Origin of the sequence: Paenibacillus melissococcoides (assembly GCA_944800085.1) — a bacterium.
GTDB lineage: Bacteria > Bacillota > Bacilli > Paenibacillales > Paenibacillaceae > Paenibacillus_B > Paenibacillus_B melissococcoides.
Genome location: CALYLO010000005.1, coordinates 171819 through 228881 on the forward strand (window position 1 = coordinate 171819; position 57063 = coordinate 228881).

At 53.6% G+C, this 57063-nt stretch carries 55 protein-coding genes and 7 pseudogenes (1 of these 62 cut by a window edge); 11 read left to right on the forward strand and 51 right to left on the reverse strand.

All coding sequences use genetic code 11. The features are described 5' to 3' along the window. Positions 1-888: 888 nt before the first annotated feature. The 7 genes and pseudogenes from OCY70_RS18550 to OCY70_RS18590 all read right to left on the reverse strand — a co-directional run bounded on the left by OCY70_RS18550 (position 889) and on the right by OCY70_RS18590 (position 8290). The gene (locus OCY70_RS18550) at positions 889-1758 is read right to left on the reverse strand and encodes a carbohydrate ABC transporter permease (RefSeq protein ID WP_213428147.1); all 870 of its coding nucleotides are present in this window, start codon (positions 1756-1758) and stop codon (positions 889-891) included. A 56-nt stretch (positions 1759-1814) separates the two neighbouring features. Further along, a complete protein-coding gene (locus OCY70_RS18555; RefSeq protein WP_213428120.1) occupies positions 1815-2795 on the reverse strand; it encodes an ABC transporter permease in 981 nt (326 codons plus the stop codon). A 67-nt stretch (positions 2796-2862) separates the two neighbouring features. Further along, positions 2863-4457, reverse strand: a pseudogene (locus tag OCY70_RS18560) (extracellular solute-binding protein). A gap of 151 nt (positions 4458-4608) precedes the next feature. Further along, entirely contained in the window at positions 4609-5259 is a 651-nt protein-coding gene (locus tag OCY70_RS18575; protein WP_249725043.1) for a helix-turn-helix domain-containing protein, read from the reverse strand. Beyond that, on the reverse strand, positions 5259-6737 hold the full coding sequence (locus OCY70_RS18580) for a hypothetical protein (protein ID WP_249725053.1): 1479 nt from the start codon (positions 6735-6737) through the stop codon (positions 5259-5261). Before OCY70_RS18580 ends, OCY70_RS18575 begins: the two co-directional genes overlap by 1 nt. Continuing rightward, a complete protein-coding gene (locus OCY70_RS18585) occupies positions 6637-6960 on the reverse strand; it encodes a hypothetical protein (RefSeq protein ID WP_249725046.1) in 324 nt (107 codons plus the stop codon). The genes OCY70_RS18580 and OCY70_RS18585 overlap by 101 nt, the downstream gene beginning before the upstream one ends. Before the next feature lie 457 nt (positions 6961-7417). Next, positions 7418-8290, reverse strand: a complete 873-nt coding sequence (locus OCY70_RS18590; protein WP_213428121.1) for an SDR family oxidoreductase — start codon at positions 8288-8290, stop codon at positions 7418-7420. A 160-nt stretch (positions 8291-8450) separates the two neighbouring features. On the opposite strand from OCY70_RS18590, the gene OCY70_RS18595 reads away from it, so the two are divergent. Then, entirely contained in the window at positions 8451-9413 is a 963-nt protein-coding gene (locus OCY70_RS18595) for a helix-turn-helix transcriptional regulator (protein WP_213428122.1), read from the forward strand. Positions 9414-9532: 119 nt separating this feature from the next. Continuing rightward, a pseudogene (locus OCY70_RS18600) lies at positions 9533-10032 on the forward strand (DUF1572 family protein). A gap of 120 nt (positions 10033-10152) precedes the next feature. Here OCY70_RS18600 and OCY70_RS18605 read toward each other — a convergent pair. From OCY70_RS18605 to OCY70_RS18710, 23 genes and pseudogenes are all read right to left on the reverse strand, one after another. Next, positions 10153-11089 (reverse strand): annotated as a pseudogene (locus tag OCY70_RS18605) (glycosyltransferase). A gap of 236 nt (positions 11090-11325) precedes the next feature. Then, complete coding sequence (locus OCY70_RS36215; protein WP_213428148.1) at positions 11326-11601, reverse strand: ATP-binding protein; 276 nt, start codon at positions 11599-11601, stop codon at positions 11326-11328. Continuing rightward, positions 11582-11827, reverse strand: a complete 246-nt coding sequence (locus tag OCY70_RS18610) for a hypothetical protein (protein WP_213428123.1) — start codon at positions 11825-11827, stop codon at positions 11582-11584. The genes OCY70_RS36215 and OCY70_RS18610 overlap by 20 nt, the downstream gene beginning before the upstream one ends. A 10-nt stretch (positions 11828-11837) precedes the next feature. Beyond that, positions 11838-12305: an NUDIX domain-containing protein gene (locus OCY70_RS18615; protein WP_213428124.1), complete on the reverse strand. Its 468-nt coding sequence runs from the start codon at positions 12303-12305 to the stop codon at positions 11838-11840. A 143-nt stretch (positions 12306-12448) separates the two neighbouring features. Continuing rightward, positions 12449-12880, reverse strand: coding sequence for an aminotransferase class I/II-fold pyridoxal phosphate-dependent enzyme (locus OCY70_RS18620; protein WP_249725048.1), 432 nt, complete (start codon positions 12878-12880; stop codon positions 12449-12451). A 169-nt stretch (positions 12881-13049) separates the two neighbouring features. Further along, on the reverse strand, positions 13050-13370 hold the full coding sequence (locus OCY70_RS18625) for a hypothetical protein (RefSeq protein WP_213428125.1): 321 nt from the start codon (positions 13368-13370) through the stop codon (positions 13050-13052). A gap of 255 nt (positions 13371-13625) precedes the next feature. Further along, on the reverse strand, positions 13626-14507 hold the full coding sequence (locus tag OCY70_RS18630; protein ID WP_213428126.1) for a metal ABC transporter permease: 882 nt from the start codon (positions 14505-14507) through the stop codon (positions 13626-13628). Continuing rightward, entirely contained in the window at positions 14504-15439 is a 936-nt protein-coding gene (locus OCY70_RS18635; RefSeq protein ID WP_213428127.1) for a metal ABC transporter permease, read from the reverse strand. The genes OCY70_RS18630 and OCY70_RS18635 overlap by 4 nt, the downstream gene beginning before the upstream one ends. A gap of 2 nt (positions 15440-15441) precedes the next feature. Continuing rightward, positions 15442-16170 carry a metal ABC transporter ATP-binding protein gene (locus tag OCY70_RS18640; protein ID WP_213428128.1) on the reverse strand — a complete coding sequence of 243 codons (729 nt, stop codon included), beginning with the start codon at positions 16168-16170 and terminating at the stop codon, positions 15442-15444. A gap of 1 nt (position 16171) precedes the next feature. After that, positions 16172-17098: a metal ABC transporter solute-binding protein, Zn/Mn family gene (locus OCY70_RS18645; protein WP_213428149.1), complete on the reverse strand. Its 927-nt coding sequence runs from the start codon at positions 17096-17098 to the stop codon at positions 16172-16174. A 320-nt stretch (positions 17099-17418) separates the two neighbouring features. Beyond that, positions 17419-17835 carry a DUF5316 family protein gene (locus OCY70_RS18650; RefSeq protein WP_213428129.1) on the reverse strand — a complete coding sequence of 139 codons (417 nt, stop codon included), beginning with the start codon at positions 17833-17835 and terminating at the stop codon, positions 17419-17421. Positions 17836-17951: 116 nt separating this feature from the next. Then, the gene (locus OCY70_RS18655) at positions 17952-18629 is read right to left on the reverse strand and encodes an arylamine N-acetyltransferase (protein WP_213428130.1); all 678 of its coding nucleotides are present in this window, start codon (positions 18627-18629) and stop codon (positions 17952-17954) included. 267 nt (positions 18630-18896) lie between these two features. Then, a complete protein-coding gene (locus tag OCY70_RS18660; RefSeq protein ID WP_261945088.1) occupies positions 18897-19193 on the reverse strand; it encodes an immunity 22 family protein in 297 nt (98 codons plus the stop codon). A 111-nt stretch (positions 19194-19304) separates the two neighbouring features. Beyond that, positions 19305-20597, reverse strand: a complete 1293-nt coding sequence (murC, locus tag OCY70_RS18665) for a UDP-N-acetylmuramate--L-alanine ligase (protein WP_213428132.1) — start codon at positions 20595-20597, stop codon at positions 19305-19307. Between the two features lie 201 nt (positions 20598-20798). Further along, a complete protein-coding gene (locus tag OCY70_RS18670) occupies positions 20799-21182 on the reverse strand; it encodes a hypothetical protein (RefSeq protein ID WP_213428133.1) in 384 nt (127 codons plus the stop codon). Beyond that, positions 21164-21664, reverse strand: a complete 501-nt coding sequence (locus OCY70_RS18675; RefSeq protein ID WP_213428134.1) for a hypothetical protein — start codon at positions 21662-21664, stop codon at positions 21164-21166. Before OCY70_RS18675 ends, OCY70_RS18670 begins: the two co-directional genes overlap by 19 nt. Further along, positions 21648-21989, reverse strand: coding sequence for a hypothetical protein (locus tag OCY70_RS18680; protein WP_213428135.1), 342 nt, complete (start codon positions 21987-21989; stop codon positions 21648-21650). Before OCY70_RS18680 ends, OCY70_RS18675 begins: the two co-directional genes overlap by 17 nt. Before the next feature lie 87 nt (positions 21990-22076). Beyond that, positions 22077-22877 carry a hypothetical protein gene (locus OCY70_RS18685; RefSeq protein WP_213428136.1) on the reverse strand — a complete coding sequence of 267 codons (801 nt, stop codon included), beginning with the start codon at positions 22875-22877 and terminating at the stop codon, positions 22077-22079. 390 nt (positions 22878-23267) lie between these two features. Further along, a complete protein-coding gene (locus OCY70_RS18690) occupies positions 23268-24317 on the reverse strand; it encodes a hypothetical protein (RefSeq protein ID WP_213428137.1) in 1050 nt (349 codons plus the stop codon). Continuing rightward, on the reverse strand, positions 24275-24859 hold the full coding sequence (locus tag OCY70_RS18695; RefSeq protein WP_213428138.1) for an RNA polymerase sigma factor: 585 nt from the start codon (positions 24857-24859) through the stop codon (positions 24275-24277). Before OCY70_RS18695 ends, OCY70_RS18690 begins: the two co-directional genes overlap by 43 nt. 162 nt (positions 24860-25021) lie before the next feature. Continuing rightward, complete coding sequence (locus tag OCY70_RS18700) at positions 25022-25258, reverse strand: hypothetical protein (protein WP_261948781.1); 237 nt, start codon at positions 25256-25258, stop codon at positions 25022-25024. A gap of 176 nt (positions 25259-25434) precedes the next feature. Beyond that, positions 25435-25923: a GNAT family N-acetyltransferase gene (locus OCY70_RS18705; protein ID WP_213428140.1), complete on the reverse strand. Its 489-nt coding sequence runs from the start codon at positions 25921-25923 to the stop codon at positions 25435-25437. Beyond that, positions 25920-26870: a GNAT family N-acetyltransferase gene (locus OCY70_RS18710; RefSeq protein ID WP_261945089.1), complete on the reverse strand. Its 951-nt coding sequence runs from the start codon at positions 26868-26870 to the stop codon at positions 25920-25922. Before OCY70_RS18710 ends, OCY70_RS18705 begins: the two co-directional genes overlap by 4 nt. A 261-nt stretch (positions 26871-27131) precedes the next feature. Between OCY70_RS18710 and OCY70_RS18715 the strand changes: the two genes are divergently transcribed. Next, entirely contained in the window at positions 27132-27362 is a 231-nt protein-coding gene (locus OCY70_RS18715; protein WP_168180337.1) for a hypothetical protein, read from the forward strand. A 45-nt stretch (positions 27363-27407) separates the two neighbouring features. Here the strand turns inward: OCY70_RS18715 and OCY70_RS18720 are convergent. From OCY70_RS18720 to OCY70_RS18730, 3 genes and pseudogenes are all read right to left on the reverse strand, one after another. Then, a pseudogene (locus tag OCY70_RS18720) lies at positions 27408-27794 on the reverse strand (class I SAM-dependent methyltransferase); the annotation flags it as partial. 238 nt (positions 27795-28032) lie between these two features. Then, positions 28033-28164: a hypothetical protein gene (locus OCY70_RS18725; protein WP_261945091.1), complete on the reverse strand. Its 132-nt coding sequence runs from the start codon at positions 28162-28164 to the stop codon at positions 28033-28035. 88 nt (positions 28165-28252) lie between these two features. Then, on the reverse strand, positions 28253-28831 hold the full coding sequence (locus OCY70_RS18730) for a helix-turn-helix domain-containing protein (RefSeq protein WP_213428143.1): 579 nt from the start codon (positions 28829-28831) through the stop codon (positions 28253-28255). Positions 28832-29039: 208 nt separating this feature from the next. Between OCY70_RS18730 and OCY70_RS18735 the strand changes: the two genes are divergently transcribed. Both OCY70_RS18735 and OCY70_RS18740 read left to right on the forward strand, forming a co-directional pair. Then, entirely contained in the window at positions 29040-29693 is a 654-nt protein-coding gene (locus tag OCY70_RS18735; RefSeq protein ID WP_249725050.1) for an AzlC family ABC transporter permease, read from the forward strand. Beyond that, positions 29690-30007 (forward strand): AzlD domain-containing protein, encoded by a 318-nt coding sequence (locus OCY70_RS18740; RefSeq protein WP_213428145.1) that lies wholly within the window; start codon positions 29690-29692, stop codon positions 30005-30007. The genes OCY70_RS18735 and OCY70_RS18740 overlap by 4 nt, the downstream gene beginning before the upstream one ends. A gap of 403 nt (positions 30008-30410) precedes the next feature. Here OCY70_RS18740 and OCY70_RS18745 read toward each other — a convergent pair whose 3' ends face one another. The 3 genes from OCY70_RS18745 to OCY70_RS18755 all read right to left on the reverse strand — a co-directional run bounded on the left by OCY70_RS18745 (position 30411) and on the right by OCY70_RS18755 (position 33448). Further along, positions 30411-31616, reverse strand: a complete 1206-nt coding sequence (locus OCY70_RS18745; RefSeq protein WP_261944490.1) for an IS4 family transposase — start codon at positions 31614-31616, stop codon at positions 30411-30413. Positions 31617-31956: 340 nt separating this feature from the next. Beyond that, on the reverse strand, positions 31957-32607 hold the full coding sequence (locus tag OCY70_RS18750; RefSeq protein WP_261945092.1) for a Type 1 glutamine amidotransferase-like domain-containing protein: 651 nt from the start codon (positions 32605-32607) through the stop codon (positions 31957-31959). 313 nt (positions 32608-32920) lie between these two features. After that, positions 32921-33448 (reverse strand): GNAT family N-acetyltransferase, encoded by a 528-nt coding sequence (locus OCY70_RS18755; protein WP_213431265.1) that lies wholly within the window; start codon positions 33446-33448, stop codon positions 32921-32923. Between the two features lie 969 nt (positions 33449-34417). Here OCY70_RS18755 and OCY70_RS18760 point away from each other — a divergent pair. After that, positions 34418-35257 (forward strand): rRNA adenine N(6)-methyltransferase family protein, encoded by an 840-nt coding sequence (locus OCY70_RS18760; protein ID WP_213431264.1) that lies wholly within the window; start codon positions 34418-34420, stop codon positions 35255-35257. Between the two features lie 71 nt (positions 35258-35328). Here OCY70_RS18760 and OCY70_RS18765 read toward each other — a convergent pair whose 3' ends face one another. Beyond that, positions 35329-35886, reverse strand: coding sequence for an SMR family transporter (locus tag OCY70_RS18765; protein WP_213431263.1), 558 nt, complete (start codon positions 35884-35886; stop codon positions 35329-35331). A 535-nt stretch (positions 35887-36421) separates the two neighbouring features. Continuing rightward, complete coding sequence (locus OCY70_RS18770) at positions 36422-36775, reverse strand: MerR family DNA-binding protein (protein ID WP_213431262.1); 354 nt, start codon at positions 36773-36775, stop codon at positions 36422-36424. Positions 36776-37056: 281 nt separating this feature from the next. On the opposite strand from OCY70_RS18770, the gene OCY70_RS18775 reads away from it, so the two are divergent. After that, on the forward strand, positions 37057-38415 hold the full coding sequence (locus tag OCY70_RS18775) for an IS1182 family transposase (RefSeq protein ID WP_261945018.1): 1359 nt from the start codon (positions 37057-37059) through the stop codon (positions 38413-38415). A gap of 392 nt (positions 38416-38807) precedes the next feature. Continuing rightward, positions 38808-38996 (forward strand): annotated as a pseudogene (locus tag OCY70_RS18780) (hypothetical protein); the annotation flags it as partial. 113 nt (positions 38997-39109) lie between these two features. Here the strand turns inward: OCY70_RS18780 and OCY70_RS18785 are convergent. Both OCY70_RS18785 and OCY70_RS18790 read right to left on the reverse strand, forming a co-directional pair. Next, on the reverse strand, positions 39110-39325 hold the full coding sequence (locus OCY70_RS18785) for a sulfurtransferase TusA family protein (protein WP_213431330.1): 216 nt from the start codon (positions 39323-39325) through the stop codon (positions 39110-39112). Positions 39326-39594: 269 nt separating this feature from the next. Then, positions 39595-40596, reverse strand: a complete 1002-nt coding sequence (locus OCY70_RS18790) for a quinone oxidoreductase family protein (RefSeq protein WP_213431331.1) — start codon at positions 40594-40596, stop codon at positions 39595-39597. A gap of 145 nt (positions 40597-40741) precedes the next feature. Here OCY70_RS18790 and OCY70_RS18795 point away from each other — a divergent pair, with 145 nt between their 5' ends. Next, positions 40742-41314 carry a MarR family transcriptional regulator gene (locus tag OCY70_RS18795; protein ID WP_213431332.1) on the forward strand — a complete coding sequence of 191 codons (573 nt, stop codon included), beginning with the start codon at positions 40742-40744 and terminating at the stop codon, positions 41312-41314. Between the two features lie 320 nt (positions 41315-41634). Here the strand turns inward: OCY70_RS18795 and OCY70_RS18800 are convergent, their stop codons facing one another. Further along, positions 41635-42000 (reverse strand): hypothetical protein, encoded by a 366-nt coding sequence (locus OCY70_RS18800; protein ID WP_213431333.1) that lies wholly within the window; start codon positions 41998-42000, stop codon positions 41635-41637. Between the two features lie 40 nt (positions 42001-42040). Then, positions 42041-42382, reverse strand: coding sequence for a GNAT family N-acetyltransferase (locus OCY70_RS18805; RefSeq protein ID WP_249725672.1), 342 nt, complete (start codon positions 42380-42382; stop codon positions 42041-42043). 287 nt (positions 42383-42669) lie between these two features. On the opposite strand from OCY70_RS18805, the gene OCY70_RS18810 reads away from it, so the two are divergent. Beyond that, positions 42670-43433, forward strand: a protein-coding gene (locus tag OCY70_RS18810; RefSeq protein ID WP_261944570.1) for an IS5 family transposase whose coding sequence is annotated in 2 segments (ribosomal slippage) — positions 42670-42991 and positions 42991-43433 — 765 coding nt in all. Because the reading frame shifts where the segments join, the coding sequence is not laid out codon by codon here. Positions 43434-43543: 110 nt separating this feature from the next. Here the strand turns inward: OCY70_RS18810 and OCY70_RS18815 are convergent. From OCY70_RS18815 to OCY70_RS18840, 6 genes and pseudogenes are all read right to left on the reverse strand, one after another. After that, positions 43544-50605, reverse strand: coding sequence for a non-ribosomal peptide synthetase (locus OCY70_RS18815; protein ID WP_315973922.1), 7062 nt, complete (start codon positions 50603-50605; stop codon positions 43544-43546). Positions 50606-51139: 534 nt separating this feature from the next. Continuing rightward, positions 51140-51382 (reverse strand): hypothetical protein, encoded by a 243-nt coding sequence (locus OCY70_RS18820; RefSeq protein ID WP_213430410.1) that lies wholly within the window; start codon positions 51380-51382, stop codon positions 51140-51142. Between the two features lie 363 nt (positions 51383-51745). Next, positions 51746-52809 (reverse strand): annotated as a pseudogene (locus tag OCY70_RS18825) (Gfo/Idh/MocA family oxidoreductase). A 45-nt stretch (positions 52810-52854) separates the two neighbouring features. After that, positions 52855-53419, reverse strand: a pseudogene (locus tag OCY70_RS18830) (carbohydrate ABC transporter permease); the annotation flags it as partial. A 494-nt stretch (positions 53420-53913) separates the two neighbouring features. After that, positions 53914-54450, reverse strand: a complete 537-nt coding sequence (locus OCY70_RS18835) for a helix-turn-helix transcriptional regulator (RefSeq protein ID WP_213430409.1) — start codon at positions 54448-54450, stop codon at positions 53914-53916. Positions 54451-54722: 272 nt separating this feature from the next. Beyond that, entirely contained in the window at positions 54723-54902 is a 180-nt protein-coding gene (locus OCY70_RS18840) for a hypothetical protein (RefSeq protein WP_261945093.1), read from the reverse strand. A 179-nt stretch (positions 54903-55081) separates the two neighbouring features. On the opposite strand from OCY70_RS18840, the gene OCY70_RS18845 reads away from it, so the two are divergent. Next, complete coding sequence (locus OCY70_RS18845; RefSeq protein WP_213430407.1) at positions 55082-55666, forward strand: putative ABC transporter permease; 585 nt, start codon at positions 55082-55084, stop codon at positions 55664-55666. 197 nt (positions 55667-55863) lie between these two features. Here the strand turns inward: OCY70_RS18845 and OCY70_RS18850 are convergent, their stop codons facing one another. The 3 genes from OCY70_RS18850 to OCY70_RS18860 form a co-directional block, all read right to left on the reverse strand. Further along, entirely contained in the window at positions 55864-56646 is a 783-nt protein-coding gene (locus OCY70_RS18850; protein ID WP_213430406.1) for an alpha/beta fold hydrolase, read from the reverse strand. A gap of 101 nt (positions 56647-56747) precedes the next feature. After that, positions 56748-56951, reverse strand: coding sequence for a hypothetical protein (locus tag OCY70_RS18855; RefSeq protein ID WP_213430405.1), 204 nt, complete (start codon positions 56949-56951; stop codon positions 56748-56750). Continuing rightward, positions 56948-57063, reverse strand: partial view of a GerAB/ArcD/ProY family transporter gene (locus tag OCY70_RS18860; protein ID WP_213430404.1) — the 3' end only. The gene runs 988 nt beyond the window's last position; only the last 116 of its 1104 coding nucleotides appear in the window; the start codon falls outside the window, past its right edge; the stop codon is at positions 56948-56950. Before OCY70_RS18860 ends, OCY70_RS18855 begins: the two co-directional genes overlap by 4 nt.

The window sequence follows — 57063 nt, forward strand, 5'->3', positions numbered from 1 at the left end:
GCCCTCCGTCTCTTTTGGCCGATATCCCCTTCCGTCAGCTCGTTCTAATCTACCGCGGTCCTTTGACTAGGCAGTGTCCCTTTCCCCTCTAACTCGGCCATTCACTCAATCCGCTCTCATCCCGGACGGCAAGACCAAGATAAAGATACTGAGGCGCGGGGGAGGATGATACCAAGTAGCTTCGCATGAACCTGTTCTCTGCTCCCTGACCGAATGGGAGAATAGTGTAAAGTAGCTCTGAATATTACCGTTCCTGACCAAATGGGAGAATGGTGTAAAGTAGCTCTGCATGTCCGTTCCTGACCGAATGGGAGAATGGTGTAAAGTAGCTCTGCATATGTCCGTTCCTGACCGAATGGGAGAATGGTGTAAAGTAGCTCTGCATATGTCCGTTCCTGACCAAATGGGAGAATGGTGTAAAGTAGCTCTGCATATGTCCGTTCCTGACCGAATGGGAGAATGGTGTAAAGTAGCTCTGCATATGTCCGTTCCTGACCAAGTGGGAGAATGGTGTAAAGTAGCTCTGCATATGTCCGTTCCTGACCAAGTGGGAGAATGGTGTAAAGTAGCTCTACATATTTCCCTTCCTGACCGAATGGGAGAATGGTGTAAAGTAGCTCTACATTTACACGATCCTGACCGGATGGGAGATTGCACATAAGTTGTTGTACATACCACACGATCCTGACTAATTGGGAGAGTGCTGCTAAGGGAGCTCAACATCTACTCGACTCTCCTGAATGAATGGGAGAATGCGGACAACGAGCCCTACCCCTAACCTATATGTACTCCCGGGCATCAAAAAAAAAGCCCGATGCACAAGCATGCATCAGGCCGGAAGCCAAGCCGGGCCAAGTCAAGCTGGGTTCAAGCGACAGCAGCTCGCTCCTATTCCTTAATGGCGCCGATCATGACGCCTTTGACGAAATATTTTTGCAGGAACGGGTACAGCAGCAAAATGGGAACGGTGGCGACGATGATGGTCGCGTACTTGATCGTCTCCCCTATCGGCATCTTGTCGGCCGTCCCCGCTGACGTCAGCATGCTGTCCGTGCTGTTCGTTATCAGAATCTCGCGCAGCACAAGCTGCAGGGGGTATAATTCGCGATCGCGAAGGTAGATCATGGCGCCGAACCAGGAATTCCAGTGCCCCACGCCATAGAACAGAATCATGACCGCAATGACCGGCATCGAGAGCGGAAGGATGATGCGGATCATGACGGTGAAGTCGTTCGCGCCGTCCAGCTTGGCCGATTCCTCCAGGCTGTGCGGAATCGATTGGAACGCCGTCCTCATAATAATCAGGTTGAAGGCGCTGACGGCTCCCGGGATAATGAGCGCCCACAAGCTGTCCAGCATGACGAGCCCCGTCACGAGCAGGTAGCTCGGAATGAGCCCGCCGGAGAAAAACATCGTGAATACGATGAAGAACATAATCGGGTTCTTCCACATCACGTTTTGCCGGGACAGCCCATAGGCGCAAAGCGTCGTCATGAAAACGTTGAGGCAGGTGCCGACCCCGACGATGAACAAGGTGTTCATATATCCGCTCGTAATCACCGGGTTGTCGAACACGAGCCGGTACGCTTCCAGGTTCAGCCCGGAAGGATGCCAGATCAAGCCGCGCTGCTGGACGACCCATGCGGGCTCGCTGAGCGAAGCGAACAGGACGTAGATGAAGGGATACAGCGTGACGAGACATAGCAAGATAAGGAACAGAATGTTGAACATTTCAAAGATTCGTTCGCTAAGCGACATGTTGTTCACCGCATTACCTCCTTGAATCGGTACGAATCTGCGTCACCTGCCGGGCGTCACCAAAGCTTCCAGTCGCTTGTCCGGCGGCTGACCGTGTTCGCGAGAATAAGCAGCGCGAAATTGATGACGGAGTTGAACAGGCCGATCGCGGCGCTGTAGCTGTAGTTCGCTTCGAGAAGCCCTTTGCGGTATACATAGGTGCCAATGACATCGGCCGTCTCATAGGTGGAAGAGTTGTACATGAGCAATATTTTATCGGTGCTGACGGACATGATACTCCCCATCTGCAGAATAAGCAGAATGATTACGACAGGCATGATGCCCGGGATGGTAATATGGATGACCTGGCGGCATTTGGAGGCGCCGTCCACCTTCGCCGCTTCATACAGGGAAGGATCGATGTTGGAGATCGCCGCCAAATAAATAATCATCCCCCAACCAACGCCCTGCCAGATGCCGGAAAAGATATAAAGCGTCCGGAACCATCCTGGCTCCCGCAAATAAGCGACCGCCTCCACGCCGAACCAGCTCAGGATATTGTTGATCAGACCGCCCCGGGCGAGAAAATCGACCATCATCCCGACGATGACGACAATCGAGATGAAATGCGGAATGTACGTAATCGTCTGCACCGCCCGCTTGAACAGTTGATGGCGAAGCTCTTTCAGCATCAGCGCGAGGATGATCGGCGCCGGGAACGAGAAGATCAGCTCGTAGAGACTAAGCAGCAATGTGTTGCGCACGATGCGCCAGAAGAAGTGGCTGTTGAAAAATTCTTCGAAATATTTGAAGCCGACCCAAGGGCTGTCCAGGAAGCCCAAGGCCGGAGAATAATCCTTGAATGCAATCTGAATGCCGTACATCGGGCCGTAATGGAATATCGCGTAATAGGCGACGACAGGCAGCAGCATCAAATAAACATACTTATTCAGCTTGGCGTCGCGGATGACCCGCTGCAGGAAGCTCCGGTCCGCTTTTGCATCCGGACTTCGTCCCGCGCGAGCGAGGACGCGCCGCCGCTTGCTTGGGGGGGGCATGCCGATTCCTCCTTCTCTGCAACGGCTCGTGCCGGTCAATCACCCGCCCCGGCACGAACCGCCTGCTTTATCGCTTATTGAACCGATCCAGCGCGGCTTGCTGAATTTGGATCGCCTGCTCTATCCCCATCGATTGAATGGTCTCGACAAAAGCATCGAACCGGTCCAGCGGCTCGGCGCCCATGACGAATTTATTAAACATTTCCGATTTGTACGTATCGATATCCGCCATGATGGAAGCATAGGTGGAGCTCTCCTCCGACGTCCTCGTCAATGGAGGCAGCAGCTTGCTCCGGTCCGCATCGAGCCAGTTCTTCATCGCCTGCTTCTGCTCCGGCAGCTCGATATACTGCTCGATATAGCGTTTGTCCTGAACGAACGGCCCGGACCAGTTCACCGGCATATATTTGGCCATGGCTTCCGCGACCGGCAAGCCTTCCGGATTTTTCATAATCTCGTCCGTATATTTCGGATACCCGTTCTCCATCTGATAGCTGACGCCCTCAACGCCGAAGTTGAACAGGAGATGCCCTTCCTCGCCGTATTTATAATCCATCCATTTCACGATCTGCTCCGGATTCGGCGCAGTCGCCGAGACGGCGGCGCCAATGCCCGCGAACGGCGAATCGGCTTGGCCGAGCGCCTTCTTGCCCGGAACGGCGGTCGGATAAGGCGCGCCGACCAGCTCGAACTCCGGATGGGAGCCCTTCATCAGGTTCGTATACCGCCCGATGCCCGATCCATTATACGTCACGAGTGAGCCAAGCACATTGCTCGTCATCTTCGCATCCTGCAGCTTGCCGTCGGTGGTCGCGTAATCTTTGTCCAGCAATCCTTCCTTGTACCAGCGGTTGAGCATCGTCAAGGAGTCCTTATATTCGGGTTGAATCGGCCCGTACCTGATCTCGTCGCCTTCCCGGTAGAAGCCGTCGGTAATGCCGAACGCACCCACGAACGCGACATTAATATCCCGCAGCAGGAACGGGATTTCATCCTTCTTCCCGTTGCCGTTCGGATCGCCCTCCCGGAAAGCGATGAGCATCTTCTCCCATTCCTCGATCGTCGCCGGCACCTGCAGGCCGAGCTTGTCGAGCCAATCCTTCCGAATCGTCGGCCCCATGAACGTCAGCAGCTCTTCATCCGGGCGCAGGAACGGAAAGACGTAAATATTGCCTTCATCGGTCGTGACCAGCTTTTTCAGATCGGGCCGCGCTTCCAGCACCGCCTTCAGATTCGGCGCATGCTGGTCGATCAGCTCATTCAAGCGAAGAATGCGCTACTCCTTTATCGCCTGATCCGGCCCCTTCGCGACGCCGCCCCATGTGTACTCGATGACATCCGGCAGCTTGCCGGAAGCGAGCATCAGTTTGAACTGATCGGCTTCCTGCCCGGCGGGCGGATGCGGGAACGTGACCTTCGTTCCGGTCCGCTTCTCCAGCTCCTGATACGCCCCCATCTCGCTGAAGCTCTTCATCACGGTCCCGGCATTCCCGATCGGGCCCAGTACGTTAAGGAAGCGGGATACGGCACTTCACCCGCCGGCGTATCGGCCGCAGGCTCCGCCGCCTGCTCCGTCTTCCCGCTGCATCCGGCCAGCATTCCCGTCAGCATCACGAGAGACAGCAGTACAAGAATCGTTCGTCGCCATAATAATTGTTGCATGACATGACCTCCCATCGAATGTGGTATTCCATTTCGGTGATTGGCGAAAGCCTGCTTCCACTATAGCGATCCGTGCAGCGGCCGGTAAGTAAACGTTTTCGAGATTGATTAGCGGATGGTATGATTGCCGGTATCCCGTTGTTAAGATCGGTTAACCGTTCTTCCGATCGTATTGTCCCGCCAGCATCTCGCGGTATTTGCCGGGCGTGACGCCCTCGTGCTTTTTGAAGAATCGCAGGAAGCCGACGTCACTCGCATAGCCGACCCGCTGCGCGATATCCGAGCTCGTCAGCCGGCTGTCCGCCAGCAATTTCTTTGCCTCCTCGACCCGCAGCTTGGCGATATATTCGGTGATGTTGCGTCCGCCGTATTTTTTGAAGAAAGCGGAGATGTATGGCGAGGTCATCTCGAACTCATCCGCCATGGCGTTCAGGCTGAAGTTCGGATCCCGGTAATTCGCCTCGATATACGTCGTCATCTTGCGGAGCAGCCGCTCATGATAATCGCTGCGTTCTCTCCATATGTACTGGCAGAGCGTACCGTACTGCCGCATAATCCGCTCCTGCATCTCCTCCCCGGCCATGGGCCGCGCGGTCAATCCCACCGGGTCGAGCGGCGCGCCGAACACCTCCCGATCATCGACTTGAATGCTGTTCGTGATTTTCATTAATGTCGTTAACAACTCGATTGTCAAACAGCGAATCCGATCCGGAGTCACTTGCTCCCGCTGCCAATTCATCTCGAAAATATGCTGCAGCAGCTTCGCCGTCTGCTCCGCATCGCCGCTCTTGACGACGTTCATCAACTGAATCTCCGTCTCAATCGGATAGTGATAATGCGGAGATTGGCCCGCGTCAATCTGTCATACACCATCGTCGATTCCGTCCCGTGCACGATCCGGTAATCGAGCGCCATCAGCGCCTCGCTGTAGGCGGCCGCGATCCGATCGATCCCGCGGTGAATCGAGCTAACGCCGCAGGCGATGGACAGCTTGAAGCGAACCTGCGCCGTCTCCTTCAGCGGGACCAGCAGATCGTCCCGGATTGCGCTGACGGAGGCCGATGATTCCGGCACATTCAGCAGCACGGCCAGCCGATCGCGTTCCAGCTCGACGATATAGCCCCGCCCCTGCAGCAGCTCATGGCCCAGGTTCGTCAACACGAACCGGACCAGCCCCCATTCGCGTTCGGTGTCCCCCTGGATGAATTGCGAGCAATCGGCGATATCGATCAGAATGACGCCGAAGTAGTCGTTATCCAGCCGGATATCCATAAAGTCGAGCGTCTCGCTCATCCCGTGTGACAGGTCGACATGACCGCGAATAAGGCGCGACAGGAAGTTCGCCCTCAGCACGGGCGCCTGCTCGGACAACGTATGCCGCAGCTTATCCTCTTGCTCCAAGGTCCGGACGACCGATTGCTTAATCAGATCGAATTCGTCCCGGTACATCTCCGCCGATGACCGTTCCCGCTGCGCCAACACCTTCACCACGCTCTTGATCGGCTGATAGTAGCGGTAAGCCATCGCATAGGAGCCGCCAATCCCCGCCGCGAGGCAACCCGTAAGGAGAATCAACGCCCAGCGCTTGATGATGAGCACCTCCTGCAGGACCACCTTCTTCGGGATAACCGAGACGTATTCCCAGCCGTTGGTTCCCTTGACGCGCGACAGCACCATCGGTTCTCCGTCAATCCGCATTTCGTTAATGCCGCCATTCTGCCGCAGATGGCGATGAATAGCGGCAGCCGTATCGCCGTGAACCGTCGACATCAGCACCTCCCGCTTCTCGTTCAGGATCAGGAGCGAGCCGTCATTGACGCCTTCGATCTGCGTCAGCATCGCTCTAAGCTGCTGCTCGTCGATCTGAACGATCAATTGCCCTTTGATATCCGATACATACTCATAAGGAAGGGATTGAACGAAGGTGATCATGTTGGATTGGACATTCTCCCGCCTGACGGGTTCGGAAGGCAAATATTGCTTCGGATGAAGCCCCGTCAGCAGTTGATGGCGGACCCATTCGCCGCGGCGGGCGGTGTAAATGGCGAAGCGCGAGAAATAAAGAGAGGCATCCGTCTTCATATCGGGGGTCAGAATCATATCGCTCCCTTGGAAATAGACCGCAAAATCATGGATGAAGCTGCTGATGTTTTTGTATTTACTCAGCTCCTTCAAGGCGTCAATAACCTTCAATTGCTTCTCCAGCCCTTCGCTGCCGGCATTGTTCAGCAGCCATCTGACCTTGGGACTGAACGCCACCTGGGCCGTCAACTGTTCCACTTCCTTCAATCTCGAATCCGTAATCCTGATTCAACTGCTTCAGCAGGCCGGTGTTCGTTCGGATCGCGTGATTGATCATGATCTCCTCCATGCGGCAGTAAAAAACGCCTGCCACCGTCACCGACAGCAGCAGGACAACCAGATACGAGAGCAGGAGGGTCAAAAAAACGCTCCTCCTCGTCACGCTCCCCCTCCAGGCGCGGATGCTCCAGCGAGCCTTCATCCCTGTTCCTCCTTCCCTCTTCTTCAAAAAATTTGATGGCTTAACTATAATCAATGAGAAGAAGACGCGCTATTTTCAATCTGGTAAAATAACAGATACTTATCGCATTCCAAGGAAATGAGTGAAGGCCATGCTGACATCATTAGAACATATCCGCATGTACAGGGAAGGACGCTGCGGCCCGGCGCTGCTCGGGGACAATCGCTGGCTGCAAAATATCGTTACGGCCGAGGAGCGCATCGTCAATCTGGAGCGGATCCAGTCGCTGCAGCAGCTTGCCAACTCCAATCCAGTGCTGGATTACGTGGAGCGCACCTTGCAGGTGCTGGATGAACTGCCGCTGTCGTTGTGGATTAAGGAGACGATCGAAGAGGTACTGAAATGGTCGGAAACGGCCAAGGGCGGGAGCGTCCGCCAACGTATCGCCTGGCAGGAGCAGGGCATCTCCTTGGTCCGCTTATCCGATGCCCTGCTCCTTGGCATAATTGCCCCAATGCGGACGGCTTCCGTCGGCATCGGTGAACGGGTACCGCTCCGACAGGCCCCATGTGCTGAGGCTCTTTCCCGACAGGTCGAGCTTGTCCGGATCGGCGGCCAGCGCGGCAATCGCCCGGCCGATATAGACCGGCGTCTCTGACATCAGAAAATGCGGCTCCTTCTTCCCTGCCTCTCTCCAATTCTCCTCCGTCACGCCGAAATGATCCAGCATCTCCTCGGAACGAAGGAAGCCCGGCGTAACCGCGACGGCGGTTACCCCATGCGGACGCAGATCCTCCGCCATCGCGGCGGCGAGATGGATCGCGGATATTTTGGCCAGGCTGTAATACAGATTGCCGCGGTAGCGATAATCGATGCCATCCGTAATCTCAATGATGATGCCCTGCCGCCGGGCCGCCATGAGCGGCGCCCCGTAATAGCTCGTCATCATATGGGAATAGACGGCCTGGTTCTGCATCCGCAGCCCGTTGGCCAGCGAATGCTCCCAGAACGCGGCTCCCCACTGAGTCAGCGATTCGCCTCCCCATACGTCGTTCACCAATATATCCAACTGACCGTCCTGCTCTGCCCGAATCCGCTCGAACAGCGCCTTCACTTCCTCCTCGACCGTATGATCGACACGTACCGGAATGCCCTTGCCTCCATGGGCCGTCACCAGCTCCGCCGTCTCCTCGATCGTCTCGCTCCGGCCCATGTCGGACTGCCGGCCGCGGACCGAACGCCCCGTGCAGTATACGGTGGCTCCGGCCTCTCCCAGCATCGTGGCGATTCCTCTGCCCGCTCCCCGCGTCGCTCCCGCTACAACGGCCACCTTGCCATGCAATGGCTTCATTCCTCATCATCCTCTCTGAATTGTTGACTACGAACCTATTGTATCCGACCCTATATGACATCTATTGTCATATTGATATGATATGATGAGATTTGATGAGCACGCTGCAAATGAAATGATTTAGAAATAGATTACACGGGACGGGAAAGAGGATGATTGGATGCGCGCGGATCGGCTGTTATCTATTGTGCTGCTGCTGCAGAATCATGGCAAATTGACATCGAAGGAGCTGGCCCGGCGGCTGGAGGTATCCGAGCGGACCATTATGCGCGACATGGATGCCCTCAGCGCCGCCGGCATTCCGGTGTACGCGGATCGCGGTTCGAATGGCGGCTGGATGCTGGCGGAAGGATACCGCACGACATTGACGGGGATGAAGGCGACGGAGCTTCTGTCGCTGCTGCTGATCCCCTCCTCCCTGCTCGATGATCTCGGTCTGCGGGAAGAGGGAGACAGCGCCCTGCGGAAGCTGCTTGCCTCCACGTCCGCCGAGCAGCGGAGGGATGCGGAGATTGCTAGGGAACGCCTCCATATCGACGGGGCCGGTTGGCATGAGTCGACGTCGGACTCGTCGCCCTTTCTGCCCCTGCTGCAGGAGGCCGTATGGGAAGAGCGGGCGGTTCGCGTGGAATACGAGCGCGAGGACGGCGTCGTGACCCGGACGCTTCATCCGCTCGGGCTCGTGGCGAAGCGCAATGTGTGGTATGTCGTCGCGGAGACCGGCGATGCCGCGCTGCGCACGTACCGCTTGTCCCGGCTGAAGCATGCCGAGCTGCTGGACGAGACCTTCGCGCGTCCCGCCGGCTTCGACCTCGCGTCCTACTGGGCGCAATCGACGGCCCAGTTCACCGCGAGCCTGCCGCGCTACCCGGCGCATATACGGCTGCGCGACGACGTGTTGGCGCGCTTGTCCCAGGACCGGCACGTCCGTGTCGGTCCGGTCCGGGCGGCAGGCGGCGGGTGGTCCGAGGCCGAGGTCGAATTCCATACGCTGGAATCGGCCGCCGAGACGCTTCTCCGCTTCGGGCCGCGGATAGAGGCAATGGCGCCGGGCGAGCTGCGCGCCGCGGTCATCGCGGAAGCGAAGGCGCTGCTGGCGCAGTACGGCGAGGAGCAGGCCTGAGGCCGCTTTGCGGGGCGGGCTGCACTTTTTTCTTCGTTCGTATAGGTTCCCGTGTTAATTATCGATATACTGGAATCAATTCCTTTGCCGGAGGTGCATGTATCATGCCGCAAGATTCGATGGAGAGCGTGGGAGCGCATTATTTACGGGTCGTCATTGACAAATTCAAGAGCCTGAAAGCGGATGCCGAACGGGCGATGGCTCAGCTTCAGGAGCAGGATATCCATTGGGCGATGAACACGAGGACTCGAACAGCGTCGCCGTTATCGTCCAGCATATGAGCGGCAATATGATATCACGCTGGACCGATTTTCTGACAAGCGACGGCGAGAAGCCGAACCGCAACCGCGACGATGAATTCATCGATTCGATTCGTTCCAAGGACGATCTGCTGCGCGTATGGAATCAGGGCTGGGACGTATTTCTGCATACGCTTCGCTCCCTGACGGCGGACGATCTGTTGGCGACGATCACCATCCGGAACGAGCCTCATACCGTTCTCGAAGCGATCGAGCGCCAGATGTCGCATTATTCGTATCACGTCGGCCAGATTGTCTATGTCGCGAAGCAGATTCGCTCCGAGGAATGGAGCACATTATCGATTCCCCGCAAAAAATAAGGCTCCGTCACAGGGCAGGTCGGCCACAAGACCTGCCCTTAGCTGTGGCGAGGAAGGAGTCGCATCACAAGCCGTCTTCCGGGGCGTCCCCGAATCGGAGAACTTCCGTAATCGCCCCAACTACCGCGGCCTGGCATATCGCCCGATCATGTCCGCCAGCTTCTCTGTCGTGCCGATCGCATCGTGCGAGTGCGAATCCATCCGGGCACGTACTCCTCCCGCTTGTCCGCCAGGGTGTGAACCATGCGCAAGAAGCCGTCCGACGACACGTCCGCATCGTCCAGCACCTCGGCAAAGCCTCTGTCCGCGAACGATCTGGCGTTCAGGATCTGATCTCCGCGGCTGGACCCCTTCGGAAGCGGAATCAGCAGCATCGGCTTGCGCAGCGACAGGAATTCAAAAATCGCGTTCGATCCGGCCCGCGAGATGACGATATCGGACATCGCCATCAGATGCGGCAGCTCGTCATGGACGAATTCGAATTGCTTATAGCCCGGAAGCTGCAGAGCTTCGTCCACCTGGCCCGCGCCGCAAATATGCACGATCCGGAAGGTGGCGAGCAAAGAACGCAGGTTGCCCCGGATCGCCTCGTTAATGCTTTTGGCGCCCAAGCTGCCGCCCATGACGAGCAGGACCTTCTTCCCCGCCGGGAATCCGCAATGCAGCCGCCCGCGGGCGGCATCCCCCTGCCGCAGCTCCTCGCGGACGATTGCGCCGACGTCTTCCGCTTTGCCGCTGCGGTTATGCTGAAGCGACTCCGGGAACGTGGCGCAGATCCGGGTTGCGAACGGAATGGCGATACGGTTCGCCAGCCTTTTAAGACCTTGAACGGATCCTTCACATTGTTCCAATCCGCATAGCGCCTTAGCTTCCCGGTCGAGATGCCATGATAGGTCACTTCGGAAAAAGTTGACATCATCTTGCGCTCGATTCCTTCATACGAACCGATATAGTGGATATCCCAATTCCGCTCCAGCAGCTTCGGAATCAAGGCGGCATTGACGCTAACGTGCCCTGCTGAGCCTCCTCCGGTCAGGACGATCTTTTTCTTCTTCATCGGCTTCCCCCATCCCGCGCCCTGTTATCCGGTCATAGATGCGCTGCTGAATGGCTTCAGACATGCGAACTTCCTTATGTAACTTAAAGTAGATACGAATGCCTGCCAACCATCACGGAAACATAGGTTAACATAATATATATTATGATAACTACAAAACCCGATCTCGCCGGATCATGTCCCTCATAAAGAGGAATAGCGCGGTGTGACTTACTCGTTATTGGCCTCATTGTATTCTACCGCTCCCCGCAAAGGTAAATACAATCGAATACAGGCAGCCGTACCGTGAAGGTGAAGTGTCCATGCTCATGCCGAAGCGTAATCGTCCCGCCATGCAGCTCCACGATGTTTTTCGCAATGGACAGCCCCAGTCCGGAGCCGGATTGAATCGCATGCGCCGTGCGGAAATCATCGGCCTTGTAGAAGCGTTCAAACAGATGCTTCTCCTGCTCCGCCGTAATCGGCTTGCCCTCGTTCTCGATCGCAACCCTCTCAAATGGCCGTTCCCGGATTGGAACGAAACATAGATATCGCCCGGCTGATCGAAAATTTCAAGGCGTTCAGCAGCAGATTGTCGAGGGCCCGGATAATCTTCTCGCTGTCCACTTGAATTAGGGCAGATGCCGGTTCGAGCTGCCAATTCATGTGCACCCCGTACTCCTGGGCAATCGGCTCGAATTCCACGAGCATCTGTTCCAGCAGCTCCCGCAGATCGATCTGCTCCTTCTGGAGCTTCACGGCCTAAACCTTATTTTCGAAGCAGTATGCTCTTCTTCAGCAGCAAATCCTCGAAGACAGGCCGCTGAACGGTGCTGATCTGCGAGGTGTCGATCTGCTCCAGACGCTTGAATTCCAGCGCCGCCGATTCCCCCGCCTCGTCCCGAAAGCGGAGCGTCTTGCCGTCTTCCTCCAGCTTCCCTTCCAGATTCACCGCCGCATTGAACAGGAACATGACGAACACGACTTCATTGCCGTCCGGGTATGTATAATGCATCCGTTCGCCGCTATAGATCGAGTACAGCTCATACTGCTCGACTACAAGTCCGGTCTCTTCGTAGACTTCCCGAATCATGGTGTCCTCGATCGCTTCTCCCGGCTCCATGCCGCCACCAGGCAGCCCCCAGTTGCCGTAATCCGATCGTTTCTGCAGCAGAACTCTGCCGGCACGATCGCGGATGATCGCTCCCGCGGTCACGATGATTTTGCTTTTTGCCACATTTTCCACCCTTTATCTTTATATATTTTGGCGTTGCGCAGCGCATGCGGCAAGCCGTTGCATATCGATGCCTGCAAGCGCTCCACCCTGTCGGCATCAAGCCGCGCCTATGAATTAATCACATTTATGATTAATGCCATTAATTATATTATACCGCCTATTTTCCGCACCGCATCGATAAATTGCTTCATCTCTTCATCCGTTCCGATTGATACTCTCAAGTAGTTGTCGATTCTAGGCTGAGCGAAGTACCGGACTAATATGCCATGCTCGCGCAGCTCCTCGAACAGCCGCTTCGCCGGAATCTCGGGATGGGTCATCATGACGAAGTTCGCCTTCGATTCAATAACGGAGCACCCCAATTCTTCAAGCTGCTTGACCGTCCATTCCCGCGTCCGGATGACGTTCCGGCAAGTCTCCCGGAAGTAATTCTCATCCTTCAGCGCCGCCGCCGCGCCCGCGAGCGACAACCGGTCCAGCGTATAGGAGTTGAACGAATTTTTGACGCGCTCCAAGCCTTCGATCAAGTCATAGGGGGCAAGCCTCTTGGTCAGATCGCTCCAATATTTGCTCATGCTCTCTTCTCTCTCCTTACCTCGTCAAATCTGCCAACGAGATAATCGCATCGCACCGTGACACGAGCCGCATTTCATCTGTGAATAAATTAATTAATGTGATTAAACATATCTGCCGTACCTCAACTTCCTTCAATGACAGGCGGCGATTCCATCCGCACGGTCCGAATCAACGTCCCTCCCGCCCGATGTCATGCGAATAGGTCTCTTCCTGAATAGACGATCGGCCCGGATCCAACAAAGTGAGGAACTGTTCATAGAGCACGTCCAGTTCCGGATCCCGATACAGATCCCCAGCGGCATCCCGGTAAGCTTGTTCGCTTGGAAAGATCTGAATCTCTATCCATAGGCCGGGTTCATCGGCGCTGGGAGCATAATGCAGCGCATAGTCGATATGTGCCCGGTATACAGCATCGGCACGCGCCATGAGTTGATGATAGGCTTGCGTCCGCGACGCATCGATGTAGTAGCGGAAAATTTTGTAATACAATGTTATCCCTCCCGAGTCCGCATTTTTGATTCGAGATCGGCCGCATCCCAAAAAATGCCGTTCGAGCATGTTCTCGCCTTCCCCACTTTTTCCCTGTCTTCATCATAGAGTAGTAGACGCCGCTCCGCAATCCCGGATTATGAGACATTGGGAGCAGGACGAACGGAGCAAGAAGACGCACAAAGCCAGAGAGCTTGATGCCCTCTGGCTTATCTTTTTCCAGCTTGATATCGGACCAAAGTTGCAAACCCAGTTCTACCGGGATTCAGCAACCGCTTCGGGACGCACATAACGCGAGAGCAGCCCGTGCTTCGGCGAGCCGATAAAGCTAATCATGAATACAATGCCGGTGGCGAAGGCCATCGAACCGGAAATCGACGTGTCCAGCCATACCGCAACGTAGTAGCCTCCGACGGCGGAGAGAATGCCGAAGGCAGAGCTTAGAACGAGCATGACGGACAAGCGGTCGGTCCACAAATATGCGGCCGCCGCCGGCGTAATCAGCATGGCGACAACCATAATCGCTCCGACCGCATCGAATGAGGCGACGGTCGTCACCGAGACGAGCCCCATGAACACATAGTGCATGAGCGCTACCGGGATTCCGATGCTTGCGGCCAGTGCCGGATCGAAGGTCGTAATTTTCCACTCTTTATAGAATGCCAATATCGCAATCAGCACAACGAGCAGCACGATGCCGAGAATCACCGTCGCTTCCGGGACGGTCCCGATCCCGGGGAGGTCGACCGTGTTCCACGGCACGAACGTAATCTCCCCCATCAGCGCATGCTTCACATCCAGGTGGGCATTGCCGACCTGCGTCGCAATCAGGATGACGCCAATCGCGAACAGCGTGGTGAAGACGACGCCGATCGAGGCGTCCTGCTGCACGCCCCGCGAATGGAACCACTGCACCAGCACGGCGGTCAGCAGTCCGGCAATAATCGCGCCGATCAGCATATGAATGCCGCTCAGTTCCCGCGTAATGAGAAAAGCCGTTACGATGCCAAGAAGGACGGTATGACTGATGGCATCCGCCATCATCGCCATCCGGCGCAAAATGAGAAAGACGCCGACCAATCCGCAAGACATGCCGACCAAGGAGGCGGTCAATAATATCCACGCTGTATAGCTCATGCTAACTCCCCTCCTCGAGCACGTGCCTTACTGTCTTGCCCCGACCAGGAGCGGGTAAGCAGCTTCTTCTGGGCACGCAGCTGCAGCGATTTGATGAGCAGCCCTTTTTGGGCACCGAACACTAACGATACGATGAACAGCGATGAGGACGCGACGACGATGAACGGTCCGGTTGGCCATCCCTTGCCGAGCGTGCTGATGAATGTTCCGAAGAGGCCGGAGCCGCCTCCGAAGAGAGCCGACAGGATCATCATCCACTTGAAGGAATGCGTCCAGTAGCGCGCGCTGACCGAAGGAATGATAAGCAGCGCGGCCATCAGAATTACGCCGACGGCCTGAATGCCGATGACGATAACAAGCACGAGCACGGTCAAATATACGGCATTCATCAGCCTGCCGGACAATCCCAATCCCGCGGCAAAATCCGCATCGAACAGGAACAGCTTCCATTCCTTGAAGGCAATGATGACGACCAGCATGACGAGCAGAGCGACGCCGAGCATCGTGTACACGTCTTTGCGGACCATCGACGCCGCTTGACCGAATATGAAATTGTCCAGCCCGCTCTGGTTGCCGCCCCCGGTCCGATTGACGATGGTGAGAAGCATGATGCCGAATCCGAAAAATACGGACAGGATCATGCCCATCGCCGTGTCCTCCTTCACGCGGCTGGAGGAGCGGATCCATTGAATCAGGCTCGCCCCCAGCAGCGCGCTGACGGCCGCCCCGGCGATCATGACCGGCAAATTTTTGCTTCCCATAATCGCGAATCCGATGACGACTCCGGGCAGCGCCGCATGGGACAACGCATCGCTCATCAGGCTCTGCCGCTTCCAATAGGCAAGGCATCCGATCATCCCCGACGCCATGCCGAGAATCAGCGTGCTGAACAGCACCCACTGCGCGTTCGGAGACAACAATGCGTTCATCATGCCTATGCCTCCTTCATCCAGCGCAGCGCTCCGCCATAGGCGAGGTGCAAGTTTTCCCGGGTAAAGACCTTCGCGGTCTTGCCGTGCGCGACTACGGTCCGGTTCAGCAGCAGGACATGGTCGAAATAGTCTTCTACCGTCTGCAAGTCATGATGCACGACCATAACGGTCTTGCCGGACAGCTTCAGTTCCTTAAGCGTCGTCATAATCGCCGTCTCCGTCGCGGCGTCGACGCCGGCCAGCGGCTCATCCATGAAGTACAGATCCGCATCCTGCACCAGCGCCCGCGCGAGGAACACCCGCTGCTGCTGGCCGCCGGACAATTGACTGATTTGGCGTTCCGCATAATCGGCCATTCCCATTTTCGCCAAAGATTCCATCGCCAGCTCCCGGTGGCGGCGGCCCGGCCATCGGAGCCATCCGATCCGTCCGTACAAGCCCATCAGCACCACATCCAGCGCATTGGTCGGGAAATCCCAGTCCACCGACCCGCGCTGCGGCACATAGCCCACTCGCGTCTTGATCCTCGCCAAGGTCGATCCGAAGAAGGAGACGTTGCCGGACAGCTTGGGATGCAGTTCCAGCATCACCTTGAGCAGGGTCGACTTCCCCGCTCCGTTCGGGCCGACAATTCCCGTCAGCGAGCCTGGATTCACTTCAAAGTCGACATCGTGAAGCACTTTATTTTTCCGGTAAGATGCCGTTACGCCCTGCACGTTGAGTACGGACATATTACTCACCTCTCTCCGTCAATGCATGATAGATCGTCTCTACATTGTGGCGGTACATTCCGATATATGTACCTTCCGGCGTGCCCGCATCGCCCATTGCGTCCGAGAACAGCTCGCCGCCGAGCTTGACCTTGAGCCCCTGGCTAGCCGCTCCTTCGATCACGGCTTTGATTGAGCTCTGGTTGATGCTGCTCTCGACGAAGACGGCAGGAATCTGATATTGCAGCAAAATCGCAATCGTATCGTCGATATCGGAGATGCCGATCTCGTCCTCCGTGCTGAGGCCCTGAAGACCGACCACTTCCACGTCATGCATGCGCCCGAAGTAGCCGAACGCGTCATGCGCCGTGACGAGGACGCGCTTCTCCTTCGGGATGAGCGCCAGCTTGCTCTTCGATTCCTCCTGAAGCGCATCCAGCTGCTCGAAATACTTCGCCTTGTTCGCTTCGAAATAATCGGCATTATCCGGCGAATATTTCTTCAGTTCCTCCGTCGCCGCCCCGAGCGCCAATTTCCACAGCTCAATATCGAACCAGACATGCGGATCAATCGCCCCCGCTTCGTCCTTCAACAAGCGTTCGGCTGGAATCGCTTCCGCCACGGCCCGTACAGGCCTCTTTTTCCCGATTTGCTCGAAAACCTCTCCCATATTTCCTTCCAGATTCAGCCCGCTGTACAGCACGATATCGCCGCTCTCCAGCTTGTGAATATCTCCCTGAGTCGCATTATACAAATGCGGATCAACCCCTGGGCCCATCAGGCTTTGCACGTTCACCCGATCCCCGCCGATAACTGAGACGGGCTCCGCAATCTGTGCGATGGTCGTTACGATGTTGATTTTTCCTTCTTTTGCCGCTTCTGACGGCTTATCCGATCCGGAAGAGCATGCCGACAACATCATCGCCAGCGCCAGGATCATGACCCCCATTAGCCTCGTTCGCGAGTAGGTAACAAATTGTTTCACTTCCCATTCCTCCTCAATGATTTCATGCAGCACTGGTGCAATGATATGCATAAGAGCAATTATATTTCCCTGATGCAACTTTAATGCTAAGTATAAAATTAGTTTCCCATGGTTTATTTGTCAAGAGCCCAATTTTCCAGTTTTGCTGCTGTTTTCTGCTTTCTTCTACTGGCATCCATGTTTATTTTCACGAAGAACCCTTATCTTACAGGCACTTTTCCGCGTAACCAGCAGTTCATAACTTTCCTTTGTCCAACTTATTTTGATAAAAATAATTATTTTTCTCACTGCCTACACATCGATTCGTCCCCATATTCCGTGACAGATGTATGCATCGATTCTGCTTCATCCACGCTCCCACAACGGCAAAAAGCCTTCATTCCCGTAAATGAAGGCCACAATAGCGAAATGCCTATTTTGTTATGAAATATACGATGGTTACCACCAAAAACGGAATCGAGCTTACGAACGCGATCCCAAGACCATTGAGTACGGGCGCGCAGTTCTTCTGTTGGGCTGGAGTGGAAGTTGGCTCGCGACCGGTCCCCGCTTACCAGCGTTCCGGATAAAATTGCCGCCAGAACCAGCAGAATTCCCCCTGGCCACGCATTCGCTTCCGCTGCCAGCTCCCAGCCTCCCTTCGCATACGCCAGTGCCGTAACTAGCAGACTGATGATACATGACAATCCGAAATATTTCATTTCCGCATCGCTCCTCTGCCTTGATGCTGCCGCCTATCTGTCCCGGCTAGATTCATCGTTTCTAGTTCATACGCAACGGAGCGGATTCGGTTCGACCTATATTTATAGCAGCCAGGTCAGGACATGAAAATCGATTCGCGGCCCGGGAAATGCTGCTTCAGCGTTCCGTTCGTTAATGATGTCGGGATGTCTCCGAGATAACCGAATATGAGCAGCTCCCGCAGCATCGGCGACGTGTTCCAATCATTCGAACGGTTGATGATCGGAAGCATTTCCTCAAGCTCAACTGGCTCGGGATTCAATGTTTTAGTTGGGCCCGGCTGCCGAACGATCGTAATTCCGTCCGCCGCCGCGGTATAGGTGAACGTCTCCCTATCGTCCGCGGCAACGAATGATTGATGCAGCGGATAGGCTTGAAACAAAGGTGCGCCATAGCCGAGATCAACATAGTACGGCTGATCCAGATCCACGCGCAAGCAGAGATGCCCCGGATCCATGTACAGATAATGCGCGCTGTAGCCCAACTGCCGCAGCAGCCAGCGGAAGCCGATGGCTATCGTCCAGCAGGTGCCGCCATACCCCTGTGTCACCATGCGATTGATATAGATATCGATAGGAGGAATGAACTGCTTCCTCGATGCCCCAATCTCGTAATCTATGATCTTGGTCAAATTCTCCCATCGCACCTTCCGCTGGAACCGCTCGATCAGCTTGTTCAGCAGAGCCAAATCCACCTCGCCCCGCGGAACCTCCACATAAGCCAAAAACCGCTCAACGAGCGCTGCCGCTTCCATTAGCTCTCCCCCTTCCATTTTTGATCGTCGATCCGACACGGCTATGATCGTCGATCAGACCTTACAATGATCGTCCCTCCAAATCTGCGCTGAACAGGCTATATCCGCATTCGTCACTTCTCCTATACAATATCCCATTTTCGCCCTCCTGGCAAAAAAAGACTCTTCTATCCCGTACGAGGGATAAAAGAGCCTGGATACGAGCAGGTCATTCATACCGGACCGAGCCTAAATAAGCGAAGGACAACCGTTCATTCGCGGCATGTCTCACTTGACCGTGATACGCGAAATTATACAGCAGAATAACCGATTCCGCTCCTCCGGGAACGGTTCAGGGTGAAGCTGCATGAACCGCGGAATCACTTCCTCCTCATAGGAACAGCCTGCCAGCAGATCTGCCATCGCGACGCCGGGCCTATCCGCGAGATACGCTTCCCGGAAATCGTCGTCGAAATAAAAGATGCAAAAATCAGCGGCGAACGGAGGCTCGATGCCGTCTCCGTCCTCCGTGTATGTATACGTCAAGTAACGGTCCAGTTCTTCTTCCGATTCGCATCCCCCCAAACCAGAGGGACACGATGCCGGGCTGCTCCCAAGCTTCCTCTTCGTTCATGCTTCTTCTCCCCCTCTTCCCCTACCGAATCAGGGCGGAGTTCCCTATCCGCCCTGCCTTCATCACAGTTCCACAAGCCGTCTCTGGTACTTCTGGATATCGCCCGCCCCCATGAAGACAAGCACCGAATCCTCATAGGATCCCAGTTGGCCGATGGAGCTCTCGGACAGAAGCTGCGCATGCGGAATCCGATCGCGCAGATTTTCAATCGATACGCTTCCTGCCCGCTCGCGCGCCGAGCCGAAAATCGGACAGAGGAAGACATCGTCCGCGGCGATCAGCGATGCGGCGAAGTCATCGATCAACCGTTCCAGGCGGGTGAAGGTATGCGGCTGGAACACGCTGACGATGCGCCGATCCGGATACTTGCTGCGCGCCGCATCCAGCGTCGCCCGAATCTCGGACGGGTGGTGGGCGTAATCGTCGATGACGATATTGCTCTTCCATCCCGTTTCCGTGAAACGACGCTTCACACCGCCAAAGGAAGCGACGCGCTGGCGAATCGCCGTTATGTCCAGCCCGAGCACGAGCCCGACGCCGATGACGGCGAGCGTATTCAGCACGTTATGGCGCCCATAGACCGGAATCGTGAACCGATCCAGCTTGGCCCCCTGCCAGATAACATCGAAGCTGACGCCTTCGCCATGCACGGAGATGGAATCAGCTCTTAATTCATTATGAACTCCGAACCCGTAATAGAGGATGGGCTTCGCGGACTGAAGCAGGCGCACCTGCTCGTCATCTCCGCACGCGACGATCTGCTTGCCGACGGTCGCGGTCATCTGCTCGAAGGCATGTCTCACATCGTCTACCCCCCGGAAGTAATCCGGATGATCAAAATCAATATTCGTAATTATCGCAATATCCGGCTTATAGGCCAGAAAATGCCGCTTATATTCGCAGCTCTCGAAGACGAAAAATCTGGCGTCGGCCGTACCGGACCCGGTCCCGTCCCCGATCAGGCTGCAGGTCGGCCAGGAGGAGCCGAGCGCATGCACCAGCATCCCCGTCGTCGTTGTCTTGCCATGCGATCCGGTGATCGCGATGCTTGTATAGTCCTTCATCCAATCCGCCAAGAAATGGTGGTACCGCTGGATGGTCAACCCCTGTCTTCGGCATTGCTCCAAGCTCGAATGCGCATCATCGAAGACATTCGATGCAATGACGATCATTTCGTTCGCGAGCGGCGCCTCACCGAAAGCGTATATTGGGATATTCCGTGCCTCCAAAGGGGTCTGTGTAAAGATCGCCTCCTCGACATCTTCCCCTTGAACCCGATGTCCAAGATCATGCAGCAATTGTGCTAACGCACTCATTCCGCTTCCTTTTATCCCAATAAAATGATAGCTGCCCATTGTGACCTCCCTATAACGATTACACGCTGTTGTACAGTATATGTATTTATATAAAATATGCGCTTGCCTACGTGTGCGCATACAGACATTATACGTAATTGCGCTCCCGTTTCCAATGTATTCCCTTCATTTTCCAACAATAGGCAAAAAAACACCGGCATGATGCCGGTGCCCGCGATAGTTGACTATTCGCATTCTTTTTTACTTCTCTGAGTTGCTTGAGGATGCTGAAATAATTGATTTCGCGATCTTGATCAATTGTTCCTTCCCGATGCCGCTGCCTTTGGTTACGTCGATCCAAAAGTCGACTTTACCGTCGCCGCTTAGCCACTCCAGGCGATATCCATCCCATTCTTTTGGTCGAGATAAGTCACATAAAGCGCCTGGATTCCGTCGATTTCGATTTTCTCCTCGCTTGATCCTTTTGCCTTCAGTCGGGTGATAAAACCTTCGGGCATCTCTTCGTGGGATTTCGCCTACAGTCCTTCTTGCAAAAGCGTATGGGGGCTTTTCGTGAAAATTTTGATGGGTGTGCACAAGTCCTTCCACAAAATGAATACTGTCCGTCAGATCTTCCGGAAGCACGCTCTCGTCCCTTCATCGGACAAGAGCCGCTCACTTCTTCTCGGCTTCCCGCTTCGCCTTGTCGGCCTCCGGGCTTGCTTGAGGGCCGCTTCGCCCTCTCGCTGAATGGCGGCCGCCGCTTCCTCAAGCAGGCTTGCCGTTCTCGACCATCTCCTCGCCTGCTGTGCGAGAAGCTGCCCTTGCCATTTCAGGGCCATTGACGTACTTGATGAATTCCCACGCCGCCCGCTTGTTCGGGAATCTGCCGCGATTCCGAAAATGTCAGGCATGCTTGTATGCGGAGTCTCATCGGGAAAAGACGGATCGATGGGCACGGTGACCATCCCCCAATCGAATGCCGACGATTCCTTATCATTGGCGAACATGTAGCGGAACTCGTTCTGGAACCAGGAGGAGGCCATAACCATTGCGGCCTTCCCGCTAAAAAACAATTCTCCCTGCTCCAAAGCAATGGGCCCTTCTCCTTCAGGCTCCAGCGGCATCGTATAAGCCGCCTTGCTTCGGATAGCGTGCATCCGGCATGTGCTTCTTGACAAAATGAAGCACTGCTTCCTGATAGGAAATGCCTTTGGCCTCCTTCCCTTCGTATATGTCCCGGGTACTTACGACCTCGATCTTGATATTGGGATACTTTACAAGAAATTGATTCCCGTAATCGTTATAAAAGGCTTCTTCGCTGTCGTACATTATTTTTATTTTTCCGCTGCCGTCTTTGCCCAACTCCTCGAGTACTGGCTTCTCCGCCAGGCAACCGCCCAGCAGAGATATAAGAACAAGCATCACGATGGCCAGCTTCCCGCGTCTCATCAACCGTCATCCTCTTTATTTGGAGACTCGAAATCAATTTGTGTTTCTGCATTTCTAGTCATTATTTTCTAGAATAGATGAAGCTGCCTATTTTTTCGCCTTTGCGGCAATGATGGTTTCTGCGACCGCACTCATCTCTTCTTTGCTGACGGAACCGCTTCCGAACGAAGTGATCCGGAACTTGACCGTACCGTCGCCGCTGTTCCACTCCAGACGATCGGCTCCCTTTTTCTTATCCGCATATGTCACATATATCGCCTCGGTTCCGCCGATTTCGAGCTTTTCCCGATTTACTCCTTTTTCAGGCAATAGGGTAACCCCCTCGGGCAGCTCTTCAATATATTCCGCGATAATCTTTAGATAGTTTTTATCCTTTTCGTAGGTCAATTCAGAGCGATTGGACGTATCCCACTCCAACTTCTTGAAGTAATAGAGTTCTCCCTTCTCTGCGGCCTCCGCTTTAAGTTGTTGCTGAAGCTGTTTATATTCCTTGCTACTAATAAATCGAGGGTATTGAGAGTGAACCGTCCCGAACTTGAACCGGTAGCCGTCCGGCAGACCGCCTGGTTCCGGGATAGCCGGGCCCTCGTATTGAGCTTGCTTCTTCGTAAATTCTTTGTACGTTTTCAGCTTGAACATGCCTTCATAAAACATCACCAGTCCGTCGGAAGGATCATAGAGCGCCAGCAATTCCTCGTCCTTTTTGTTCTTATACATCCATTGGAGCGCTTCAGAAAGCGTTTTCCATCTCGCTTTCTTCACGGCGGAAGCTTTCTTTGTCTTGTTCGTCTCGGCCGCCGCGGGGGCCGCGTAAGCCGCTCCGGTTGAGAACACGCTTAACAGCATCAGACTTGCGATCGCCAAAGCAATGTTTTTCTTGGTCTTCATTCGATCTTCTCCTTTCGGGCATTGCCCTTTCTTATTTGGTCATTAAGTATAACCAAGCTGAGCCCCCAAAAGGGACATAAAAAAGAAAAAAGCCCGGTGGTGACACAAGGGATATTTCAGCAGAAGCGATGGCTAAATTCATTGAGTTATAGCAATATAGTCATAGGCGGAAGATTTTTAGGAACGAATAATGCAGAGCTCACAGGGAAAATAATCGCTTACACAGCAACCCAATGCCCTGGAAATCACAAGGCGTATGGCGTGCATTATTTATGCGATGTATTCGATTTGAAAGACATTCAAAAAAATACGGCAATTATTCTCGAGCGAATAAATGCCGTAAAAATATTCCTATGAGCAAACTGCGTTTCCCGGCCGTTCGGAAGCAAATTATGGCATTATGAGCGCTTCCAGCGCCTGCAGGAAATCTTTTTTGGACAGTCCGTTTCCGTTCTTTCCCAAAAGAGAATAGTAGTACTTGTTCTTTTCGTCATACCAGACCGCCATATATTTTAGGTTGTTTTTTTCTGATTTGGATTCATCATGGAGGATTACTTCGCGGCCGTTCATCTTGATTTTCTCTGCTTTCGTTTGGGCCGTCATATACGTCCGAACCGTATCATTGCCCGATAAATTGCCGATGTTAAGTCGCAGCGAGCTTTTCCCGTCGCCATAGACCACGCTGAGAGTTCCCTCTTCCCCCACGACCCAAGGCATCTTCTTTGTAAAAATTTTCTGAGCGCCTTTGGCTTTTTTGGCTTCCTGCTCGAACTCCTCGGCCAACTTCATCTGATCCGCGAAGTTCTCGTGAACATCCTTGCCAAACATGAAATCGGGGTTCAGAATTCCTTCTTCAAAGACAAGGCTATCCGTCAGCCGCTCCGGAATAACCGGTCGCGTTTTCTTCTCCTCGGTTACGCGCGAGATATATTGGCCGTAATCTGTATATTTCAGCGGCTTATACGTAAATTTGGCTTTGCCCAACGTGTCCAGTGTATTGATAATGTCATCATCAATATAATACGCGATGATCTCCCCCGGACGCAGCTGCTCCTCCAATTTTTGAATTTGCGGCTTGTACTTCTCCAGCTGCCGGGACAGTTTATTTTGGTAGGGCTGATATTTTCGGTTCCGCTTTTCCTCCGCTTCGTATGACATGGTCTTAATCATTACTTTTCCTTTTTCATTGGCAATCTGAAAATATCGGGATGCGGCGAATCCGGTAAGAGAGCTCAACGCCACGATAATGCCCGCCATACCAAGGAACGACCTGCGAGTCATGCGGCGGCCTCCGTTTCTCTTGGCATGGCGCTCCTTATGTATCCGGTAAACTCGTTCCATTACCTGATCGCGCACATCGAAGGAAGATGCGGCCGGATCCGGCTTGACGCAACTTGCTATCTTCTTCTCATCTTCATGGCCGCCCCGGAATTGACGCATGTCTCTCTCACCTCGCTTTCACCGATAACGCTCTTTAATTTCTGTCTGACCCGGCCATATCGTTTTTTTACGGCTTCCATATTCTTATTCATGATGATTCCGATCTCTTCGAACGACTTCTCCTCGAATACGCGCAGCACGACCAGACTGCGCTCCTCCCCCGACAAGGACAGCCAGGCGGATGCCAGCGGTTCGTCAAACAGTTCTTCCGTTATAGTCTGTTCCACGCTTGGCGCGAAGCCCTCCTGACGGAAGAGACACATGATCTTGCGCTGGAGCTGGCGGCGGCGCAGCAGATTTAGACAATGATGATAGGCGATTTTATATAGCCAGGAAGAGAAGCTGACCCTCTGCTGATACAAATGGATTTTCTCATAGGCCTTGACCAGCACCTCCTGCACCGCATCCTCCGCTTCCTGCCGGTTCCCGAGCAAGCGGGTGCAATACAGGTAGAGCGGCTGCTGGAACCTCTCTACTATGCAGGCATACTCACGCACGTCCCCGGCCTGAACTTGAATGACCTTCTCTTCGATGCCGTCCACAAAATAGACCCTCCTCTCTACCTTGGTATAACACGTGAGCGAAGGAAAAAGGGACATATCCTGGCCAATTATTTTCCCGGCTTCGTTCGGTAAGAAATTAACGCTGGAGAAAGCCCGGACGGGAACTCCGGACCGCCAGCTTGGCGCCACTCCCGATGAACGCTAAGCGTATGCCGCGATCCGCGCTTCGATGTAGCGCCAGGCGCTCTCCCTGTCCCGATGAACCCAATTGAACTTGTCGAGGGATTCGGTGCTGTGAATGCCGAGCAGCAGGGTTCTGACCGCTTCCTCGCAATGCGGTCCGACAATGACGGCCAGCGGAAAGGGCTCCTCCACATACTTGGCGCTTCCGATATCCATTACGATGTCCAGCATAGCCGAATCCGTATTGGCCGGCATATGCAGTAAGCAGGATCTTATCATAGGGACGGTTCGCCGCCGCTCCGATGTAATACTTCACCTCAATGCCGCTCATGTCCGCAAGCTGCACTTCGCTAATAGGCAATGTCATGCTTCCTTCCTCCCGTTTGCTTCAGTAGCCATAATCGCGTTGGCGGCTTGCAGCCGCTCCCGCCTCAATCGTCTTTTGAATGCTGACCCGAAATCTTGTAAAAACGGAGCCGGTGCAATTCACGGAAGCCGGCTTTGCGATACAAACGCAGCGCCTGCTCGTTGTCCGCACGAAGGCACAGCGTTACCTTTTCGATCCGCGAGTCTTCGAACAAATAACCTAACCCCCGCTGGAGCAGCGCCGCCCCGATTCCTCTTCCTCGGGACAAAGGAGCGACGGCAATGAACTCGATCTGTCCTACGCCGAACTCAGGCTCCCGCTCCACGTAAATATACCCTTGCAGCCCATCCTCGTTTTCATACATCAAAACGCAAGCATTCGTGTCGATTCGTTCCAAGATGCCCCGGCCGCTCCGGTACGTTCCGGGAAATGCGCTCTCATGCAAGCGAAGGAATTGTCCGTGGCGGAACGGTGATAATTCCCGTACGGAGGGATTCGCATGGCCGAGCGGGAACGTACGGTCTGCCTCGAGCACCACCTCCGTGCTCTTCAACTCGGCCCCAAGCTGCAAAATCCATTGCTGGGCATTCCGTTCATCTCATTATAAAAGCCGTAAAACGTATCCACCCGATGCGCCGCCAGTTCATTCCTCATTCGGTTCCATAGCTGCATCGCGCGCTGCTGCCATTCATTCTGCGTGCAGCTCAGGAACGGACCCCATATCTCCGCTGACCGGCCGCCATCATCGATATCGAATCCAAGCGCTCCAACCAGTTCGCCTCGTTCCACCTGCACGGCGAATGATGCATCCAGAGCGGAGAATTCATGCTCCAGCGTATGCTCGATCTCATCCGGATCCTGCCCGCAATAACCGACATGATGGTTCGGATCCCGATTCAAGCCCGCCATGAACGAAGCAAGCGTGCGCTTGTCCGGGAACACGCGGGCGGGTTCAGCCGCGGAAGCTTCGGTAACGGCTTCATCGCCGATCTGGCCCATCTGATCCCATACCATCCCAATCTCGGTATGCCTGTTGTCTCCAAACTGAATCTCCTTCGTATGGCGTGCCCTGGCGCCCATCTTCTCGTAAAAGGCAATGGCCGGATTCCCTTCGAGCACCCATAAATGCAGCGATGTGCGCCCCCTTGCTCTCATCTCGGCCTCCATCCGGCCGAACAGCTTCCTGCCCAAGCCTCTTCCCTGGACTTCGGCCGACAAATAGACGGCGTAGATTTCATAGTCATACCCCATCTCCGGCTCCCGGCTGTTGCCGGCATGAAGGAAGCCAACGATCCCCTGCTCCTCCGTCTCGGCGACGATAAGCGTCTGATCGGGAGGCAATTGCTCCAGTATGCTGTCCCACATCAGCTTGCGGCGCTCTACGCTCAGGGATTGGAGATATTTTTCCGACACCAAGCCCGAGTAGGTAGTCAGCCAGCTATCCACATGGACCCGGGCGATGGCTGCCGCATCATTTGCGAAAGCGGTTCTGATTCTCATCGGGCACCTCCTGCTCGAGGAATGAACTGCTGATCCGGCAGCAGAGTCATTCTTCGCTTTTATTTAATGTAATCAATAATTATTGTCATTAAAAAACTCGCCTCAGTTCAGGCCGGCTTCTATCTTGTCGATCGGGTTGCCTCGTCTCCTATCCCGTGCCCAAGCGCAATCATGCCTTGGCAATATCGATGAACCGGGTGTTATTCGCCGTGCCTCCCCGTCACACGCATCATAGTGTAATGATAAAGGAGGGGAACACCAATGGAAGCTTATTATAATTGCTTATATTGCATGAATAAAAAAGTCCGCATTTTGACGATAGACCGCAAAGAATATGTGGGGACGATAGTCAATGTGGATAGAGAGAATGTCTATTTGCGGCCTGAAGCGAGAGGCGGCAAGGTCAAGACCTCCGCATTTTACCCCTACTACTACAACAACGAAATCATTACGCTCAGCTTATTCACCCTGCTTGCCATCGCATTGCTGTAAAGCGACAAGGCCCGGCATGCTGCCGGGCCGGTTGCTTGCCCCGGGAATCCCCTGCTCCATCAGCACAATATCGTATGATTGCGTTAACTCGCATGCGGGCAGCTTCAGGACGTCGGCCACGATGTATGGAATGCGGACGTCCGCTTCCGCAGCCAGCTCTTTCGCATAGCGCTCGTTATCCGCGAAGAAATCCGCGATCGTGACCTCCGCCCCCAGCAAGGCGAGGGCCGCCGCTTTGCTTCCGTTTGAACCAAGAAGATTGATAATCCTCTTCTGCCGTATATCTCCTGCATATTTATATAATTCTCCGATTCGTTTCGCCGGGTCCTTTTTGATCCGGGCCGCCGCTTCTTCCGGCTTGCCGAAGCGGTTGAGCCATGCTTGATACGCATGGGCATTCCATGATGCTTGATTGCCTTGTGTCGTCTCCATTCGACATCCTCCAACCTGTTCCGTTCGATTTTATGCGGTTGCGGAGACAGAATTGAACAATGGAATCACCTCGGCCTTCTTATCGGATAATGGTACGGTAACATATAGGATATCTGCATAAATGGAGACGCAGCTTGGTTATCCTCTGCCTATCGATCAATCAGATAATTTGCCGCCTCCCATATATCAACGGCAATATAATCGGGTTCGACATCCGGCCACCGGTGCTTGAATTCGGTCAGCGATCCCCCGCCTCAGCCGGTGCTTCGATCGCGCGCGGGTACAGCGTAAAGTCTTTCGGATGAATAAAGTGTCCCGTGCCTCCCAATGTGCCGTCCCTGTCGATAAATACGGCCTGCAGTTCGCCCATGCACACACTCCTTTGCTATTGATGAATTGCTGGCGGCCGGAACGAGCATACGTCAGCGTGTATAAGGCGAAACGCTGCGCAATCAGCCCTATATAGACGTCTTGGGACTGGAGACATTGGAGTATAGAATCGACACGGCGATCTCGCAGATTTCATCGGTGTTGTTTTTATAAATATGTCCGGTCTCCGCCGAGAAGGAGATGGCATCGCCCTTGCTTAACGTGCTCGTCTCCGGCCCGAGCTCGATCGTCAACGTGCCTTCGAACACGGTGATCGATTCGATCACCCCCAGACCATGCGGCTCGGATTGATACGAGCAGCCCGGATGCAGCCGGGCCCGGAACGTCTCCAGCGATACCCCGGGCGCCGCATACGTGTTGTACGCCTCGAACCGCTTGTTGTCTTCTCTGAATTGGGGCTGCTCCTCCGCCCGCAGCACCTTCAGGGACGGATTCTCGAATATGAACGCCGTCAGCGGCACCTGCAAGCCGGAAGCGATCTTCCACAGCGTAGCCACCGTCGGGTTCGAGTTGCCCCGCTCAATCTGGCCAAGCATCGGCTTGCTTACCCCCGTAAGCTCTGCCAGATCATCCAGCGTCAGGATCAGCTGATGCCGGTAGTGACGAAGGCGCTTGCCGATCCGGTCTGAGATTAAATCTTTTTCCATAACTTCCTCCCAAGGTGCAGAGATGATCAAAATTCAAACACTTTCACAGTAACATGACAAAAAATCAGACAGAAAAGTAGTTGATTCCGCCGGTCGGTATGTTATATTATATCTCGGGAATTACGATAACATATTAGAGGAGCATACCGGAATGGCGGGCTATGTATCATCCAGAATAGCAAAGGATATACCGATACGAAAAGGGTTTATGAAAGCCGTTTTCGATGTATTTCCGCTTGCGGTGAGCGTGTTCACGTACGGTCTCGCGTTCGGCGCGCTGGCCAACAACGCCAACCATTTCACATGGTTGGAGACGATGGCGATGTCCTTTTTTGTCTTGTCTGGCGCGGGGCAATTCACGATCCTGTCCTTAATCCAGCAGGATGCGGCCCTGTGGACGATCGCGCTCAGCACTTTTCTTATCAATGCCCGTTATATCATCTATACCTTGTCCGTCGGCCGCGAGCTTGAATCATGCCGCCGGGGACAGCCGCTCTGGCTGTGCCACATTATTACGGACGAGAGCTACAGCGTGTCCATGATGGAGGCGCAGCACGGCAAGCTCAGCGTCGGCTACGTCGCAGGCGCTGGCTGCATCGTCTTCCTGTCATGGCTTCTGAGCTCGGCTGTCGGCTACCAGATTGGCGAATTCATCCAGGATCCTGCCCGGTACGGCCTGGACTTCGCCTTCACGGCGGCCTTCCTCGGCCTGCTCGTCGTCATGCTGAAGCGACGCAGCCACGCCGCGGCGGCCGGACTCGCGATTTCGGCCTCCGTGCTTGCCTATCCTTGGTTCGGCACGTCCGGAGCGGTATTCGCCGGAGCGGCGGCCGCATTTGCCGTAGGAGTGTATGCCAAATGATCTCGCTGCCGATCCTTATCGTCATCTGCGTTGCCGCGGCGGCGACCTACCTGACCCGTTACCCGAGCATGGCGCTCGCCCGGTACATCAAGATGTCGCCCGGAATCGAGCGCGGCTTCCGTTATGTGCCGCTCGGCGTCTTCGCCGCGCTGGTCGCCCCAGCCATTTTCTACCATCCAACCATCGATGGCCGGATCGAATGGATGTATTATATAGCGGTCGTCGTGACCGGCCTGACCGCCTGGATTAGCAAAAGCCCGCTCTGGGCGATGGTCGCCGGCGTGCTCGTCATTGCGCTGCTGCGTCTGATTTAGTTCAGCGGCCGTGTTCCGATTGAAGGGGGTGTCCCAAAAGTAGTATTTCACTACAGTGAGACAGCCCCCCTGCTTCTCAAAGCTCGACTCGCCGAAAAACTGCAAAACGGCAGCTTTCCTTTATGACGTGTACTCCGTTACATGGAATCCTGCAAAACGGCATCAATTTCTGACTATCCAATCGATAAAAGACAAAAATCGATGAACATCATGTAATTTTGCAGGAATTTCCACTAGCGTTGCATAGAACCTGACATGAAGAAGACTTTAAACTCCAGATACGGAACTAATAATCATTATTTATATATATTTACAGTTTCTTTTTTCCTAGCAAAGCCAAAAGTCGATCTCCTACTAAACCATAGGAACATGTTACCATCAAATGTTAATATGCCATTATTACCTATTTAATCACCACTTTAACGGTCTTACATTGCTTTGGGTGTTTTCGTGGTCGACCACCCTTTCGTTTCTTCCGCCTGCCCTTCGAGTGCTTGGTTGGTTTGCGGTGCAGTGCCATCAAAAATTGATCCCACGTTTTATTCATATAGACCCGAAGCAGCTTTAGAAATGACCATAGCGTTTGAGTGGTGTCAGCCTCCTTCCGGACCAACATGACTAAACCATATGCGATGAAGGCTAAAAAAATCTGGTTCCATACTGCCTCTGGATGGAAACTGTACAAATGGACTAAGCTCATATGTTGCTTCATCCATTTAAAGAATAATTCAATCATCCAGCGGCGCCGATAAATCTCGCAGATTTGGGCTGCGGACTTATCCCAGACATTCGTAAGCACACGGTACTGGCGGTTCTTCTCATCGGTATACTCCACTAACCGGAGCTGGGCTTCTATCACATGGCCTTCTTCATCCTTGTAGCTCACGATCACGTCAGCATCACGCACCACAGGCGTCGTTTCATCGATCTCGTGCTCGCAGATGATCGCCGTCTTGTTGCTTTTCTTAATGCGTGCCACGAAGCGTAGATTATCATCCAGCCACTGCTTATAGTGACCATATGTGATGTACCCGCGATCCAAAACATGAATGGCATCTTTATCGATCACCAGATCCAAAGCCACTTCGCTGTCAGCAACGCCTCGTGTGGAACAAACAATGTTTTCGGGATAGACGGTATCCGGGTCGCAAACAGCAAGTTTGGTGTGGATCTTTACCCCGTTGCTGTGTTTGGAGCAGTAGGCCCATTTTCCAGCGACATCAGGGAGTGTAAGTACCGTTGAATCGACAATGCTCAGTTTCCCGATGCCGGGGATACCCTGCTTCGGATAAAGTTGTTGCAAACGTTGTGTCACTTGAATCCATAGCTGCTGCAACACCGGTAAAGGCAACGCTCTGAGTGTACGTACGAGTTGGGAAGCGCTAATGGATTTCAAGTGGATCGCCTGCTGCAGCTGTTCGTTCGCACGCAACGCGTTGCAGATATCTTCGAGGTCCGTGCGTTTATTCAATTGAGCATCAATGAGTAGTTTGATCGCTCTCACGAGTGTAAACTTTCGTCGATAATTGAAGATTGGGAATTCGTCGTCCGAGAGCTGAATCAAATTTAGGCATTTACAAATGACGGTCTGATCTGGTATATTACCCATGGTCTTTTCTCCTTTTGGTGAGGGAATGGGTAACATGCCTATCCTTCAACATTAGGAGATTTTTTTATGAGTTACCAGATATAATCGATCAATAAATTGAAGAAAAAGTAATTAATGAGAAATATATTTTTCATGTCAGGTTTGGTGCAAGGCTAGTGAGGAATTTCATCAAATAGCGGCTTAAAGAGCAGAAATTGATGCATCCACGCAGCATTTCACTGCTTCATCCATCTTCCACCAGTTTGCGCCGCCGTTTTTCCCGCATCCACATTCTCTGTTACCTCGTCATCTCCATCATTTTGCAGTGCCTGTGAGACACCCCCTCTTCGCTGTCCTGCGGCTACAGATCTTGTCTGGCGAAGCGGTACAGCCCCTCGCCTTCCGTATGCACAGGCTCTTCGTTCAGGAAATGAACGCCCGTGCCGTCATCCAGCCCGTACCCAATGGATACCCCGGTCCGCGCAATCGCCGCCTTCAAGTTCTCCTCCTCATTCCATTGCGTGAAGTGAACGCTTACAACGGCGTCGCGAAGCAAGCCCAATCCTTGGAGGAACAGATTCGTATTGCTGGCATTATCTATCGCCGGGATGACGCAATCGGCCGGGCTGATCAAGGCGCCGGCGGAGAAGCCGGCCACCGGGACACCCTTGCCGTACATGTCCTGGATAACGCTCCCCAGTACCGTATCGACGATATGACTCCTATACCGCTCGGTATCTCCGCCGCAGATGACAATTCCGTTGCAGCAGAGCAACTGCTCAATCGCGGTGCGCGAAGGTTGGGTAGTTAACGCCAAATACATAAATTCGGTCACCCCGTTCCGCTCCAGTACTCCTGTGCAGGTCGGCATGTATTCTCGCCATCCGTCTCTCTCGATGAATAATATCGCTGTCTTGCCGGTCCTGGCCGAAGCGATTGCCGCGAACTTTCTCCCCAGCACTTCCCCGAATGGCGGTACTCCGCCAAATAGAAACAGATGACGATCCTTCATCCCATTTACTCCTTTCCTGTACCCGAAATAATTACAATATTATGGTTCCTTCCGCTCCCTGTCCCGCCCATATTCCCTCCTTCCCCTCGTTTGCAACCATTGTCTTTCTTTACCATATCAGAAAAAAGAGCCTATTAGAAGGCTCTCGTTCAACATCTTTATCGGTCCACGGGGCAGATCGGCGGACGTTGACAGCGCATAATGCACCATCGTCAGCGGGAAGCCGACGGCCGCGAAGATCGCAAGCAGCGCCCGTTCCGTGCCGCGATCGGCTCCGCCTTCATCCGCCTTACCTCGTCTCCAACAAGTAGGGTTACAGCGCAATAATCATATGAATATCATGAGGCTCTTTCTCGAACAGCTCGGGATCCTTCTCCTGGGTCAGCTTGCTGCCGCAGGATTGATAGAACTGGACGGCAGACTCGGTCTCCGTCGAGGAAATGTATAAATATTCCGCTCCGCGGCTCTTCGCCTCCTCTGATAGCAGCTGAATAATCCGGGTCCCGATGCCTTGCCGGCGGTATGGCCTGGATACATACATCAGATCGACCTGAAGCCGATCATTGTCGGGACCCCTGAACTGATGGGCCAATACGCCGAATCCGGCCAGCTTGTCCCCGTCAAAAGCGCCAATCGCCAAACCTCCATGCTTCACCTCATACTGGAATCTCTCCTCCAGCTCCTTCAATTCAGCCGGATTCCATGTCGGGCATTCATGCCCCGCCGGTTGCTCCACGATCGAATCTCCCTGATTGACATAAATCAAGTTAATCTGTTCCGAACGGTCAATCTCTTTAATTTTGCGGTACTCCTCAAGCTGCATTTCTCTGATGCTGATCATGATTTGCATCCTCCCTTGTTCATCTCTCTTCTCTTCATGAACATGAACCTTTCTCTTGTTCACTGCAGAATGCAAACCAACTCCTTCTCGAAATAATAGCGATAATAGCGGCAGTGACGCAATCCATGACGCCGCTTATGATAATCAGAACGAGCATCCGCTCGCTCCTATCGATTCCGGCATGATTGGCTTATATTGGAACGGACTTCTTCATCTTACCACGGCCCCCTGCCGAGAGAACAGCGCCAAAAAGAATTGCCAAAACCAAATTTATATGTTAAGTTGGAAGTAATTTCAAGAATGGAGGGTTACGTGTGGTAGATAACAACCGAGTTTGCATCTGATTGGATATGCAAAGACTCTGCCTGCGGCGGAGGACTCGGGATTGGTCTGCCCTTTTTCAAGGTAACCCAAATCGTAATCTTATAGAGGATGAACAGGAGCGTTGATCGGACAGGTGAGCCATAAGCTCGCTGCGGTTAGCATCGTCGATCCATGCCCATCCGGATAAGTAGACTGCGCACCAACCGGCAAGGAGGCACCGCTTCCTTACGGTTCGTTCCCTTGTCCTCCTCCGAATCGCAACACAGGCAGATGTCCCGCCTGTGTTTTTTTGCGTTCAGCGAGCCATGCCATGGCCCGCCATTTTGAGGGAAGGAGGATTACGTGTGGTAGATCAGTCCAACTGAGTTCAACCTTTGCGCACATACGGATTTTTGCCAAAGGCTCTGCCGGCGTGCAGAGGACTCAGGACTGGTCTGCCCATTTTTCGCGGAACGCTTCCACGTTGTGAAGCGTTCCGATCCGCTTATCCGGATGGATTTATCCCGGATCAAGCGTTCCTGCGGCATGCCCATTTGTCGGCAAGGCGTCTTGTCCCCTTGCCCATCCCAAGCCGAGTCCTCTCCGATTGCACGCATACGGCAGCAGCCGATCGATTGATTAGTTGCGGGTAACGGAGGGACAGCGATGACAAGAAACAAGCGCCATGCCGGCAGACGGGGCACAGGACCCGATGCCAATTACTACGGGAAGCACCTGCTCCTGAACGAGCGCATCGTTCGCGAGATGATGGATAAGGCCAACATTCGCCCGGCGGATACCGTTCTCGATCTCGGAGCCGGAACCGGGGCGTTCACCTTTGCCCTGGCCGAGAAGGCCGGCAGCGTGATCGCCATTGAGAATGACGCCGAATTTGCGGACATGCTGCGGCGCAAGTCAAGGGGGCATGACAATATTACGATCGTGGAGAGGGATATCCGGAAGGCGTACCTGCCGAAGCAGCCCTTTTGCGTTGTAGCCAACATCCCGTTTTCCATCACGACGCCGATTCTCAAAATGCTGATGGATGCGCCCGCGGGATCCTTCCAGAGAGCGGCGCTCATTCTGGATTACGGCGCAGCCAAAGGCTTGACCGCCCGGCTCATTCGGCGCCCTCGCCTCTTGGTATGGCGAATGGGGTTCGACATTGAACTGGTTAAGGTGATCCCGAGGCATCACTTCGCCCCTCCCCCGAGCGTCGATACCGCGATGGTCCTTATTCGGCGGAAAGCGCTTGTTGCGCCCAAGCACAGCCATACGTTCGGGGCATTGGCCGAGTACGCACTGAAGCGCCCCGCTCTTCCGTTGAGCGCGGCATTGCAAGGAATATTCACGCCGCCGCAGATGAAGCATCTCGTCAGACGCCTTGGCGTAAGCCGCGATATCCCGGCCTGCGCGCTGAATGAGCGCCAATGGGGCATCGTGTTCCAGACGATGCTGGAACGGGTCGAAGCGTACCGCTGGCCCCGGCGGCAGCGTAAAAAATAGCTCACGGAACGAATAAATCAAGGAACGGCAGCCTGGAACGAAATCATTCCAGGCTGCCGCTTGACCTTCGCTTATACCGTTAACCGCAAGCCGATGACGGTGCCGGCGATGCATACGAGGCGCAGCGGAATCGCACGTTCCTTGAAAAAGAACATGCCGGCCAACGCCGTGCCGATCGTACCTATCCCGGTCCATACCGAATAGGCGACTCCCAACGGGATCGGCTCTAGCGCAGAGGTTAACAGGAAGAGACTTACGCCAAATGCCCCCAACAACAAATTGTTCGTCCACGTGTCCCGTATCGACATCCGCTTCACGAAGAGAAAGCCGATAACTTCAAAGCAACCCGCGATAATTACATACAGCCATTCCATCCGCTTATCCTCCCGCCTTAGCCTTAGGCTCGCTTCCGAGCTCAACAGGAGTATGAAGCAGATGAGCAGAGCCACGAGACCGAGCCGAACCCAGTTCACCCCGGTGTCGAACAAGAGCATATCCATCGTGACCGTGCCCCCTGCCCCGATGCCGGCGAACGCAGCGGCAACCGTGCTGACCGGGAGTGACTTGGCTGCCTTGGCCAGACAATAGAAGCTGAAATAAAAAATGACCAGGAGCGGGCCGCCCAGCATGGCTTCCTGCCGACAGGGCCCGCTTGCGGTTCGATCGGTTCAATCGGCGGCCGGGCCGGCGGAACGCTGCGCCGGAACCATAGACGCATGTTCGTTCGACTTCGAGCCTGAGAAGGAATAACAGGAATCGATGATAAGAATCAGCAGCCATAGCGGTGAGGCCATATCCGAATGTATGATAACCTAGGCTGCGGCATGAGCAGCCGCGAACCATGCAATATGAATGGCCAAGCTTCTCTTCATGGCTCTTCCACACCTGAAGTCTGGAGGTAGCAGTCGATCATCGCATCCACATAAGCCATCAGCTCCCGATCATGACCGTATACCGCCGGCATTTGTCCCTCTTCGGGAACGAGCCGGCTCCAATATTTATCCAGCAGCGCGGCATTCCCCCTGGAACAAGCTCAATGCCATCTCATAAAGCTGCTTGGCAAGGCGCTGCGCCTGCGGCGAATCCGGCGGGGCATCCATCTGTTCCCGGATAGTGCTCATAAACTGAATATATTGTTCCGCGCGCGGATCGGCGCTTCCCAGATCAGGCAGCTGGGACAGAATCGCCAGTTCCTCCCCGGTATATTCCTGACCAGAGAAAACAGGAGGAATGCGGCCGTCCTCCAGTTCTCTCGCTTGCAAGTGCCTGCAGCAGGGTGACGATTTCGGAAGGTTCAATCTTGCCGCTGATGCGAATCGCGTGAATCGTCGTTTGCAACAAATATTCCTTCCACGCCAGCAGCTCCTTCTCCCGCTGTATCCACTCGATTTGCTCTTCCAGCGCCTGGATCCAGCCTTCATTTTCTTTGTCCGCTTGCCCTGTATCCCGGAACACCTGCTTAATCTGCTCCAGCGTGAAGCCGAGCGATTTCAACAATATAATCTTCTGCAGTTTCATTAACGCGGCGTCATCATTACACCTTCATCCCCTCCTCCGTTCATTGTAAAGGATAACGTATACGTGAAGGTCAAGAGTTCACAAGAGAAATAAAAAGCAGGGGCCGGGGGAGGCAAGACAGGTTAGGTTAGGGCAAGCTGGTCCGCGCATGAAGCAAGCTAGTCCCCGTATGAAATTGCTGCACAGGCCAGAGTGTTGAGAAAGTCTATGTTAATTACCCATTCACCGCGTTAATTTGGTATAATGTTCTTATCATAATCCATGGAAAGCGCGGTGTTTGTATGCTTTACACGAATGATCCCAACCCACAACTGGACTATGAACTGGTTTGTCTTGAGCATATGGTTGCCCCTGATCACTTGCTTCGTCATATCGATAAACATATTGATTTTACCTTTATTTTGGACCTTGTGCGTCCTTACTACAGCGAGTCGAACGGCCGACCATCTGTGGATCCCATTGTGTTCTTTAAAATGCTGCTGATCGGCTACTTGTATAACATTCGCTCAGAGCGAGAACTGGAGCGAGTCGTCAACGATTCCCTGGCTTTTCGGTGGTTCTTACGGCTCGGGCTTTCCGGCAAAGCGCCTGACCATTCGATCTTTAGCTGGAACCGGAAAAATCGGTTTAAGGATACTACCGTCTTCCAAGATATCTTCGATAATATCGTTCAGCAGGCGATTCAGCACAACATGGTGGGAGGGCGGCTGCTCTTTACCGACTCCACGCATATCAAGGCAAATGCCAATAACGGACGGTACGAGAAACGAGAAGTCACTTGTACGCCTTATGAATATCTCCAAGAGCTGGAGCAAGCCGTGAATGAGGATCGGGTCGCTTTTGGAAAAAAGCCACTGCCTCCCAAAGAGGAGGCCGAAACCAAGGAACAAAAAGTTAGCTTAACAGATCCGGATAGCGGAAACCTGAATCGGGATGGAAAACCGGAAGGGTTTCATTATTTAGATCACCGCACCGTAGATCATAAATACAACGTGATTACGGACTGCTACGTTACGCCTGGAAATGTGAATGATTCGGTTGTTTATGTGGATCGTCTACTACATCAAATAGAGAAGTTTGGCTGGGAAAAGTCGCTGGAGGCCGTTGCACTCGACTCTGGTTACATGACGGCCTATGTTTGTTACCGTACGAACAAATTAAACATCACGGCAGTTATTCCAGAGCGTTCGACCCGTGAACACGGTGTATTTCCCAAAGAGAAATTTCATTATGATGCAGAAAAGAATGTTTTTATCTGTCCAAACCAGCAAAAACTCACGTACCGCACCACAACACGAAAAGGATTCAGAGATTATAAATCCGATCCCAAACAATGCGCTGCCTGTCCATTATTGAGCAAGTGTAACGAGAACAAAAATAAACAACGCACCATACAACGGCATATCTGGGAAGAACACAAAGAGAAAGTAGTTCAAAACTTCCAGAGTGAGAGCGGAAAAGCCGTTTATGCCCTACGCGCCCAAACCATTGAGCGAAGTTTCGCGGATGCCAAAGTGCTCCATGGACTTCGCTATTGCCGGTTTCGGGGAAGAGACAAGGTGCAGGAGCAAGTGCTGATGACAGCCACTGCACAGAACATAAAAAAGATAGCCACACATCTCGCCAGAAGGGTGGGGTAAAGCAAAGACCCCATCCCCCCTCCATTCTCTCTCACCAAACACCACTTTTTCCCAGCAAAATGATATTACATTGATATTACTTCGTAAAAAACAGGGGTTTTCCAACAGCCTGACAGGCGCAGCATTTTTAACCTCAAGAGGGTAAATTCCGAGAAAATCCTGCAGAATTACATTATTTCGCCATTTTGAACGCTATTTATGCCTTGTCGTAGGCTAATTGCTGTAGTTTTGCAGCAATCTTATTTTCGCAACCTCGTGTCAATGAAATTGCTGCATTCTTGCAGTTTGGCGGCTCAGATGACTAGAGTGGCGGGAGATACTGCAGCTTTAGTGGAGCGGGATGACTAGAGCGGCGGGATTAACGCAGCTTCTGCCTCTGTCGGAACGGGTTTGTACTCGGGGTTAAAGTAACACTTGGAAATGTTCATGACAGCCAAGTCTTCGAAGATGTTCTCGAAGAGGCTGCTCATCTGGTTCCGGCTCCACAAGCGGTTGCAGCGGATGGAGGCTCATATCGCTTGAACCCGGCAATCTGTAAAAATGGAGACCTGGCTCTGGAAGACCGGTCGCACCTCTCCTAACTTGTAAATATGGATAAAAAACGTATAGGGAGGTGTCCCAAAAGTCATTGAAAATGACTCGGGCCCCCCCAATTTAACGCTTAGCCTACGCCTACATTCAATTCAGACTTCTCTTACGCCTGTATCGTAATCTCCCACACGCCATTGATGACTTCGTGAACCGAGCATGTCAAGTTATTGCTGCGGCAGTAATCGTCTATCGATACTTTGGCGCAGCTATGATCAGTGACGAGCAGCACCTTCTCTCCGCCGCGGATCGCTTCCTGATGCTTCTTCAGCATCATCACGGGCACCGGACAGACTTCACCCAAGCAATCGATCTCTATCATAGATACCGCCTCCGTCCAACTCATGTACTCTATGCTCGATATCGAGTATACGCCGCCTGATGGTGAACCTCAAGAACTGCTTCAGTCGGCCTCCCCTATACTCCGCGGCTCGATGGCACTACATTTTCGGCTCCGCAGGCTCTTCCGCGGAACCGGCCCAGGAAGCCGTTCCCCGTTCTATCAGATGAATCGGCACGCAAATACGCTCCGACGCATGGTCCATCGTTTGTCCGGTTCAAAGTGATGCATAGCACGCCAAGCTTCGGCGCTTAAGGAATCAGCAGCAGCCGGCCTGTCACTTGCCGCTGCTCAAATGCGGCATGCGCCTTGGCCGCTTCAGCCAGCGGGAACATGCGCTCAATCTTGATGGAGAGACGCCCCGCCTTCATCCACTCCAGGAATTGCAGGATGTAATGAGGCCATTCCTCCATATAAAAGAGGCCAGAGAAGCGATTAATATACAACGAGCCCTTTTCTTGCAGCCGCATCAGATCGAAGGGAGGAATATACCCGCTCGCTTGCCCGAAAATTTCCAAATAACCGCGAGGCGCAAGGCTGTCCAGACTGGCCTCGAACGTGTCCTTCCCAACGCCATCGTACACGACGTTTACCCCGCGCCCACCGGTTATGCGCCGTGCTTCCATAGCTATATCCGCCTGTGCCGACACAATGACCTCATCGGCGCCCGCTTCCTTGACGGCAGCCGCCTTCGCCTCCGTCGAGGTTACGCCGATGACTTTCCCACCGCGAAGCTTCGCCATCTGGCACAGCAGGAGCCCGATTCCTCCGGCGGCGGCATGGATAAGGCACCAATCTCCCGGCTTGACCGGATAGGCGGCATGGGTAAGCGCATAGGCCAGAAAGCCCTGCGTCAGACCCGCCGCAGCCTGCTCGGTGCCAATCCCGTCAGGTACAGGGATAAGCCGGCGCGCTGGCGCGAGCACATGCGTGGCATACGTTCCGCTCCCACCGCCGCAGATAACCCGGTCGCCCAACTTCACATGCCCCTCGCCGGGACCGAGCGCTTCTACTATCCCTACGCACTGGCTTCCAATCGTGGCCGGCAGATCGGCAGACACGGCTCCCTCCTTCTTATAAAAAGCTTGCGCAACAAGCTCGCCGCGGCGGTGTTGTACATCGAGGAAGTTCACGCTCGCGGCCAGCACGCGCACAAGCGCCTGACCCGGGCCCGGCGCCGGCATCGGCAGCTCCTCCAGCTTCATCTCTTCGGGCCCCCCGTAGGCATGGATTCGTATCGCCTTCATGTTCATGGTGCAATCTCCTCTCTTTTTTGTTTCCTGGAAACTATATTACTGCAGCCGAGGAGTGCTGTCAATATTGTTTCTTGGAAACATTGTCATTCGCAAATTTCTTGCTATACTAAAATGAGAAATCAAGGGTGAAGGTGATCATTCCATGACAGATACAGCCGATAATCACGCTCAGTCCGACGCTTATCAGGAAGACAAGCCATTGATTGAAGAGATTTTGCGCCTCATCGCCGCTATGCAGAAGAGGGCGGAAGCAGAGGAGGATGAGGAGAGAGAATGGATGCTGCGCAATTGTTCGAATCCGGCCGTTGCCGAGCATCTGCGCGATATGACGATTATGGAGCTGCATGTTCTTGATGCCATCGGGCAGCTGGGGCCGGTCAATGGCATTACCATTTCCAAGCAGTTCGGAATTTTCAAAGGCACCGTATCGAAAATTACGCGAAGACTGGCGGCCAAAAATCTGATTCAAAAGGAGTTCCTCCCCGACAATAAAAAAGAAATTCTGTTCCGCACGACACCGCTGGGGAGCGAGCTTTATCAGCTTCATCAAGCACTGCATCGGCAGTTGGAAATTGGTGTCGTCCGGTTCCTGCAAAAGTACGAAACTGATGAATTACGCTTGCTCGTCCGTGTCCTACAAGATGCGTCGAAAGCATCATGGGTTCATCCGGAGTCCAGTCCCGATACACCCGCGGAGCAGCCGGAGAGCCGCTGACCCAACGGCTCCGGATGCCCCGCTTCGCGCGGATTCGCTCCACCAGCTTCGACTGACTCCTCTTCCCTCCCGCCAAAAGCCTGACGATGCACGTCATACACTTTAACCTGATCCGCTCTTGTCTCCGTACGAATGATCATAGCTTACCGTCTTCTTCACCTACCGGGATGAACTTCGTGAAGCCGCGGCCCTTCTGAATAATTTGACATGCGCAGCCCGTGAAGCAATCGAAAAATGCCGATTCCTCGATCTGCCTCACATATTCTCCACTGTCTTCTTTATACCAAGGATCCAAATAAGTGAATGTCTGCCCTCCTTATCTACGACGACAACCCAGTGCCCGTCGGTCCAAACTCGTCCCCATCGTCTCTCATCAGCACCATGATTGGCCCGCCCAGCAGGCAGACTTCCCATTCATGCTTGAAAAAAGACACCCGGAACAAAATCTTCCGTTCAAATAAAAATCGGTATACGTCTTCCGGGAATACGCCTATCGGAGGATCGTTTGCTAGATAGCCCTTTATGGCCGGAGGCTCGGTCAATCTCAGCTCTTGCGCCAATTCAACAAACTTCAGCTCATCCCCGAGTTGATGATAACGCAGCAGCATCAATAGGCTCGCAACCCCGCAAGCAACCTCTGGATGATAATCTTGATCATGCTGGCTTACAAAAAATGAACGATACATCGCATTAGTCCTTTCTCTCGAAAAGTTTGAGCAAGTCCCTCTATTTTTTCTTACTCCTCGTGCACTCTAACGAGCTTTGTGCGGCGTACTCCGAATCCAGGATCGAATAGAAGAACTGATCCGTCCAACGCTCATTCCAGTACAGCTCTTCCTTGAACACGCCTTCCCTTCTCATCCCGATATGCTCCATCAGCGCTGACGAACGATGATTATGAGCCCTGCACATGCCGACGACCTTATGGGCGCCCAGCTTGTAGAACACCAACGCCAGCAGCAGCTCCGCCGCTTCGCGTCCGTATCCGCATCCCCCGTATTCCGGCAATATCGCAAACCCGATTTCCCAGCTTTTACGCCAATCGACATAGCTCCATATCTGAGCCATCCCGATTGGGCCGGCTGCCTAATCCGAAGCCAGCCTGACGACGAAATCATAGCTTTCCCCTTCCTCGTCTTCGCTTGCGGCGATTTTCTCCAGAAAAGTCTCCCTTGCCTCTTCCATGCTGGGAACCGATTCTTCAAAATGCCATAAATCCGATCACATTCCATGCGGCACAGAAAGTCCAAGTCTTGTTCCGCGATCAAAGTTAATTCTGCCCAGATAATGTTGACGCTTCCCTAGGGCGTGTACGCAAACTATCGAAATAGCCAAATATCTGGTAAACTTATCCTATGAGAAGACGATATGAGATACGAGATGACCAATGGGAACGACTCAAAGACCTCTTGCCACCGGAACGGAAACCACAGGGTGGACGTCCGGCAATCGATAACCGAAAAATGTTCAATGCCATGCTTTGGGTGATTCGTTCTGGTGCGCCTTGGCGAGACTTGCCAGAGCATTATGGCTCCTGGAGCAGTGTCTACAGTCGTTTCCGCCGCTGGGAGAAAGCAGGCATCTTTGATCGAATGCTAGACGTTCTGGCTGCCAATCCCGATGACGAAAGTGTTATGCTCGATGCTTCCATCGTTCGTGTTCACCAACACGGCGCGGGGGCAAAAGGGGGCAGCAATTCCAAGCCATCGGACGATCACGCGGAGGATTAACCAGCAAGATTCATGCCGTTGTAGACGGCCTTGGCAATCCGCTACGCTTCGAAGTAACCGCAGGCAACATCAATGATTGTGTAACGGGTTATGAGATCCTGCAAACCCAAGACATACAAGGTAAACATGTTTTGGCGGATCGCGGATACGATACCGATAAAATCATTGCGCTTTTGGAAGAGAAACTGGCCCATTCCGTCATTCCCAGTAAGAAGAATCGCACGATCCAACGTACAACCGACTGGTGGTTGTATAAAGAGCGTCATCTGGTCGAATGCCTGTTCAACAAACTCAAACATAATCGTCGGCTGGCAACTCGGTACGATAAATTGGCCTGTACTTTTGTTGCCTTCTTAAAGCTGGCCTCTTCCATGATCTGGTTGGCTTAAGGTTTGCATACACGCCCTAGCAATCATGCCATTGTTTGATTTCGTCCACACAAAATGGCGCCAAAGCTGAACAATCAGCTCGGCGCCATTTTGCGATGTTTCATTTTCCGCTAAAAACGATATGCCAAATGGGCTGTTTCGAATATTTCATTTATGATGCGTTGAATGACCTTTGCGTTCTCCTCGACAAAACCAGGTACAAGCACCTCCATATGTTGGCCGTGCAGCTCATACTCGACATAACATTTTGAGGTTGCCTGTTTCCATAATAGAACATCGTGATTTTCAGCTTCCCTGATTGGTGAACTTTCTGCAACCAAGCCGTAGATGTTCGCTTGGACGACCCCTGTATTTACGAGTTCATTCCAGTACATATGGTAAGCACGCATTTTATTTCTTACTTTATCCCTTGTAACTGGTGCATTTAGAACTTGTTTAAAATGCTCAGGAACAACCTCCAATAATTGCGTGATCTGATGATCTATTTCCTCAGGCGATTCTTCTTTCCGACTCTTTTGTTTCATCGAGTCTACCATAATGATATCCGATACTTCGTACCCTCTTTTTTCCATTGCTTTAGCAACTTCAAACGCCAGATTGCCTCCCGCAGAGTAACCCAAAAATACATAAGGCCCTTTCTCTTGAATCCTTATAATAGAATCCACATATTGATCCAGCATATCTGTGTGAGCATAGTTGCCTTCTATAAATTCGATAGCGTAGACTACACAGTAGTCTTCAAGATGTTTGGCCATTTCGGAAAAAGCAATGCCATACCCCAGCGCAGGAGGAAAGCAGAAAACATTCATTAATCCATTTTTATTTAGTTTTATGATGTTGCTTCCATTTTGCTGTTCAAACTTGTTGAACTTTCGTTGTAAAAGCTCAATAGCCATTTCTTCTATGGTAGGCATCTCAAATACAACACGAAGAGGAATATCCATTTCCATCTCTGCATGAATCTTCTGAGTCAATTGCAGCACTTTTAAAGAGTGCCCCCCAATGTCAAAGAAGTTGTCCTTCACGCCGATGCGCGGAAGCTCAAGCACCTCTTGCCAGATTTGCGCAAGCTGCGCTTCCAACGGTGTGCGCGGAGCCACGTAGTCGGCTCCGGTTTGCATGCTTCCGTCGGGTGCCGGCAGGGCTTTACGGTCGATTTTTCCGTTGGGCGTCAGCGGCATGTGCTTCAGCTGCACAAAGCAAGAAGGCACCATGTAGCCCGGCAACGCTTGAGATAACGCGCTTCTCAGGTCGCCTGACGTCAGCTCTTTGTCCGCGACGATATAGGCGCATAAATACGGCTCTCCGTCTCCATCCTCCCGGGCGATCGCGACCGCTTCCTGAACCGAAGGCGTCTTCAACAGCTGCGCCTCCACCTCGCCAAGCTCGATCCGGTACCCCCGAATCTTCACCTGATGGTCGATTCGGCCCAGATACGCGATAGTGCCGTCCGGCAGCCACTTGGCCAGATCCCCCGTCCGGTACATCCGCGCACCCGGTTCGAACGGATTATCCACGAACTTCTCCGCCGTCAGCTCCGGACGATTCAAGTAACCGCGCGCCACACCTACGCCTGAAATGAAGAGTTCCCCGGCGATACCGACCGGCAGCAATTGATCGTTCGCCCCCACGATATACACCCGATGATTCGGGATCGGACGGCCGATCGGCACCAGCTTCCCAGCCGGAGCGACAACATTCCCTTCCGTGTCGACAGCATTTCCGGCCGGAGCGACAGTCGTTGCTGGCCATATCGTGGTCACAATCGAGTCTTCTGTCGGCCCATAGGCGTTCACATACAACACGCGGTCCTGCCACTGCTGAACCAAATCTACCGAGCTGGCAGAGCCGCCCGTGATCAACGTTTTCAAGCCCAGCAGGTTGGCCGGAGTTAAGGATGCCGCATAGGCTGGCGGTAAAATAGCGGCCGTAATGTGATGACGGCTCATATAGTCTTCAAATAACCGCGGATCCAAAATCGTCTCTTTCGCGGGAATATACAACGTCGCTCCCGTAAAGAGCGCCTTGAAAATCTCCCAGCACGACGCATCAAAGGATAAGCTGGCGAATTGGACAACGTTATCCTCTTCTCCGATATGCAGCGTGTCTTCAAACAGGGGCTTCAGATTGCACAGGCCGCGATGCTCGACCATCACCCCTTTCGGTTTCCCCGTCGTTCCTGACGTATAGATCACGTAGGCCAGCTGATCAGGCCCCGCACCCGGCTCCAAGTTCGATCCGGCTTCACTGTACATTCGCTCGTCATCCAGCATCAACCGTTTCCCGTCAAACGAGCGGCCCTTCTGCAAATGGCTCTGTGTCAATAACAGCTTGGCTCCCGAATCCTCAAGCATATAACCAATCCGTTCCTCCGGATATTCCGGGTCGATCGGGACATAGGCCCCTCCCGCTTTCAGGATCGCCAGCATGCCCACGATCATCTCCAGCGAACGCTCGGCTAGTAGGCCGACGGGCTGATCCGGGCGCACCCCTTCGGCTCGTAACGTTCGCGCCAATCGATTCGCTTTGGTGTTCAATTCGCGGTACGTCAGTTGGCTTCCCTCGTAGACGACCGCCGTCCGATCCGGCGTACGCTCCGCCTGTTCCTCAACCAACTGATGAATCGTCTTGCCGCGGGGATAATCTGCAGCCGTATCATTGAAGGTCTCCAGGATCTGCGCTTTCTCCTCCGGGCTGATGATCTCGATCGACGACAGCTTCCTCTGCGGGTCACTTAGAATGATGTCGAGCACCTGCTGGAAGTGCGCGGCCATCCGCTCGATCGTTTCCTCCTTGTACAGCGAGCAGGCGTACTCGATGCTGCCTGCGATTCCTTCGGCTCCTTCGGTCAAGCTGAAGGTCAGGTCGAACTTGGCCACATTATGTTCGTTCGGGTAAAGCTTACAGGTCAGCCCTTCAAGGCTCACTTCGCTTTGCTCCGTATTCTGCAGAACAAACATCGTATCAAAGAGCGGATTGCGGCTCACATCTCTTGACACATCCAGCTTGCTGACCAGCTCTTCAAATGGGTAGTCCTGGTTCTCATAGGCTCTCAGCGTATGTTCTTTGACTTCCTGCAGGTACTCCTGGAACGTCTTCTCCCCCGCCGGCGCATTGCGCATCGCCAGCGTGTTCACGAACATCCCCAGAATCGGCTCCAGCTCCGCATGCGTTCTTCCCGCAACCGGCGTTCCCACGATAATATCTTCCTGTCCGCTGTACTTGGACAGCAAGGTGGTATAGGCCGCAAGCAACACCATGTACAGCGTCGTTCCAGTTTGCAGGGCGAGCTGCCTTAATTTCTCACTTCTCTGCTCGTCGATGATAAAGTGAAACGTATTTCCTGTAAAGCTTCTGACCAGCGGCCGGGCATAATCCGCGGGCAGATCGAGGACCGGGATGTCTCCGCTGAACACCTCCAGCCAATACGCTTCCTGCTTGCTTATCCGTTCACGCTGCATTTCTCCCTGCTGCCATGCCGCATAATCCTTGTACTGAATGCGAAGCGGCGGCAGCTCCGCTCCCTCGTACAACTGCGCAAACTCTCGAAGGAACACGCCCATGGAAGCTCCATCGGAGATGATATGGTGCATGTCGAAAAGCAACAGATGGCGATCCGGCTGCAGTTCGAGGAGTCTTGCTCGCAAGAGCGGCGGCTGACGAAGATCAAACGGGCGCATGAACTCCCGAAGGTGAGCGTTCGCTTCCGCTTCCTTCACCCGTACATGCTCCACCGCAAATTCCACGTCCCGGTGTACCCGCTGCACCGCTTCACCGCCGACCAGTTCGAAGCCGGTCCGCAGCGTCTCGTGACGACGAATCAGTTGGCGGAACGCTTCCTCCAGCCGCTCCCGATCCAACGCTCCTTCCATCTCCAGGACGCCCGGCATATTGTAGCTGAGCTCTCCGCCTTCCAGTTGGCTCAAAATGTACAATCGTTTTTGCGCGGAGGAGAGGGGGTAACAGGCGCTTTCCTCCGCGATCGGGATCGACCTATACACGGCATGGTGTTCCTTGCCCGTGATGGCTTCCGCCATTTGCTCAATCGTCGGGTATTGGAAGACCTCCCTCAGCGGCATCTCGATCCCCATCTCTTTGTGAAGCTTAGCCACCAAAGTCGTTGCCCGCAACGAATGTCCGCCGATGTCAAAGAAGTTATCCTTCACGCCAATGCGCGGAATCCCAAGCACCTCTTGCCAGGTTTGCGCCAGCTCCGCTTCCACCGCTGTGCGCGGAGCCACGTAGTCGGCTCCGGTTTGCATGCTTCCGTCGGGTGCCGGCAGGGCTTTACGGTCGATTTTCCCGTTTGGCGTCAGCGGCATGTGCTCCAGCTGCACAAAGCAGGAAGGCACCATGTAGCCCGGCAACGCTTGAGATAACGCGCTTCTCAGGTCGCCTGACGTCAGCTCTTTGTCCGCGACGATATAGGCGCATAAATACGGCTGTCCGTCTCCATCCTCCCGGGCGATCGCGACCGCTTCCCGCACAGAAGCCGTCTTCAACAGCTGCGCCTCCACCTCGCCAAGCTCGATCCGGTACCCCCGAATCTTCACCTGATGGTCGATTCGGCCCAGATACGCGATAGTGCCGTCCGGCAGCCACTTGGCCAGATCCCCCGTCCGGTACATCCGCCCGCCCGGTTCGAACGGGTTGTCCACAAACTTCTCCGCCGTCAGCTCCGGACGATTCAAGTAACCGCGCGCCACACCCGCGCCTGAAATGCAGAGTTCCCCGGCGATACCGACCGGCAGCAGTTGATCGTTCGCCCCCACGATATACACCCGATGATTCGGGATCGGACGGCCGATCGGCACCAGCTTCCCGGCCGGAGCGACAACATTTCCGGCCGGAGCGACAACATTCCCTTCCGCGGCGACAGCATTTCCGGCCGGAGCGCCAGTCGTTGCCGGCCATATCGTGGTCACAATCGAGTCCTCTGTCGGACCATAGGCGTTCACATACAACACGCGGTCCTGCCACTGCTGAACCAAATCCACGGAACTGGCAGAGCCGCCCGTGATCAACGTTTTCAACCCCGGCAGGTTGCCCGGAGTTAAGGAAGCCGCATAAGCCGGCGGTAAAAGAGCGGCCGTAATCCGGTGACGCCTCATATAGTCTTCAAATAACCGCGGATCCAAAATCGTCTCTTTCGCGGGAATATACAACGTCGCGCCGTTAAATAACGCCTTGAAAATCTCCCAGCACGACGCATCAAAGGATAAGCTGGCAAATTGGACAACGTTGTCCTGTTCTCCGATGTGCAGCGTATCCTCAAACAGGGGCTTCAGATTGCACAGGCCGCGATGCTCGACCATCACCCCTTTCGGCTTCCCCGTCGTTCCCGACGTATAGATCACGTACGCCAGATGATCCGGCCCCGCACCCGGCTCCAAGTTCGATCCGGCTTCACTGTACATTCGCTCGTCATCCAGCATCAAGCGTTTGCCGTCAAAGGATTCACACTTCTGCAAATGGCTCTGTGTCAATAACAGCTTGGCTCCCGAATCCTCAAGCATATAACCAATCCGTTCCTCCGGATATTCCGGGTCGATCGGCACATAGGCGCCTCCCGCTTTCAGGATCGCCAGCATGCCCACGATCATCTCCAGCGAACGCTCGGCTAGTAGGCCGACGGGCTGATCCGGCCGCACCCCTTCGGCTCGTAACGTTCGCGCGAATTGATTCGCTTTTGTATTCAACTCGCGGTACGTCAGTTGGCTTCCCTCGTAGACGACCGCCGCATGATCCGGGGTACGCTCCGCCTGTTCCTCAACCAATTGATGAATCGTCTTGTCTCGCGGATAATCTGCCCAAGTGTCATTAAATACGTTAAGTATCGTATTTTTCTCTTCCTCACTAACTAGAGATACCTCAACTATTTTTTCAAATGGACGATGAATCATATGTTCGGCAATCGCTATGATCTGCTGCAGCATTTGCTGTACTTCATTTTCTTCAAATATGTGCGTACGATAATGCACATCAAGCACAAGCTGCTGCTCATTCGACATTTCTTTAATATGAAGTACGCAATCATTCCCTTCATGTCCGCCAAACTCAACTTTACTTCGTACGCTAAAGTTGTCAAAATCGAGAAAACGTATGTTTTGATACTCCACTGCAATACCGAATAGCCGTTGAATATCTTTGTTGCCATGCTGCTCCCTCAAATCTTGAATTAATTGATTATAGGGATATTTTTGATGACGCAGAATCGTCTTCTGTTCTTTGGCCACCCTTTGAAGAAATGAAAGCAGCTCCAGTTCCGGTTCCACGGACATCCGCCCCGCTACTGTACTGGCGAACATGCCAATCGTTTCTTTTTCTTTCTTCGTTGTTCGGTTTGCATAAACGCTCCCAATCGTTATGTCATTCTGGTTGCTTACTTTATGCAGGTAAATATACATAGCGGATAAAAAGAAAATAAACACACTGATTTTATTTTGCCGAGAAAAATCCAACAATTTATGATAAAGAACGCTGCTTATTGTGAGGCTTTTTCTTTTTGCGGCTGTACTTGTCACCAGAGGATTATAGGACTTCATACCTGTTATCTCAGGGAGAGACTGGAACTTCTCCAACCAATACGCTTTATCCTTTTGGTAACGCTCTGACTTCTCATAGTCCTGTTCCGTGTCAATGTAATCGGTGTAAGGCTTTTTTTCATCCCCTGCGGATAAAGTTCCTTCTGTCAGCTTTACATAATTTTTGGTAATCTGGTTAATAGCGAGATTCATGGATATGCCATCAGATGCGATGTGATGCACTTTGAAGCTATATCGGTATTCCTCATCGTTAATTTTTAATATAACAAACTGATATAAGTCCGAATGAAGCAGCTTTAATGGCTTTCTGTTATGAAGATTCAACCATTCCTCTACATGCGATTCATCGTATTCGGAGAAATCCAAAAACTCGATTGCTTTATGTACATAGGGATCGACATATTGCATTGGTTCGCTATTCTTCTGCGTTATTTTTATTCGAAAAGCTTCGTTTTGTTGAATGACTAACTGGATGGCTTGCTGCAAAAGCTCCCGATTTATATTCCCTCTTATCGTAATTGTAACGGAGAGCATACATGTCGTTGTATTCGGATATAGCAATTCCGTATACCATATTCTTTGCTGCGCATGAGTTAAAGGGAACAATTTGATCGCATTCTCACTCAATTTTCATGACTCCTTTGGATATTCTGTTTCAGGTTATTAGGACTATCGATCTACCCTGTATTTAGTCAAGCATGATTCCAAAAAAAAATCGAGCAATTTTCCCCAGCTACGACTTTCATAACTATCGGCAATGACGCGGAATAAGAGCTGTGAGCCTTTCTTGTACCCGTCAGGTCGCCCCCCTAGGAAGTTGGCAACTTAACGCCATGCCTTTCCCAGCCTTCCAGTGTTTTATTATCTCTCTAGCTTGGAGAGCAGTATACGAAGCCGTAGAGTCCGGACAGGTCATGTACTGCAATTGTTAATTGGGGGAGAGCGAATCCTTTCCCTAATCTGAAAAAATTAACTTTCCTTTAACCTTTGCTTTTCTCTACTAAAGCTGCTCCCCTCACTTCCGCATTATCTCAAATGACGTTTTTAATAGGAATGTCTCTGTTTTTTACCAACGTTGGCCTTGTTTATATTTTTACCTCCTTTTTCCTCATTAGTCAAGTTATTACGACTCATAAGAAGCAGATTTGTAGGCAATTGCGACTAGAACACATCGTGGAGACGGTATGGTGATTCCCGGACAGCAGGCAGCTCGTCCATGGTCTGCGGAACGCCGAAACTCAGCTTGTCGAGCCAGTCCTTGCGCAGCCACAAGATCTGGGCGGACATGAACGGGTCCTCGAAATTCGGAAGCGCCAATATTTTTCCGTTGCAGACGAAATCATAGCTTGCTCCTTCCTCGTCTTCGGTTGCGGCGATTTTATCCAGGACCCTCTCTTCTTCCATACTTGGGACCTATTACTCAAAAATGCCATAAATCCTCATCACATTCCATTCGACACAGAAAGTCCAAGTCTTATTCCGTGATCAAAGTTAAATTCGATTCTTTCGACACCTCCGCTTTTGCTCCCTGCACTTTGCTCTACTCTCCCAACTGGTCAGGTATTCACACTTCGTTCAATACTCCCTGACTCAAGGGATTTCCCCGACTTTCTGCGTGATTCTGAGCCACGGGAAGATTGCTTATAAGAAGCTTCGAACATAGTAGCTTTTCCTCGTTTGCCCCGAATACCCCATCTCATCAAAAAAAAAGCCCGTTCGCACTCGGCGATTCGGGCTGGTAGTACAAACGGACATAGCAGCTCAATTTTAAGTTGTGGCGGAGACGAATCGCTCCAGGTACTCTGGCATATGAACGACCTTGCCGGTGACTCTCGCCTCTTCCGCCGCAAAGGCCATCATGTGGCTCTGCACGGAAATCTCCGCGGACGTCAGTCCTTGGGCCGTGCCGCCGTTCGCCACGAGGCGAATGAAGTCCCGGACAAACCTTCGTCTCCTCCCCCATGCCCGGCATGGCCGCCGGGCGCTTCCAGGGAGATCTGCTCCGGCTCGTTCCGGTCAAAGCGGATCAGCTCGATTTCGTTCTTTTCCATCGCGCCGCGAATCTCGCCTTCCGTCCCCATCAGCTTGATCATCCGCGAGCATTCCTTCGTGAAGGCGGACATCGTGAATACGGCCGTTACTTCATTGCGGAATTCCATGCTCACCACCTGATGGTCAACGACATTGTTGTCGCAGTGATAGACACAGCGCCCGTACGGCCCTTCCTGGATCGCCTTCAGCCGCCCCTCATAGCTCTGATCGCCGCTGATGGCGAGCTTCATCCAGTTGTCCTCGTCCGTCAAGTACGTCTTCGGCGCATAATACAGGCAATCCTCCGCGGCCGGACAGCCGTCAAGACATCGCTTCGGGGCGCCGGCCGGCGCATTCTCGGGCGTGAAATGGCTCAAGCTGCCGAAGGAAGCGACATTCGTGCAGGAATCTCCGGCCAGCCACAGCAAAATATCCATATCGTGACATGATTTCGCCAAAATCATCGGACTCGTCTCGTCCGCATTCCGCCAATTGCCGCGCACGAAGCTGTGCGCCTGATGCCAATAACCGACATTCTCGTTATGCTGAATCGACATCAGCCGGCCGATGCGGCCTTCCTCCAGCATCTGCTTGATGGTGCCGAAAAAGCGGGTATAGCGAAGCACGTGACAAATCGAGAAAACGAGCCCGGATTGTCTCGCCCGCTCGCCCATCCGGATGCATTCCAGCGGCTCGGCCACCGCGACGACTTCGACCTCGTCGGGATGCTGGAGGGCATAATTCGTATAATTGACTCCTCGAAGACCCGCCCCAATCAAGGCCAGCTTCACTTTTTTCATCTCTGCTCTCTCCTCTATGTTCCGCAACTCACCGCGGCAGCATTCCCCTTTGACGCTGCCTACCGTGATGCCTTTGACAAAATACTTCTGCAAAAATGGATAGACCGCCATAATCGGCAGCGCCCCGAGGAAGATCTGCGCAGTACGCAGCGTCTTCTCGCCATAGCTCTGCATCGTCGCCAGCTCATCGACGGATATGCTCTCCTTGTTCGAAGAGGTGATCAGCGTGGATAGATATGTCTGCAGCGGATAATTGTCCGGCGAATTCATGTAAATAATGCCGTCGAACCAGGAATTCCAGTGGCCGATAATCGTGAACAGCAGAATCGTGGCGATGGCGGGCAGAGAGACCGGCAAGTAAATCCGGAACAGGAGCGACCCGTGCCCGGCGCCGTCCATAATCGCCGCTTCATCCAGATCCTTCGGAATATTGCGGAAAAAGTTCAGCAGCATGACCATATTCCAGACGCTCAGCGCCCCGGGGATAATCAGCGCCCAGATCGTGTTCAGCAAGCCGGCGTTCTTTGACGACCATGTACGTCGGAATCAACCCGCCGCCGAAAAACATCGTGATGACGAAAAACCAGACATAAGCGGTCCGGGACTTGAAATCGCTCGTTTCCGGCAGGTCGCCTGACGCGATGGGCGAGCGAGAACTTCTGTTGCGCCTGATCGCTCGGCACCTGCCAGAGGAACTCCACCTCGATGTTCAGCATCTCCTTCAGCTTCTTCAGGTACGCATTCGTCGCCGGTGTCGTCCCCTTCGGCGTCTTCGGCTCCTCTGGCGCGCCATAGCCGATAACCTGCGTAACCTTGACGGGCTCCGGGTACTTCCAGAGCGGATCGGCCGAGATCTCATTCTCTTCCGCCGCGGCCGGCGTCTCGCCTGCTGGCGGAGAGGCCCCCTGCTGGGTTCCGCAGCCGGCCAGTGTGGAGACGAAGGCCAGCGAGAGCAGCAGCGTCCAGATAACGATGGTGTTGCGCGAAGTTATTCTCATGCGAATCCCCCTCTTCGAAAATCGATGCGCAATGTCTGCATCATTAAGCGTAGCTTCGTCTGTATGCGCTTTCAATTTCACTTTGTTGACATTGATTTCGATTTGTTTACCTCATTCCCGAAGATGAGCTTCCCGGTATTCCCTGGGGGGTCTGTCCGGTCAGCTTTTTGAAGAAGGTCGTAAAATAAGACGGGGAATTGAAGCCAAGACGGAAAGCGATCTCATGGAATTTCAAACGATCCTCCACCATCCATCTCTTCGCGGCCTCCAGCCGGGCATCGGAAAAATATTCAGACAAATTGCGGCCGGTCACCTGCTTGTAGTACCGGGACAGATAACTCGGATTCATATGAACCTTCTCGGCAATGCGGACGAGGGACAGATCATCGCTCAGATGGCTGGCGATGAACTCATGCACCTCCCGTACCCAGCGTTCCGTATCGTCTTCCTGCCGCAGCCGTCCGACGTCCGCAATCGTCAGATGTACCTTTCCCGATATACAGCGCTGCACCTTCTGCTGCAAATAATCGAGCTCCCGCTTCCACGTGTCCCATCCCAATGGCTGTCGGTGGAAGAAGAAGGATACTTCCAGATCCAGCAGGGAGAGGAACTCATTCTGGATATTCTCCAGCGTCCCTCTCAAATAATCGCCAACCTGATCCCATACGACGCTGCCGTCGGTGTTCCGGAATGCCGCATCCTCCCTCCGCGGTTGAATCAGCCAGACGAACAGTGGTCACGGTAATAGTTAACCTTTTCACGTATCGAACCTCCCGGGCAGCTAACGTTAATCGCATTATATACCAATTCCGCAAGCCGGAGCTCGGTGTCCCCTCCAGTCGGGACATGCAAAGAAGCCACACTGCGCCCTATTGTACAATGCGGCTTCCTTCGATGGCTATAGAACCCTTGCCCTTACTTCCCGGCTTCCTCCGCTTCCGCATCACCCGTCTCATAGATAGAACCGATGCAGCAGAACGAAGTCTTGTCCGAAAACCAGTAGACCGCGTCGCTGTCGACCCATGTCCTGACGTTCGAGAAAGAATGACTGTTGGTCGCCTCAATGTATCGGTCTAGCGCATTTTTGTAGCCCATGAACATCTTCCCTTCCTTGTTTAGTGTCCCTAGTATACAATATTTCCCATCCGCCTGTCTCCGGCCTTGTCGCCGCTTCCTTATAAATAATCGAGGAATATGGCGGATAATGAATAATTCCAACATATGGAGCGAAATCTAGGCATAGAGAAAACGATCATGAGAGGTGGTTTCGGGATATGTTTTATCCGGCAGGGGAGCTGGTGCCGCATTCGTCATTCCTGCATGAGGCGGCGGCGTTTGTCTTCTTTTTTTCTGTCTACTCGTTGTTGGGCTGGTTGTTGGAAAATATGTATAGTCTGGCTACGACGCGCGTCTTTTTTAAGGATGGGTTTCTATGGGGGCCGTTCAAGCCGATGTACGGTTTTGCGCCGCTGCTCCTTGTCTATTTATCCGGGCCGGATACGCACTGGGCTGTCGTCCTCTTGCTCTGCTTCCTCGTGCCCACCGCAGTGGAATATGTGAGCGGCTGGCTGCTTCAGACCTTTTTCCGGCGCCAATGGTGGGACTACTCGAACCTGCCGCTGCAGCTTCACGGCCATATTTGCCTGTCCTATTCCCTATGCTGGGTCTTCCTCTCCTACCTGTGCCTGCGGTGGATCCATCCCGTTCTGGTCTCCGTCTATCGGGCGGCGGAGCCTTTTTGGCAATGGCTGTTCCCTGCTGCAATATTGTATTTCGCCATGGAGTTGATGTTCGCTATCCGGCGCCATTCGCCGCAGGGCGAGTCCGCGGAGGAGCAGCAGCCGAGCCCGGCCCCGTAGCCGGGCCAGCCGCGCCTGGCCGCCGGCTCGCTTCCATGCGCGTGTCTGCAGACCGATAGGCCGGTGACGGAATTGGAAGCGGAAGCTTGCGGTTCAGCCTCTCCAATATGGCCATCTCGTCCTGAAGCCGTTGAATGCCTTCCATATACTTCGGAAATTGGAAGACAAAATTTGATTGTCGTGAATGCTCCTCCGCATCAAACGTTTATTTCGTCGCCGAGAATGTCATAGAAGGAGTGCGAAGCGTACCGTTCCTTCCACGGAGTATGCCCGCATCGCGGCAGCAGGATGCAGGTTACGCCGTTGAGCACATCCGTCAACGGTGCGACTACCCCCTGATACGGGTGCGGGTCATGCTCGCCATGGATGGCGACGACCGGGCAGGCGATGCGCTTTCCGTATTCCAGCAGCTGCCCGGAGCTCCGCAGCGCGCTCGCTTCGGCCCAGATGCGCTCATGCTGCTCCGCATTGACGGCAAGCGGATCCGCTTTCGCCGCATCTTCCAGCGGCTCGTATGTATCGGTCTTGGTCATGAGCTCATCCAGCCGCTTCAGATCCGGCAGGGCTTCCCCTGCGCCAAGCCTCGACATCATGCCGTTCCATTCGGCCCGTTCCTCGGTGGACAAGCGCTTCATTCTTGTGCTCATGATCTCCTGGGCATAGGCTTCTTCGAACGGTCCGCTGCCTACGAGAATGAGCTTGCGCACCAGCTCGGGATGGCGGGCGGCGAAGATGAAGCCGAGCCACGCGCCCCAGGAATACCCGATGACGGTTACGGGCGGATGGCCTGATGCCAATAGCTGATCCTTTATTTCCGCAACCAGTTCCTCAATGCTATACTTCGTCTGATGCAGCTCCAATATTCCGGCATCCCGGGATAACGCAGCGGCTACGGGAGCCATCTCTCCCGCTGCCCCGGGCCCGCCATGCACCAAGGCCACCGAATAAGGGGCGTTGCCGTGGATGCGAATCGAATTCATGTGCTCACCGCATTTCTGTTGAAGTTCCCGCATGTAGATTGCTGATGTAGAAATTGTACCCAATCGGACCGGTCTTCGCAACCGGCCCGGCTGCGGCGAGATCACCACCCCAACCGGTCCAGCACCCAGGCTATCCAATCCGTTGGATTGATCTTGCGGCCCATAAATATGCTGATCCATACGATGCATCCGAGGACAGACAAGACGACGAACAGCCCAATCTCACGGCGCGGCGTACGCGTGCGCAGTTGAATAACTAGTGCGCCGCCCCCGGCCGCCAGGAAGATGACCAAAAATCCGATCATCCCGGCGTCTCCTCCTCCCCCTCCCGCCGCTTCCGAATCCAGGTCAGGACGAGAAGCAGCAGCGGGAGTATGATTCCGAATAGACTGGCAAATTCGAACGTATACCGCTTTC

Excerpts from the sequence above, each read along its gene's own strand:
- OCY70_RS18680 (WP_213428135.1), bottom strand. The coding sequence starts at position 21,989 with ATGAGACGCGGGAAGCTGGCCATCGTGATGCTTGTTCTTATATCTCTG.
- OCY70_RS18620 (WP_249725048.1), bottom strand. The coding sequence starts at position 12,880 with ATGAGCAAATATTGGAGCGATCTGACCAAGAGGCTTGCCCCCTATGAC.
- OCY70_RS18645 (WP_213428149.1), bottom strand. The coding sequence starts at position 17,098 with ATGGGGGTCATGATCCTGGCGCTGGCGATGATGTTGTCGGCATGCTCT.
- OCY70_RS18640 (WP_213428128.1), bottom strand. The coding sequence starts at position 16,170 with ATGTCCGTACTCAACGTGCAGGGCGTAACGGCATCTTACCGGAAAAAT.
- OCY70_RS18595 (WP_213428122.1), top strand. The coding sequence starts at position 8,451 with ATGCGCGCGGATCGGCTGTTATCTATTGTGCTGCTGCTGCAGAATCAT.
- OCY70_RS18800 (WP_213431333.1), bottom strand. The coding sequence starts at position 42,000 with ATGTATCGTTCATTTTTTGTAAGCCAGCATGATCAAGATTATCATCCA.
- OCY70_RS18805 (WP_249725672.1), bottom strand. The coding sequence starts at position 42,382 with ATGGCTCAGATATGGAGCTATGTCGATTGGCGTAAAAGCTGGGAAATC.
- OCY70_RS18650 (WP_213428129.1), bottom strand. The coding sequence starts at position 17,835 with ATGAAATATTTCGGATTGTCATGTATCATCAGTCTGCTAGTTACGGCA.
- OCY70_RS18790 (WP_213431331.1), bottom strand. The coding sequence starts at position 40,596 with ATGAACATGAAGGCGATACGAATCCATGCCTACGGGGGGCCCGAAGAG.
- OCY70_RS18700 (WP_261948781.1), bottom strand. The coding sequence starts at position 25,258 with ATGCCGGCCAATACGGATTCGGCTATGCTGGACATCGTAATGGATATC.
- OCY70_RS18710 (WP_261945089.1), bottom strand. The coding sequence starts at position 26,870 with ATGAGAATCAGAACCGCTTTCGCAAATGATGCGGCAGCCATCGCCCGG.
- OCY70_RS18690 (WP_213428137.1), bottom strand. The coding sequence starts at position 24,317 with ATGCGTCAATTCCGGGGCGGCCATGAAGATGAGAAGAAGATAGCAAGT.
- OCY70_RS18755 (WP_213431265.1), bottom strand. The coding sequence starts at position 33,448 with ATGATCAGCATCAGAGAAATGCAGCTTGAGGAGTACCGCAAAATTAAA.
- OCY70_RS18675 (WP_213428134.1), bottom strand. The coding sequence starts at position 21,664 with ATGCCGCTGGAGCCTGAAGGAGAAGGGCCCATTGCTTTGGAGCAGGGA.
- OCY70_RS18745 (WP_261944490.1), bottom strand. The coding sequence starts at position 31,616 with ATGGGTAATATACCAGATCAGACCGTCATTTGTAAATGCCTAAATTTG.
- OCY70_RS18775 (WP_261945018.1), top strand. The coding sequence starts at position 37,057 with ATGCTTTACACGAATGATCCCAACCCACAACTGGACTATGAACTGGTT.
- OCY70_RS18655 (WP_213428130.1), bottom strand. The coding sequence starts at position 18,629 with ATGGAAGCGGCAGCGCTCGTTGAGCGGTTTTTGGCTTATGTGGAGGTT.
- OCY70_RS18730 (WP_213428143.1), bottom strand. The coding sequence starts at position 28,831 with ATGGAAAAAGATTTAATCTCAGACCGGATCGGCAAGCGCCTTCGTCAC.
- OCY70_RS18715 (WP_168180337.1), top strand. The coding sequence starts at position 27,132 with ATGGAAGCTTATTATAATTGCTTATATTGCATGAATAAAAAAGTCCGC.
- OCY70_RS18725 (WP_261945091.1), bottom strand. The coding sequence starts at position 28,164 with ATGGGCGAACTGCAGGCCGTATTTATCGACAGGGACGGCACATTGGGA.
- OCY70_RS18735 (WP_249725050.1), top strand. The coding sequence starts at position 29,040 with ATGAAAGCCGTTTTCGATGTATTTCCGCTTGCGGTGAGCGTGTTCACG.
- OCY70_RS18630 (WP_213428126.1), bottom strand. The coding sequence starts at position 14,507 with ATGAGCTATACAGCGTGGATATTATTGACCGCCTCCTTGGTCGGCATG.
- OCY70_RS18590 (WP_213428121.1), bottom strand. The coding sequence starts at position 8,290 with ATGAAGCCATTGCATGGCAAGGTGGCCGTTGTAGCGGGAGCGACGCGG.
- OCY70_RS18760 (WP_213431264.1), top strand. The coding sequence starts at position 34,418 with ATGACAAGAAACAAGCGCCATGCCGGCAGACGGGGCACAGGACCCGAT.
- OCY70_RS18740 (WP_213428145.1), top strand. The coding sequence starts at position 29,690 with ATGATCTCGCTGCCGATCCTTATCGTCATCTGCGTTGCCGCGGCGGCG.
- OCY70_RS18555 (WP_213428120.1), bottom strand. The coding sequence starts at position 2,795 with ATGCCCCCCCCAAGCAAGCGGCGGCGCGTCCTCGCTCGCGCGGGACGA.
- OCY70_RS18850 (WP_213430406.1), bottom strand. The coding sequence starts at position 56,646 with ATGAATTCGATTCGCATCCACGGCAACGCCCCTTATTCGGTGGCCTTG.
- OCY70_RS18785 (WP_213431330.1), bottom strand. The coding sequence starts at position 39,325 with ATGATAGAGATCGATTGCTTGGGTGAAGTCTGTCCGGTGCCCGTGATG.
- OCY70_RS18795 (WP_213431332.1), top strand. The coding sequence starts at position 40,742 with ATGACAGATACAGCCGATAATCACGCTCAGTCCGACGCTTATCAGGAA.
- OCY70_RS18765 (WP_213431263.1), bottom strand. The coding sequence starts at position 35,886 with ATGCTGGGCGGCCCGCTCCTGGTCATTTTTTATTTCAGCTTCTATTGT.
- OCY70_RS18820 (WP_213430410.1), bottom strand. The coding sequence starts at position 51,382 with ATGGAAGAAGAGAGGGTCCTGGATAAAATCGCCGCAACCGAAGACGAG.
- OCY70_RS18770 (WP_213431262.1), bottom strand. The coding sequence starts at position 36,775 with ATGAAACTGCAGAAGATTATATTGTTGAAATCGCTCGGCTTCACGCTG.
- OCY70_RS18685 (WP_213428136.1), bottom strand. The coding sequence starts at position 22,877 with ATGAAGACCAAGAAAAACATTGCTTTGGCGATCGCAAGTCTGATGCTG.
- OCY70_RS18840 (WP_261945093.1), bottom strand. The coding sequence starts at position 54,902 with ATGGGCTACAAAAATGCGCTAGACCGATACATTGAGGCGACCAACAGT.
- OCY70_RS18750 (WP_261945092.1), bottom strand. The coding sequence starts at position 32,607 with ATGAAGGATCGTCATCTGTTTCTATTTGGCGGAGTACCGCCATTCGGG.
- OCY70_RS18845 (WP_213430407.1), top strand. The coding sequence starts at position 55,082 with ATGTTTTATCCGGCAGGGGAGCTGGTGCCGCATTCGTCATTCCTGCAT.
- murC (WP_213428132.1), bottom strand. The coding sequence starts at position 20,597 with ATGGGCAGCTATCATTTTATTGGGATAAAAGGAAGCGGAATGAGTGCG.
- OCY70_RS18575 (WP_249725043.1), bottom strand. The coding sequence starts at position 5,259 with ATGAACGTCGTCAAGAGCGGCGATGCGGAGCAGACGGCGAAGCTGCTG.
- OCY70_RS18585 (WP_249725046.1), bottom strand. The coding sequence starts at position 6,960 with ATGAAGGCTCGCTGGAGCATCCGCGCCTGGAGGGGGAGCGTGACGAGG.
- OCY70_RS18855 (WP_213430405.1), bottom strand. The coding sequence starts at position 56,951 with ATGATCGGATTTTTGGTCATCTTCCTGGCGGCCGGGGGCGGCGCACTA.
- OCY70_RS18550 (WP_213428147.1), bottom strand. The coding sequence starts at position 1,758 with ATGTCGCTTAGCGAACGAATCTTTGAAATGTTCAACATTCTGTTCCTT.
- OCY70_RS18635 (WP_213428127.1), bottom strand. The coding sequence starts at position 15,439 with ATGATGAACGCATTGTTGTCTCCGAACGCGCAGTGGGTGCTGTTCAGC.